Raw genomic sequence first — 55,950 nt, 5'->3', positions numbered from 1 at the left:
CACTGCGGGTGTGACCGTCGAGGGGACCGTTGATCTGCACTGACGACATGCCGCGATCCTAGAGGGCGGTGAGCACCCACCACGCTGCGTGACATCGGCCGTGTCTGGGTAGTTCACATCCGAGATCGATTCGGTGCCAAGATCGAAGCTGCGGTCACCGATGATCGACGACTCCCGACCGAACGCGAATGCTCGACTGACACAAGGAGGCATGCGTGCGCGAACAGATCGGCCGCGCGCTTCGTCGACTCACCGGAACCCGGCAGGCGACGATCGACACGATCGAACCCGGCAGCATCATGGTGTCGCCGCGCAAGCCGATCGAACCGTTCGACGTCGCGGCGATCACCGAGGTCCTCGACCTCGCCACCAAGATCGGGGCCGTGCTGCTCGACTCGGGTACCGGCGCGATCGACACGCAGACCCAGATCAAGTTCGTCGCAGGTGTTTACGGCCTCGAGGACGTGGACGTCGACGTCACCTACAACACGATCGTCGTCAGCGCGCGACGCGGCGCGACGCTCCCGCCGATCACCACGATGGAGCAGGTCTACTACCGCTCGATGGACTTCACCCGGCTCGCCCAGGTGGATCGGCTCGTCCGGCGCATCCGCGACTCCGGCATCACGCCGTCGACCGCGCACCGCATGGTCGACGAGATCATCACGGCCCCACACCCGTACCCGCACTGGGTCGCGACGGTCGCCTGGGGCGCGATGGCGTCGGGCATCTCCGTGCTGCTCGGCGGTCAGTACCTCGTCGCCGCACTGGCGTTCGTGACCACGGTCGCGATCGTCGTCATCAACCGGAACCTGAACCGGATCGGTACACCGATCTTCTTCCAGCAGCTCACCGGCGGGTTCATCGCCGTCGTCCCGGCGGCCCTCGTCTTCGGCGCGGCCGAGAAACTGGGTGTGCAGATCGCACCCTCTCAGGTCATCGCGGCGGGCATCGTCGTCCTGCTCTCGGGGCTGTCGCTCGTCGGTTCGGTGCAGGACGCCATCACGGGCGCCCCGATCACCGGCGTTGCCCGCTTCTTCGAACTCCTGCTCATGACCGGCGGCATCATCGCCGGTGTCGGTGTCGCGATCCGGCTGCTCGAGGCCGGCGGCATCTTCCTTCCCACGATCACCACCTCGACCAGCTTCGAGGCCGTCGAGTTGCCGGTGAGGGTGGTCGCGGGCGCCTTCGCCGCCTGCGCCTACGCGGTTGCCAGCTATGCCGAGACCCGTGCGCTCGGCGTCGCCTTCCTCGGTGGCCTCATCGGCACCGCGGTCGCGGCGTCGGCGACCTTCACCACCGTCGGCGACGTGATCGCCAACGGTCTCGCCGCGGCCTTCGTCGGTCTGGTCGGCGGCCTCCTGGCCCGGCGCGCGTTGACGCCGCCGCTCGTCGTCGCGGTAGCCGGCATCACCCCGCTGCTCCCGGGCCTCGCGGTCTACCGCGGCCTGTACGGAATCCTCAGCGAGCAGACGCTCAGCGGCTTCACCTGGATCGCGAACGCCCTCGCCATCGGCTGCGCGCTCGCCGCCGGCGTCACCCTCGGTGAGTTCGTCGCCCGGTCGCTGCGCCGCCCCCAGCTACCACCGCGACCCGACTGGAGTCTGCGGCGTCGCCTCCTCGCCCAGCGCGAGGCACGGGAGGGCCGCACGATCCGCCAGAACCGTCGGTGGCCGCCCCCACCGCGGCGGTTCTGAGCACCCCCGCGACCCGGGTAGAATGGCGAATCGGGCGCGCCGCCCATCGGCCGCTCCAGCCCGTACGGAGCCACACCGCGACACCGCACGCACTACGAGGGGACTCACATGCCCGCGAAGACCACCGACATCGCCGACGAAGAACTGGAACCGGTAGCCGACGAGACCGCCAATTCGGCGCGCCGCGTCGTGGCCGCCTACGCCACCGACGCCGACGAGTGCCGGATGCTGCTCGCAATGCTGGGGATCGCGCCGGGCGAGAACGCCTGATCCGGTGACGCCGCGACCGGCTGGAACCGGGACCACCCCCGCCCGCGACAACGAGTCCGGCGAGGGGCCGAACCGGGCTGCTCCGCACGACGGCGCAGAGTTCGTCGTCGTCGCCAACCGTCTGCCCGTCGACAAGGAGATCCTGCCCGACGGCACGGTCAACTGGAAGCGGAGTCCCGGCGGCCTCGTGACCGCGCTCGAGCCGATCCTGCGAGCCAACACCGGCGCCTGGGTCGGATGGTCGGGCATCCCTGATTCCGACGACAATCCCCCGGACATCGAGGGCATCGACATCCATGCGGTGCCCCTGTCCACACAGGAGATCGCCGAATACTACGAGGGCTTCTCCAACGCCACGCTGTGGCCGCTCTACCACGACGTCATCGTCAAGCCGGAGTACCACCGCGAGTGGTGGAACACCTATGTCGAGGTGAACCGGCGGTTCGCCGAGGCCGCGTCGCGGGCGGCCGCCGAAGGTGCCGTGGTGTGGGTGCAGGACTACCAGCTCCAGCTGGTCCCGAAGATGCTGCGCATGCTGCGGCCCGACGTGAAGATCGGCTTCTTCCTGCACATCCCGTTCCCGCCGGTGGAACTGTTCATGCAGATGCCGTGGCGCACCGAGATCGTCGAGGGCCTGCTCGGCGCCGACCTGATCGGTTTCCATCTCCCCGGTGGTGCGCAGAACTTCCTGTTCCTCGCCCGCCGGCTCGCCGGCCAGGCCACCAGCAAGGGCACCGTCGGCGTCCGCTCGCGCTTCGGAGTGGTGCAGGTCGGCTTCCGCACCGTGCGGGTGGGCGCATTCCCGATCTCGATCGATTCCGGCGAGCTCGCCGCGAAGGCCAAGACCAAGAAGATCCGTGACCGGGCCGCGGAGATCCGCCGCGAACTCGGCGACCCCAAGACGATCATGCTCGGCATCGACCGGCTCGACTACACCAAGGGCATCGATGTCCGCCTCAAGGCGATCTCGGAGTTGCTGGCCGAGGAACGGCTCGACGCGTCCGAGACGGTGATGATCCAGCTCGCCACGCCGAGCCGGGAGCGCGTCGAGAGCTACAAGCGGATGCGGGCCGGGATCGAGCAGCTGGTCGGCAACATCAACGGCAACCACAGCCACACGGTGAGCCGGCCGGTCGTCCAGTATCTGCACCGGCCGGTGCCGCGCGACGAGCTGATCGCCTTCTTCGTCGCCGCCGACGTCATGCTGGTGACACCGCTGCGCGACGGCATGAATCTCGTGGCCAAGGAGTACGTGGCCTGCCGCAGTGATCTCGGCGGCGCTCTGGTGCTCAGCGAGTTCACCGGTGCCGCAGCAGAATTGCGCTCGGCCTACCAGGCCAACCCCTACGACCTCGACGGGGTCAAGGACGCCATCGAGGCCGCGGTGAACCAGAGCGAACACGAGGGACGCCGCCGTATGCGGGCGTTGCGTCGCCAGGTGCTCGCCCACGACGTCGACAAGTGGGCACGCAGCTTCCTCGGCACGCTCGGGGAGAACTCGGAGACCGAGTTGGAACCGAACCGCGGTGTGCACCTGGTCGAAGATTCCCTCGACAACACATGAGCGACACCGGGATTCCCGCGGACCTGCGGGCCGCCCTCGGCGTGGCCGCGCGTGCACGTCGGCTGCTCGTCGCGTCGGACTACGACGGATGCGTGTCGCCGATCGTGTCGCGCCCTGAAGATGCTGTCCCGAACCCGGCATCGATCACCGCACTCGAGGCGGCCGCAGCACTGGCCGACACCGAGGTCGCGGTCATCTCGGGGCGCGAACTCGCCGTCCTCGCAGACCTTTCCGGCCTGGGTGCACCGGTGACGCTGGTCGGGAGTCACGGTAGCGAGTTCGACACCGGGTTCGCGGTCGAGGTGACCGACGCAGCACGCGCCCTGCTCGTCCGGCTCATCGACGAATTGCGGGACATCTCAGCACGTTTCCCGGGTTCGACGGTCGAGACGAAGCCGGCGAGCACCGTGTTGCATGTACGCAACGCCGATCCCGATGACGCCGTGGCGGCACTCGAGTGCGCCCGGTCCGGCCCCGGCTCCTGGGAGGGTGTGCATTCCACCGAGGGGAAGAGCGTGCTCGAACTCGCGGTCATCGAGACCAGCAAGGGGCACGCGCTCGACACCCTGCGGGAGCGACTCGACTGCGATGTCGTCATCTACCTCGGCGACGACGTGACCGACGAGAAGGCCTTCGCGCACCTGCGGCCCGAGGCCGGCGACATCGGTATCAAGGTCGGCGACGGTGCCACCGCGGCCGGATTCCGGATCGAGGACACCGACGACGTCGCCGCCGTCCTCGATCACGTGGCCACCGAACGCCGAGCCGTGCTCGACGCCTGAACCGGCTCAGCCGATCATGACCCGGGCGGTCGCGTCGTCGTAGGGCAGTTCACCGCGAACGGTCGCGGTCACCTCGTACTTGTTGAGCGTGATCGTGCCGCGGTGGTTGTCGAGGAACGCGGTGTCCGCGGCGTCGCGCCCGGTGGCGATACGCACCAGCGATTGTCGCGGGGCCAGGCGCGTGCTGTCGACGACCACCCATTCGCCGTCGATGATCGCCTCGGCAACAGCGTGGAAGTCCATCGGCGAACATCCGGGTGCATAGACAGCGACGAGCCGCGCCGGGATGTTCAACGCACGCAACAGTGCCACGACGAGGTGTGCGTAGTCGCGGCACACACCCGCCCCGGCGAGCAGGGTGTCGGCAGCTCCGTCGATGGGATCGCTGGCACCCGGGATGTAGTTCAGCCGCTGCTCGACGAAGGTCGCCACCTGATTGAGGAGTTCCCCCTCCGGCAGCGACAGGTCGAACTGGCCGGCCACGAAGCCGAAGAACTTGTCGCACTCGGCATATCGGCTGGGGCGCAGGTATCGCGACCGGTCGGTGCTCTCCACCGGGATCGGGTTCGCGGCGGTGAGGACCTCGGCGGTGTAGTCGATGGTCAGCAATCCACGGCCGAGCTGCATCCGGTGGATGCGCGACCCGTGGTCGGCGACGAGCTCCTCCACGTCGACCGGACTGCCGTCCAGCTCGATCCTGAGTTCCTCGGCCAGTTGTAGGCCGGGCAGCTTCGCCACCGTGATCTGCATCTCGAGTTCAGTCGGGTCGTCGATGCTCACCTCGAGGCGTGCGGCAACATCGCGGGGCAAGGTCATGCCCCCACCGTAGGTGATGAATCCCGGCACGGCACACGGGGCGGTCCCGCCCGGAGACGGTCTGCCCGTCAGAGGGTGGCGACGGCGGCGATCGGATCGGCGTAGATGACACTCAGCGCCACCACGACCGCGGCGCTCTCCTGAACGTGCACACCGAATCTCGACGGCGCGATCTCCAGCGGCCGGTCGAGCGTCGAGGCCTCGTCGAAGGCCGCCTGTACCGGTGCGAGGCCGTGCGGGTGCGCCGCGAACGCGTCGCCGGCGACGACGATCGTGTCCGGGTTGATCACGTCGCGGATCATCGCGACCGCCTCCCCGAGCACCCGCGCGCGTTCGTCGACGATGCGCGACGAGTCCGGATCGATGCCGAGGCGATGGGCGGCCGCCAGTGCGGCGTCGTCGCCGATGACGTTCTGCAACCGGACGCGGGTATGTCCCGGGGCGAGCACCGGCGCGGAGACGGGCAGGTGCGCGATGGTCCCGGCCCCTCGCTCGGGGACGTGCACCCGGCCCTCGAGAGTCATTGCCATGCCTGCGGTTTCGCGGGCGTAGAAGAACAGCCCGGTGCCGGTCGCGTCCCGCGGTCCGCCGAGCAACAGTTCTGCGGCGGCCATCGCCTCGACGTGCTCGCACACCGACACCGGGGTGCCGAGCCGGTCCGCAAGGGTTTCGCCCACCGGGAGTTGACGCCACCCGAGAACCCGGTGATCCACGACACCCGCCTCCGCGTCGACCGCACCGCCGAGCGCCACCCCGCCCCACAGCAGACGGCGCCCGCTGAACCGACCGGCGAGCTCGGCGAGTTGCGCACACAGTTGCTCGATCGCCTCCTGCTGATCACCCGACGGGGTGAGCACGGCATGGCTGTGCAGCGTGCGTCCACCGAGATCCGCGATGACCAGAACCGAGCGTCGCGCACCGATGTGCAGGCCGGCGACGCACAGCGAATCCCGGTCGATGGTCAACGGGTTCTTGGGCCTGCCAATGGTTTTCGGTCCCGCGAGATCGGGGCGTTCGGCGACGAGACCGTGGGCGGCGAGCGCATGGACCTGACGGTTGATCGTCGCGGCGGACAACCCCGTCGTCGAGGCGAGCTGATCCCTGGTCACCGGCCCACCGACCCGGATCGCGTGCAACACCGCGGCCGCCGGAGTGGACGTCAGTTGCAGCGCCGCCGGGATCACTCCCCCACGCATGGGACGAATGTAGCAGTGCGCGAGTGCACGCCGGCGCTTCCGGCGGTCTCATGGGCGAGGTGCGGTACGCGTCGTAAGGTGGGCCCATGAGCCCTGACACCGCCACCGATGCCGCCGCCCAGACCACCGACCAGCGACCGATTGCCGTCGTCACCGGCGCGAGTTCCGGGATCGGTGCCGCCACTGCTCGTCAACTGGCGAAGCAGGGTTACCACGTGGTGCTCGGCGCACGACGCGTCGATCGCGTCGAGGCGCTCGCCGCCGAGATCGGCGGAACCGGAAAGCAGCTCGACGTCACCGACGAGGACTCGGTCGCCGCGTTCGTCGAGGGCCTGGACCGCGTGAACGTGCTCGTGAACAACGCCGGCGGCGCCAAGGGCCTCGACCCGGTGTCCAACGCGAACTTCGACGACTGGCGCTGGATGTGGGAGACCAACGTCATGGGGAGCCTGCGGATCACCAAGGCCCTGATCCCCGCGCTGATCGCATCCGGGGACGGACTGATCGTCGCGATCACCTCCGTCGCCGCGCTCGAGGCCTACGACAACGGCGCCGGCTACACCTCGGCCAAGCATGCCCAGGCGATCACCCACCGCACCCTGCGGTACGAACTGCTCGGCGAGCCGGTGCGACTCACCGAGATCTGCCCGGGCATGGTCGAGACCGACTTCTCACTCGTGCGTTTCGAGGGCGACCAGGAACGCGCCGACGCGGTCTACGAGGGCCTCACCCCGCTGACGGCCGACGACGTCGCCGAGGTCATCGGCTTCGTCGCGTCCCGCCCGCCGCATGTGAACCTCGACCAGATCGTGCTCAAGCCGCGCGATCAGGCGTCGGCACGACGGAACATCAAGACCGGCTAGCGGGGTGCGGGGACGTTGGAGGTCGGGGCGCCGCTCGGCGTCGCCGGCACCGACGACTCCGTCACCTCGCCCTTGATCGCCGACATGCCCTGCCAGGTCTCCCAGTCGAAGATCCAGTCGTAGATGTCACCGTCGGCCTCCGACAACGGGATTCGCGTACCCGAGACCTCGACCGGGTCGCCGTAGACGGCCACCCGGAAATAGCGTTCGGCGTCGGCCTCGGACAGGTTGATGCACCCGTTGGTGACGTTGGCCGTGCCCTGCACGTTGACCGTCTCGGGATTCGCGTGGATGAACTCGCCGTTGTTGGAGATGCGCACCGCCCAGCGTTCCCGGATGTTGAAGTAACCGGCGGCCGGGTTGCTCATGAAGAACTCGTCGTACTTCTCGGTGACGACGTGGATACCGGAACGGGTGACGTTGCGGTCGAGGTCGCCGCCGCCGTAGCTGCAGGGCAACGACATCAACTCGGCGCCGTCGCGGATCACGACGATCCGGTGCGAGGACTCCACGGCCTTCACGACCTGGGCGCGCCCGATCGAGAAGTCGCTGGTCACGTCGGCCGCACCGTAGGCGCCGTCGCCGTGGTCGAGGCCGTACAACTTGGCGTCCATGTGCACCTTGGTGCCGGGAGCCCAGTACTCACGGGGACGCCAGTGAACGCGTGAGCCGTTGTCCTCGCCGAGCCACGCCCACGAACCCTCGGTGGGCGGCGTCGTCGTGACGGTGAGCGCCCGCTCCACCGCCTCCTTGTCCTCGACGGTGCCGTTGAACTTCAGGATGATCGGCGCGGCGATGCCGACCTCCTGGCCGTCGCCGATGTTGACCACGACGTTCAGCTGACTCGACGGTTCGAGGGTGGTGAAGCTGCCGGTGACCGGCACGGTCTTCCCGTCGGTCCCGAGAGCCGTTCCGCTCCAGGTGTATTCAGTGCCGTATCCCAGCGGCTCGGCGATGGTGTAGCTCGTGCGGTCCTCCGACAGCCGCCCGTTGACCACCCGCCCGCGCGGGTTCGTCAGCTTCACGTCGGGGTTGAGCGTGCCGTCCTCGGCCTGCACCGAGATCTCGGCGATCGGGCTGGGCGCCTCCCCGTCGAGCGGAGGGGTGAAGGTCAGACGGACCTTCGGTTCGTCTGGTTTGCCGCCGCCGCCCGGGCCGGCATCGGAACCCGTACACGCCGCGATCGCGACACCGAGTACGCCGACCCCGGCCGCGGCGAGCACAGCGCGTCGGTTCACCGGGGCCTGAGAAGTCATCACCCGCACAAGCCTACCGATCTGCGGTGATCGTTCACGGAGCTGACGACTCACGGTTGCGGGTCGTCGCCTACGGCCGCCGCGGACGGCATGTGGGCGCGCTCGCCCGCATGGTCCATGATCGACAGCACCTCGGCGGGACCGTCGTGGGCGCAGATCGCATGCGGGATCATGGTCGAGAACTCCGCGGCGTCCCCCTCCGGGACGAGGATCGCGCGGTCGCCGAGGAGCAGCCGCACCGTGCCGGCGAGCACCGTGAACCACTCACGCCCGGGATGAACCCGCAGGTCACCGAGCGGCTGTTCGCGTTCGAAGCGCATCTTCGCGACCGTCACCCCTTGCGGGCTGTTCTCCCGGGAGAGCAGCCACATCGTCATCCCCTCGGCGGCGTGCGCCTGGGGACGGATCACGACGTCGGTGTCGTCGGCGGCTTCGACGAGCTGATCCAGCGTCGTCCCCAGGGCCCGCGCGATGGGGACCAACTGGTCCAGCGCGACCCGGCGATGCCCGGTCTCGATGCGGCTCAGCGTCGACGGGGACAGGTAGCACCGTGCGGCCAGCGCATCGAGGGTCCAGCCCTTGGCGAGTCGGAGCCCACGTATGCGTTGACGGACCACCGCATCGAGTTCTTGCGTCATAGGCAAGATGGTATGCCGTTTAGGCATAGGCGCGCTACCGTCGATCTCATGACCCATTCCCACGATCACCACGGGCACCACCACGACCACCACCACGACCAGGTGCATCTGGCTTCGGTGCTCGACCTGGACGCCGAGCTCCTCGGCGATTATGTCGACGACGCCGCCGCGACCATCAGCCGCAGCCTCGGACGCGCACCGCAGCGGATCGTCGATCTCGGCGCGGGAACCGGCACCGGTACCGAGGCGCTCGCACGCAACTTCGCCGACGCGCAACTCGTCGCGGTGGACAGTTCCGCCGAGATGGCCGCGCTCGTCGAGCAACGGGCGGCCGCGGGCGGTTTCGCCGCACGGATGGCCACGGTGGTCGCCGACCTCGACGACGGCCTGCCACCGTTGCACTCCCCGGACGTTCTCTGGGCCTCGATGTCGCTGCATCACGTCGCCGACCCCACGGCGCTATTGCGCGCGGCGGCCTCCGTGCTGGCCCCGGGCGGCGTCGTGGCGATCATCGAGATGGACGGCCTCCCGCGCTTCACGTCCGAGAACTCGGAGTTGCGCGGGATCGAGGACCGCTGCCACGCCGCGGCGGCCACCGCCGGATGGGAAGCGCTCGTAGACTGGACCGACGCGCTCGACCGAGCCGGTCACGACGTACTCGAACGTCGGACCATCCGCGTCGGGCCCGGCGGCCCGAGTCAGGCGGTCGCGCGCTATGCCCGGCACTGGTTCGGCCAGTTCCGGCACCGTCTGGCAGACGTTCTCGACCCCGCCGACCTCTCCGTCCTCGACGAACTGATCGATGAGCGCAGTCCCCGCTCAGTCCACCGACGTACCGACCTGTCCTTCACGGCCGGCCGTCACCTCTGGATCACCCGGCCGCGCTCCGCCGGCCTCATGGACGCCCCGTCCGACACCCGACCCCTCGAGAGTGAGCTGTCATGACAGACCCCCGCACCGATCGAAATGACTCCGCGGCCACTGAATACGACGTCGCGATCGTCGGGGGTGGCGCCGGCGGCCTGAGCGCTGCCACGGTCCTGGCACGTTCACTGCGCAAGGTCGTCGTCATCGACGCCGGGGAGCCCCGCAACGCCCCGGCCGCGGGCGTCCACAACGTTCTCGGTCAGGACGGGATCTCACCACTCGAATTGCTGGCTCGCGGGCGTGCCGAAGCCATCGGGTACGGCGCCGAAATCCGCTCGGGCACCGTCGTCGACGCGCGGCGCGACCCCGACGGCGACCGGTTCACCCTGGACGTCGACTCGGGAGACACGGTGACCGCGCGCCGCGTGATCCTCGCGACCGGCCTCGTCGACGAGCTGCCCGCCATCGACGGGGTATCGGAGCTCTGGGGGCGCGATGTCCTCCACTGCCCGTACTGCCACGGCTACGAGGTTCGCGGCAAACGGATCGCCGTGATCGCCACCGCGCCCATGTCGGCGCATCAGGCACTCATGTTCGGGCAGCTCAGTGATCAGGTCACGGTCATCGCCCATGCTTCCGACGCGCTGTCCGAGGACGATCGGTCGCATCTGATCGCGTCCGACATCGACATCATCGACCACACCGTCGAACGGGTTCTGGTCCGCGAGGATGCAGACTCCGAACGCCTCGGCGGCGTGCTGCTGTCGGAGGGCACCGTGCTCGACGTCGATGCGGTCGTGGTGTCCCCCCGGTTCGTGGTGCGCGGCGAGCTGTTCGAGCGTCTCGGCGGAACCCTCGGCGACGGGCCCGCGGGCGGGCTCGTGGAGACGGGGCCCATGGGTGAGACCGAGATTCCGGGTGTGTGGGCGGTGGGTAACACCACCACCATCCACGCGATGGTGACGGTCGCGATGGGCGAGGGCGTCTCCGCCGGCGCCGCGGCGAACGCAAGCCTGGTGATGGCCGATCTCGAACAGAAAACGGCCCCGGTCGGCTGACCTACTCCGGAAAACCGTCCAGCACAGTCGCCGACGACGACAAGCCCAGGCGGGTCGCGCCCGCCGCGATGAGTTCGGCGGCGAACTCGGCCGTCCGGATGCCACCGCTCGCCTTGACGCCGACCCGGGAACCGACCGCGGCGCGCATCAACCGCACCGCTTCGACACTCGCGCCGCCTGCGGGATGGAAGCCGGTCGAGGTCTTCACCATTCCTGCGCCGGCCTGCTCGGCACGGCGACACACCTCGGTGACCGTGTCGGGTCCGGCGAGCTGCAGGAGCGCCGCGGACTCGATGATCACCTTGAGCAGCGTCGAATCCCCGATCGCCTCACGCACGGTCAGGACGTCGGCGAACACCTCGTCGAACCGGCCGTCGACCGCGGCGCCGACATCGATCACCATGTCGACCTCATGCGCCCCGGAGTCCACCGCCAGGCGGGCTTCGGCAGCCTTGACCAGGGAGTGGTGCTTACCCGAGGGGAAGCCGGCGACCACGCAGGATCGCTGGTCACCGGTGTCGATCGGGAGCATCGACGGCGACAGGCACACCGCGAAGACGCCGAGGCGGGCGGCCTCGGCGACAGTGGCCTCCGCGTCGGCGCGGGTGGCCTCGGGCTTGAGGAGTGTGTGGTCGATGATGGCGGCGACGTCGCTACGCCGCAGGTCCGTGTTCGTCACATCGACGAGCTTGGCACACTGAGGGTCGTGACAAGCGGACAGCTGACCCCCACCGACCAGACCGAGCATCGATACGTGCTGACGCTCGGCTGCCCCGACCGCACGGGCATCGTCGCCCGCATCTCGACCTTCCTGACCGATGTCGGGGGTTGGATCACCGAGGCCGCGTACCACTCCGACGACGACACCGGCTGGTTCTTCACCCGGCAGGCCATCCGCGCCGACGAGGTGGCGTTCACCGCCGACGAACTCCGCGCGCGGTTCGCCGCCGAGGTCGCCGACGAACTCGGCCCCGAGACCGAGTGGCGCCTCACCGACACCCGTGACACCAAGTCCGTGGTGCTGCTGGTGAGCAAGGAAACCCACTGCCTCATCGACCTTCTGGGTCGCGCGCACCGCGGCGAGCTACCGGCGACCATCCGGGCTGTCGTCGGCAACCATCCCCAACTCGAAGAGCTGGCAACACGTTTCGAGATCCCGTTCCACCACGTCCCGTTCGGTGAGCGCAAGGCCGAGGCCTTCGCCGAACTCGCCCGGATCGTCGACGGCTACCAGCCAGACGCCGTGGTCCTCGCACGGTTCATGCAGATCCTGCCGCCGAAACTGTGCGAAGCCTGGGCCGGCCGCGCGATCAACATCCACCACAGCTTCCTGCCGAGCTTCATCGGTGCCCGCCCGTACCACCAGGCCTTCGCCCGGGGCGTCAAGCTGATCGGCGCGACGTGCCACTACGTCACCGCCGATCTCGACGCCGGACCGATCATCGAACAGGACGTGATCCGGGTCGATCACGGCGACTCGGTGACCGACATGGTGCGTCAGGGACGCGACATCGAGACGCTGGTCCTGTCCCGCGGACTGCGCTGGCACCTCGAGGATCGCGTCCTGGTGCACGGCCGGAAGACCGTGATCTTCAACTAGTTCAGCGCCCGCTCGTAGAACGACCACGAGCGGTGCAGCTGGTCTTCCCAGTAGCCCCAGGAGTGGGTGCCAGCCGCGGGGAGGTCGACCGTCGCCGGGATGTTCAACTGCTGCAGGCGGTTCACCAGCTGCAGGGTGCACGCCATGGTGCCGCCCTCGATGATGCCGCCGACCACGATCTGATCGGCGAGCTTGTCGACCTTCTTCACGTACGCCGGGTTGTCGTACTCCCCGGGCAGACCGGTGGCGTTGGAGATGTACAGCTTGGTGCCACGCAACTTGTGGGCATTGATGACCGGGTCGTGTTTGCGCCACCCGGGCCCGTTGTACGGCCCCCACATGTTCGTGGCGTCGCCGCCGCCGCGCGCTTCGACCACCAGCCGGATGCTGTTCTGGCCGAACGGGTCGGCGGTCGTCGGGCACCCGCTGTAGGCACCGACGGCCTTGTACAGGCCGGGGTGCTCGATCGCCAGGTTCAGCACCGAGGTTCCCGACGAGGAGATACCGCCGATCGCATTGCGCCCGGAGGTGTTGAAGTTGGCGTCGAAGACCGGCGGCAATTCCTTGCCGAGGAAGGTCGACCATTTGAACAGACCGAGCTCGGGATCCGGCTTCTCCCAGTCGGTGTAATAGCTGAACCGACCCTGGTTCGGGATGACCACGTAGAGGTTCTTGTTCTTGGTGAACTCGACGATGTCGGTCTTCGCGAGCCAGTTCGCACCGTCCTCACCGCCGCCCGCACCGTTGAGGAGGTAGAGGACACCGCGCGGCTTGGACTCGTCGGCCGGCTTGATGACCGTCAGCGGGATGTCCCTGTTCATCGCATCGGAATGCACGACGATGTCGGTGACCCGTTCGGTGGGCGAACCCGCCGTCACCAGACTCGGTGCCGCCGCCGCAACGCCTGTCGTACCGGTGGCCGACATCGTGAGCCCGATGCCCAGAGCGACCGCGATCGCGGCGCCGCACCTGCGCAGACGCTGGTTCATACATTCCTCCTCGTCGAGTCCCGCTTGGCCCCGGGCGGGCGTGGTTCTGTCAGATGGACCGTATCGTGTCGGGCCACCGGGCGGACCCACACGGCGGATCATTCACCTGCCCGGACCCTCATCCGCCGGCAGATCGGGCCCTTTCAATACGAATCGCCTCACAGCCGAGGCCGTGAGGCGATTCGAGAAGATCGTCGAACTACGACTCGGAGGAACCCTCGATCGAGCCGGTCACCAGTTCCACGAGCAAACCTTCGACGATGTCGCCGATTACGCCTTCGATCGCGTCAGCCATGATGCTCCTTTGTCCTTTGGGGGAAGTTTCGAATCGACCCGCCTACTCCCACCTTCGCGGCGGCTCGAGACAGAGATTACATATCCGTCTCGGAGATGTCTCCATTATTTCTGGGGACTTGTCACGAATATTCCTTTCCGCCATCGCTCGATGTCATAAAAGCCCAGCTCAGCGGCCCCCACTAATACGAACAATTGAATACAGTTGGACGAGCGTCCATTAAACCTCGGAAAGAATGACCATTAGCAACGTTGATGCAACGTTTGGGTGGCAAATCGACAAATTCGTGCCCCAACCTTCGTTGCCGTAACTTTCCGTTCGGTAAGTTTCGATTCCGCGCTTCTCGTCGAAGTGGGTCAAACGATTAGTCGAAACGAGACGAATTCTTCAATTCGTTTCACGAAACGGATCATTACTCCTGCAAAAGTCCTCTGACCAGTGGTGATTCATTCGGCACGCGATGCCGAATCGACGCCGCAGCGTCGTGCGTAGACCCCACCGGCACCGACGAGTTCGTCGTGAGCCCCCGATTCGACGATCGTCCCCTTCTCCAGGACGACGATCTGGTCCGCGAGTGCGGCGGTGGCCATCCGGTGGGTGATCAGGAGGGTTGTCGTGCCGGCGCGCAGCCGTTGCAGCGCCCGCTGCACGAGCAACTCCGTGCGGGGATCGGCCGCGCTGGTCGCCTCATCGAGGATGAGGATGCGGGGCGAGGCCGCGATGGCCCGGGCGACGGTGACGAGCTGCTTCTCCCCCGCGCTGAGGTTCTCCGATTCCTGCCCGATGACGGTGTCGAGGCCCTGGGGCAGCGTCGCGACGATCTGGTCGAGATGACCGTCGTGGACCGCACGGTCCACCGCGGCGTCGTCGGACATCCCGTAGGCGATGTTGTCGCGCACGGTCCCGGTGAACAGCCACGGCTCCTGGGTCACGACCGCCATGCCCTCGCGCAGCCCGTGCGGGCCGAGGTCGGCGGTGTCGTCACCGTCGATCGTGATCACCCCTGCGGTCGGACGGTAGAAGCCCTGCAGCAGATTGGTGATGGTGGTCTTGCCCGCCCCGGTCGAGCCGACGATCGCCGTCGTCGTCCCCGGCTCCATCCGGAAACTCACCGAACCGAGGACCGGCGTGCTCTCCTCGTAGGCGAAAGCGACGTCGTCGAAGACGATCTCCGGCGGTCGGCGATGACGCCCGGGCGCATCCGTCGCCTCACCGATCGCCGCGTGGGTCTCCGAGTCGCCGTCCTCCGGCTCGTCGAGCACCTCGCGCACCTTGCCCGCCGAGACCGTGCCCGATTGCACCTTGGTGACGAAACCGGCGAGTTCCCGCACGGCCGAGGACAATTGCTGCGCGAAGAGGATGGCCACCTGGGCGGCGCCGAGACTCAGGGTGCCGTCGACGACCATGACGCCGCCGAGGACCGCCAGGATCAGGAACACCACGGCGTTGATCGCGGTGAGGATCGGTGCCAGTGTGCCGGCAGCCCATTGGGCAGAGCGTGTCGAACCGAACAGCTTCTCGTTGAGGGCATCGAAGCGGCGCCGGGCAAGGGGTTCGGCGTTGTACGCCTGCAGCATGCGCCGCGCGCTCAGCTCCTCCTCGAGGTGACCGGTGAGGGCGGCCGTGGTGGTCCACCTGGTTTCCAGGAACGGTCGTGCCCGGCGCGCGATGACGACCGACACCGCCGCCGACACCGGTGCCGCGACGAGCGCGACGATCGCCAGCAGCGGCGAGACGACGAACAGGACGACGGTGACCACGAGGAGCGTCAGCGCGTTTGTGGGGACGGTGACCAGCACCGGAGCGATCACGGTGGCGGCATTGTCGGTGTGCGCGGTGAGCTTGCTGACGAGCACGCCGCGATTGTTCGACTCGAAGTAGCGCAGCGGCAGCCGGTGGACTTTGTCCTCGATCCGCGTGCGCAGACCCGCGACGGATCGTTGCACCGCGATGGTCAGCATCTGCCCCTGCGTGAACGTCAGACCGGCTACGAGCAGATAGACGGCCGCCTGCACGCCGAGCACCGTCCAGAGGAGCCGCCAGTCCATGCCGCCGGCACCGGTCGTCCCGTCGACGATCACATTGGTGACCACACCGAACAGGATCGGTCCGACGACCGCGCCCAGCGACGCCACGATCGCGCACAGCGAGATCGCGACGGCGCGTCCCCGGGTCAGGTGAAGCTGCCGCAGCAGCCATCGGAGCGAGTCGTCTCGCCGGACGTCAGACATTGGTGACCGCCTGTGCGTAGGCGATCTCGCGGTAGATCTCGCTGTCGACGCGGAGGGTCTCGTCGGTGCCGACGGCGACGAGACGGCCGTCCTCCAGGACACCGATGGTGTCGGCGTGCCGGACCGACGAGACCCGCTGTGCCGCGATCAGCACCGTCGCCTCCGGGTGTGCGCGCCGCAGATTGGCGATGACCTGCTGCTCGGTGTCGACGTCGAGGGCGCTGAAGGGATCGTCGAGCACGTACAGGGCAGGACGTCGTAGGACTGCGCGGGCCAGCGCCAGGCGCTGTCGCTGGCCCCCGGAGAAGTTGCGGCCCTCCTGCGCGACGCGCGCCCCGAGACCCTCGGGCCGCGCCTCGACGAAGTCCCGTGCCGCGGCCACCTCGAGAGCGTCCCACATCTGGTCGACGGTGGCGTCGGGACGGCCGATCCGCAGGTTGTCGGCAATCGTGCCGGTCACCAGCGCGGCGCCCTGCCCGACGAAGGCGGTCCGCGCGCGTACCCACGCCGGCGCCAGGCCGGTCACGTCGGCGCCGTTCCACCGCACCCGGCCCGAATCGGGATCGGAGAACCGCAGCGGCAACGACAGCAGCGTCGACTTGCCGCTGCCGGTTCCGCCGAGGAAACCGGTCACCGTGCCGGCTACACACGTCAGCGAGACGGCGTCGACCGCGGGGGCGTCGGCGCCGGGAAAACCGACGGATACGGAGTCGAAGACCACGACGGGTGCCGACGACGTCGCCCCGCCCTCGGCGTCGCCGGGTTCGAGGACCTCGGTGTCGAGGACCTCGGTGATGCGACCCGCGCTGGTGACCGCGCGCGGGATGACGCCGGCGATCACCGTCAGCAACGATACAGCGAGCAGGATCTGGCCGAGATACCCGACCGCCGCCGCGATCTGACCTATCTGCATCTCGCCCCTGTCGACGAAGATCGCACCCAGCCCCGCCACCGCGACCCCGGCGAGATTGGACACCACGGTCACGGTCGGGAGCAGCAGCACCTGAGTCCGTCCCAGCCGCAGGGCGACGTCGGTGAGGTCGTCGTTCTCCACCGCGAAGCGCGCGCGCTCGCGGGCCTCCTGCCGAAACGTCCTGATCACCGGTATGCCGCGCAACTGTTCGCGCAGCACACGGTTGATCGCGTCGAGCCGACGCTGCAGGCGTGCAGCCCACGGGACGATGCGCCGCACGAGCACCCCGACCAGCACGACGAGGATCAGCCCCGCCACGAAGATCACCGGCGACATCTGCCACGCCTGCGACAGGGAGAGCACCAGCGCACCGAACAGCATGAGCGGCGCGGTCACGACGATCGTGAGGAAGATGAAGAGGAAGCCCTGGATCTGTCCCACGTCGCCGGTGGATCTGGTCAGCAGGCTGGACAGACCCAGCCGGGCGACCTGTTGGTCGGTGAAGGTGCCGATCCGACCATTGACCCGGCCGCGCAGATCTCGGGCGGAACTCGCCGACAGGTGCGAGGCGAGGTAGGTGGCACCGAGAGAGACCCCGAGATTGACCACGGCCACCGCGACCATCAGCAGTCCCACGAACTTGATGGTCCCCACGTCTCCGCGCAGGATTCCGTCGTCGATGATCGCGGCGTTCAACGCCGGCTGCGCCAGTGAGGTGAACACGCTCACGAACTGGAAGACGACGAACCCCGCGAGCACCCAGGGAGAGGCCTTCAGTGCGGTGCCGACGACGCTGATGAGGGCTCGTACCTCGTCTCGGCTCATCGAGGGGGCTACGCGCATTGGGCGAGACTACTCCGAGCTGTTCGAGAACCCGGGCAACGTCCTCGGCTGAGTCACGCTCTGCCCCAGGGCGCGTCGCGGCGGGCGCAGACCGTCTGGCGCCGGACGCACATTCGAGGGGAGTGGCTCACCCCGGGGGCTGCGGTGTGCTGATATTGCGGTGTGAACACGCGCGCCCCGATAACGCACACCCGGCCGTTGACCGCTGCCGACCGCGGCCAGGCACTCGACCTGCTGGAGAGCGGCTTGCGAGAGGTGCCGATGTACGCATGGCTTCTCGGACGGAGCGCCGAGGTCGATGCCTACCGGTGGTTCGGCGATGTGCTGTTCACCGACTACCTTCCCGGCTTGTACGGCCAGTTCACCCAGACGGGTGAACTGATGGCCATGGTCGCAGCGTCCGAGCCGGACCACGAGACGCAACCGGTGGATGACGACCTGAGAGCTCGCACACGGCATTTCGTCACCACCCTCGACGGATTCCTGGAACGGTTCACCGAACTCCGGGAGAAGACCAGGAACTCGATGCTGCCGGGCACTGTCAGTCTGGTGTTCGGCTTGGTTCACCCGGACCATCGACTGAGTAGAGCTCTGTCGAATCTGCTCCAGCCGATCGTGGACGACGCCGGCCGCCGAGGCCTGTTGGTGACTCTCGGCACCGGCGATCCAGACCTGCGGGAGGTGTCCCGCCGCAGTTGGGGCGGTGAGGTGTACGCCGAGTTCGACCTCACCGACGGACCCACCGTGTGGTTACTCAAGGTCGAACCGCCGACACGCGAACAGCATTAGGCGGCGTCGAGCGAGACGGCGAGGGGTCGCCCACCGATCAGACCGAGCATCCCGACTGTTGTTCGTTGCCGGTCATCTCGTTGGTCAGCTGGACGTCCGAGCCGCTGATCGCGAACTCCAGACCCGTGTCGGTGACCTTGAGCTGATCGACCTGGACCTCGTCGAAGAACGGGCCGAGTGCCGACGTGGTGACCTGGTCGACGATCTGCTGTGCGAAGTCCGGCGGGATGCCGAACACCAGTGCGCTGGCCTTGACGACCTCGAACTCGACCCGGCCGCCCTTGAGTACGGGCTTGATCGTCGCCGAGACCGGGACGGAGAAGAACATGACCGGGAAACCGGCCTGGACCTCGAAGGTGCCGTCGGCCGCATTGCCGGTGATCTCCTCGACGGAGCCGACCGGGCTCGCGCCGTTGCCGGTGCTCTGGCCGCCGGCCCCGGCGGGAGCGCCCTCCTTGCTGAGTTCGACGATCCGCTCGAAGGGGATGAAGCCGTCGCCCTTGAGGCTGCGGATGTCGGTGGTGCTGTTGTCACCGGAGATACCGTCGGCGCGCATGTGCAGACGCACGCCGTCGGCGTCGGAGCCGTCCTTGGTGTCGACCTGGACGTACGGAACGTCGCCACTGCCCTGCAGGATGATCGGCTTGCGGCTCAACGACACCGAGGTGGGGACGCCCGTGAGACCGCTGAACGACTCCTCGAGGCAGTTCGTCACCTTGTTACGGAGATAGAGCTCGCTGCCGACCGCACCGATGACCACCAGTAGCAGCACCGCGATGGTGCTCAGCGCCACGATCTTCTTGGTGCTGCGTCGTTTCCGCGGCGAGGTCAGCACCGGACCGCTGCCCGGCGTCTGCAGGGGTTCGCTCGAGTCGTCGCCATAGGGGGTCTCCCCGGGCGCGAACTGAGCGGTGCCCGGCTGACCGAGCCCACCGCTCAGGTCGGTGGTGTCGGCCTCCGAGGGCGGCACGCTCGAATATGCCTGTGCCCCGGGCGCAATCGGGGTCGTCGGGAACTGTTCGGTCTCCCCCGTCTCGGGACTGCCTGTACCCGCCTCGGCGGGATCGACGTCCTCGACCGGACGCCAGTCGTCACCGGCCGGTTCGGCGGCTCCGGTGTTGCCGGTGGGCTCGGTGGGTCCTGCGGATTCGATGGGATCGTGCGACTCACCCTGGTCTCGGGGGTCATCACCGGGAGTCTTGTTGTCGCTCATGGGTTCCGTCCTCGGTCGTCGGACTCTCGAAGCCGTTCGCCGGTGGGTGCGACCATCCTGGGCACCGCACCGCCGGCAGGCAGCTCTCGCTCGTTGGCGAGGACCGCCAATTGTTTACGAGCCTTCTCGACCAGGGCCAGGTCGAGGTCGTGGACATCGACACCGACCGTCTCCGGGTACGCGGCGACCACGGTACCGAAAGGGTCTGTGATTTGGCTGTGTCCGATCCCGGTCGGCGCACCCGAACCGGCGACCGCCTCGTCCGGGGGAAGTGCCTGCCCCACGGCGACGACGAACGTCGTCGAATCCAGCGCCCTTGCCGTCGCGAGCACCTGCCACTGATGGATCTTGCCGGGGCCGGCGCCCCAGGACGTCGGCACGACGACGAGCTGCGCGCCGCGTCGTGCAAGGTTCGTGAACAGGGCGGGGAACCTGATGTCGTAGCAGGTGGCCACCCCGACGGTGACGCCGTCGACCTCGAAGGTCAGCGGTTCCGAACCGGCTGCGACGGTCTTGGATTCCCGGAACCCGAAGGCGTCGTACAGGTGCAGCTTGTCGTATCCCTGCCGCGACCCGTCGGGGTGCGCGACGAGCACCGTGTTGAACACGCGCCCGTCGTTGGACGGGGTGAACATCCCGGCCACGACGGTCACACCCGCCGACACCGCGACCTCCGACACCGCACTGGCCCACGGCCCGTCGAGATCCTCCGCCACCGGTCTCAGCGGGACACCGAACCGGCACATGGTCGCCTCCGGGAACACGACCAGGCGCGCCCCGCGCGATGCCGCGTCCTGCGTCGCCGCACGTAGGGTCTCCAGGTTCTCGCCCGGATCGTCGGTCGAACTGATCTGAGCCATCGCCACACGCATAGCCGCCACAGTAGTGCCCGACGCCGCCGGCACCGCCGACTTCCTCCGCGGTTACTCCGACGGGGCGACGGCCTCCCACGGGACGGTCAGCACGTTGTCCGACGTCCGACGACGGGTGACGACGCAGTCGACGCCACGTTCGCGCAGCAGGTCCAGGGCATGACGCCAGCGGATGCGCGGCCCGTACGGCGCCAGCGGGGCGGCGATGTCCCAGCACTGGTCCGCGAGTGCGAGCAGGTCGTGGATCTTCTCACCGGGCACATTGCGGTGGATGAGCGCTTTGGGCAGACGCTCGGCGAGATCGGAGGGGCGTTCGGAATGTCCCGGCGCCCAGCAGAGCGTCAGACTGACCGGCCCCGCGTCGTCGAGCAGCACCCACGTGCAGCGCCGCCCGATCTCGTCGCAGGTGCCCTCGACGATCACCCCGCCCGGCGACAGGGCCGCACGCAGCCGGGCCCATGCGTCGTCGACCTCGGTCTCGTCGTACTGGCGTAGGACGTTGAAGGCGCGCACCACCCGGGGACGCAGACCCGCCATCTCGAAACCGCCGACCGCGAACCGGACACCGTCGCGCGGGTCGACGACGCGTGCCGGGTCGATCTCGAGTCCGACCATCTCCAGGTCGGGGGCGACACGGCGGAGCCGGCCGGCCATCTCGACGGTGGTGTCGGGGCGTGCGCCGTAACCGAGGTCGACGACCAGCGGACGGGCAACATCGAGAGCCGCGATCACGGCCGGTTCATGCGCCATCCACCGATCCACCCGGCGCAGACGGTTGATGTTGGTCGTCCCGCGCGTCACCCGGCCGATCGGACTGTTCGACAGCCGTCGCCCGGACTGCTGCCCGGGGGTTCGACTCACAAGTTCTTGTCGATCCAGTCCTTGGCGTACTCGGCCTCGGCTCGGAACAGATCGACCAGGTTGATGAGGATCATCTGCTCGAGCTTGCCGTTGACGAACGGGACGAAGACCTTCGCCTCACTGGTCCGGCGGATCGTGCAGCCCTCGTCGGTGGGGAACAGTTCCTGCCAGCCGTTGAGGCTGCCCGGACCCGCGGGGATCGACGCGTTGTAGGTGCCCTTGGTGTTGTCCGGGTCGAACGGACCGAGGGTCTCCTCACGCGTGATGACCATGTCCTTCATCATCACCGTCTGCGCGAGCGGGGGCAGCTGGTCGCGACCGATCGTCTGCTTGAGAACGACCTTGATCCCGGTCTCGTCGGAGGTGAAGGAGGCGACCTCGCAGTGTGGCGAGATCATCTGGAATCCCGCCATCATGTCGTCCCAGTACTGCTTGATGCTCTGCGCCTGGTAGAGCTTCTCCGCAGGGTGGGTGTAGCGAGCGGAGTAGCTGAGCCGTCGTGCCATGACGACCAGGCTACGTCAGCGGATTTTCCGACTCCCAATCGACGGTGTGCCCACGCTCGTGATCGAGCAGGCCGACCAGCTCGCTGACCACGGCCTTCTCGATTTTCCCGCCGAACATCGGCAGGTTCACCGACACCTCTGCGGAGCAGTCGCTGGCGGCGGGATCGCCTGCGGTGGTGATGGTCCCGTTCACGTTCACCGGCACCGGGGCACCCTCGACCGTGGCGTGGATCTCGCCCTCGATCCGGCCCCCGACCAGCCGATATGTGTTCTTCCGGGGAATCCGGAGGTCGCCGGGCATGATCTTGGTGACCGCCGACGGGAGCTTCTCCGCGGGGATGCCCTGATTCATCTCGACGGTCACGGTGTCGCCCGCGATGTCCACCTTCTCGACGTGGCCGTGACCGGAGTTCATCCGCTCCACCAGATCGTGCCAGTACTGCTCGGTGATGTAGAGCGCCCAGAGCCGTTCGGTGGAGAACGGATAGGACACCGAGTGCTGAAGCTTGCTCGCCATGAAGAGAACGCTACCGGTCGCCGGTTAACGTTTAACGCGTGACCGACACGCAGACGCCGCTGAGCGCGCCCCTCGCCGAGCTGACCACCCTGCGTCTGGGCGGCCCCGCCCGCGAGATCGTGCGCTGCCCGGACACGCGCAGCATCGTCGAGACCATTCAGGAGCTCGACGAACGATCCGAACCCGTGCTGGTGATCGGCGGCGGGTCCAACCTCGTCATCGGCGACGCGGGCTTCGACGGCACCGCCGTGGTGCTTGCGAGCAGCCGCATCGAGTTCGGCTCGGGCCGCGAGTCGGGCCGCTCGCACGTCGTCGCCGACGCCGGCGTGGGCTGGGACGACCTGGTCGGCGCGACCGTCGAGGCGGGATTCGGCGGACTGGAGTGCCTGTCGGGGATTCCCGGCGCGGCCGGGGCGACGCCGGTGCAGAACGTCGGGGCATACGGAGTCGAGGTCGCCGACATCCTGCGGTCGGTCCAGGTCCTCGACCGCCGGTCGGGCAACCTACGCTGGGTCACCCCCACCGAGCTCGGACTCGGCTACCGCACCAGTAATCTCAAGCACCGCAACGACTTCGTGGTGGTCGCGGTGTCCTTCTGGCTCAACGAGGACCGCACGAGCCAGCCGATCCGGTACCGAGAACTGGCCACGACGGTCGGCGTCGAGCCCGGCGATCGCGTCGACGCCGCCACCGCCCGCGAGGCGGTACTCGGCCTGCGTCGCGGCAAGGGCATGGTCCTCGACTCCGATGACTTCGACACGTGGAGTGCCGGTTCGTTCTTCACCAATCCGATCGTCGACGGCGAGGATGCCCCGGCAATCCTCGAACGGATCGCGGCGAGGGTCGGCGCCGACGTGGCGATCCCGTCCTATCCCGCAGGCCCGCAACCGAACCCCTCGGACGCCGACGCCCCCACCGCGATCAAACTGTCGGCGGGCTGGCTGATCGAACGGGCCGGTTTCGGCCGCGGCTACCCGTCGGCCGACGCCCCGGTCCGCTTGTCGACGAAACACACTCTGGCGCTGACCAATCGGGGTTCGGCAACCACCGAACAGCTACTGACGCTGGCGCGCGAGGTCCGTGACGGCGTCCTCGACTCCTTCGGCGTCACCCTGCGACCCGAGCCGGTCTTCGTCAACTGCGTGCTCTGACGACCGGCCGGTCGGCCCGATTCAACTGACCGGCTGCTCCGTCCGTGACACGTCGGCGACCAGCTCGTCGAGCATCTCGTTGAAGCGCTCTGCCGCTTCGATGCTCGACATGTGCCCGACGCCCTCGTAGACGACCAGATCGCGCAGAGAACCGTTGCGACGCAAAACCTCTGCCATCTGCTCGGCGTGCCGGGGCGGGGTGAGCCGATCCTCGGTGCCGACGACCACCACCGTGGGCACCGTCAGCGCCTCCAGTCCTGCGGTGACATCGAGTTTGCCCATCGCCGAACCCCACCCGGCCCGCGCCCGCGGCGGACAGGAGCCGACCATCTCGTCGACGAAGTCGACATGCGACTTGCGCGCGTTCGGTCCGAGGGCGATGTAGTGCGAGAACTTCACGCCGTACTGGGTTTTCGGGATCGGAACCGGAACCGAAGTGATCGCCTTGGTGACGAACGGCGTGAACGGCCGCGCGTAGGCGGGCAGATCGACGGGTACGAGTCCGTGGTTCTCCATGACGGCGTTGGCCGCGGTCGACACGAGCACCGCGGCGGACACCTTGGTGCCGACCTTCTCCGGGAACTGAGCGGCCCACGACATGATGGTCATCCCACCCATGCTGTGCCCCACCAGAATTGCGCGACGACCACTCGGGACTGCCGCCTCGAGCACCGCGTCGAGATCCTGTCCGAGCATCGCCACCGTCGGGCGGGCACGTCCCCGTTCCGAGCGTCCGTGCCCACGCTGGTCATAGACGACGACGCGACGGTCACCGGCGTCGGGCGTGATGAGGTGGTTGATCTGCGGGTACCAGTAGGCCGTGTTGCAGGTCCAGCCGTGGACCATCACGATGACATCCCCCTCGGGATCGTCGTCGTCGGCACCGTAGATCTCGACGTTCAGTGCGGTGCCGTCGGGCGTCCGCACCGTCTGACGCAGGGGGGCCGCCTCGGGCTCGCAGAGCAGATCGTCGGGGCCGTCGTCGACCGCGGTCGAGGTGCGCAGCGCATCCCGGGTGATCCCCGCGAGCACCGTGCCGACTCCGAGGCCGATCACGCCCGCACCGACGGCGGTCGCGATCCCGCCGACATTCACCAATAATTTCCGCTTCACCGGCACTCCTCGCTACGTGGAACCCCTCAGGTCGGGGCTCCGTGCGGGGGCGCCTCGTTCAGCGCCCCGTCTCGGTGTTCAATGTACCAATATCCGTTGTCTCATAGCCGGCGCCCGGCTGGTCACCGGTCGATTCCGGCGTCGCTGGGTCCGGTTCTTCGTCCCCGGTGGCGGCATCGAAGTAGGTCGCTGCGCGTCCGATCGCCTGCGAGATCTGCTCGTCGAGAGCCCGGCGGAACGTCGTCTCGACGATCTCGTGGGCCATCGGCCGAACGGTCTGGATGAGGTCCGCCATCTTGCTGACGCCCTGCTCACCGAGGTCGGGCAGGTTCTCGTCGAAGTAGGTGTCGGTGATGATCGAGACGAAGCTCTTGGCGACGTCCTCGAGATCGTCCTGGACCCGCACCCAGCGGTCGAGCAGGAACTCCAGGTCGACACCGGCCTTCACCAGGACCTCGGCGCCCTCGAGGAGCTCGGGGTTGCGGATCGCATAATGCGTGCCGTCCTTGGCCAGCAGGCCCAGCTTCTGGCTGAGCGCGATGGACCTATCCGACGCGTTGAGCGTCTTCTTCAACTCGGCGATGGTGATCGTCGCGGCGCGCTTGAAGTTGCGGAACCGGCCGCCCTTCGGCGACCCCCGCAGGATCTGTTCGACGCGCATGCCGTGGTGGGCGGCGTGCAGCAGCTCGCTGATCGTCGCGAAGGTGTACCCGCGTTCGAGCATGCGGGAGATGAGGTTCAGGCGAACCAGGTGCTGGTCGGAGTACCAGCCCGCACGGCCCCGGATGGTGGGCGGCGGAAGCAGTCCGCGGTCCTGGTAGACCCGGATGTTGCGAACGCTGACCCCCGACGCCTCGGCGAGGTCGTTGATCCGATACTCCGCCACGATGCATCAGGCCTTTTTGCTGAACCAGGATTTGCCCTGGATGTCGTCCACACGTTTGCGCACGTCGACCAGGTACACGAGCATCGCGACCACGCCGATGATGCCCAGGAAGCTCACCGCACCGAAGAACCAGATGAACAGCGACGCGGCGGCCAGGATCGCCACCCAGATCACCTTGCTCTGCCGGTCGACCGCAGGGAAGGCGTCGGGCCGCTGGATGGCCGCGTGGATCAGCGCGACGACCGCCGCGATCCCTGCGACCACAGTCAGGACCAACATGATCAGACTCTGCCCATAGGCCAACACGCTGAAGACGTCCACGCCGAACACTCTAGTCCCGTGCGCCCCGATTGCCGCAGCAGCCCACGACGCCACGCACGGGCGGAACGTGCGGGCAGCGATCAGTCGGCGCGCGGAGCGGCCTTCTTGGCAGGCGTTTTCTTGGCCGGGGCCTTCTTCGCAGTCGTCTTCTTGGCTGTGGTCGCCTTGTTCGCCGCGGCGGCCTTCTTCGCGGCCGGCGTCTTCTTGGCGGCCGCCTTGGTCGGCGTGGCCTTCGTCGCCTTGGTGGGGGCGGCCTTGCGGGCCGGGGCCTTCTTGGCCGCGGCCCGTTCGGCGGCACCCTTCACCGCAGCGGCCTTCTTGGCCGGTGCAGTCTTCGCGGGGGCCTTTTTGGCCGCCGCCTTCTTGGTCGGTGTCTTCTCGGCGGGGGCCTTCGCGGCCGGGGCCTTCGCGGCCGGGGCCTTCTTCGCGGGAGCCTGCTTCGCGGGAGCCTTGTCCGCCGGAGCCTTGTTTGCAGGAGCCTTGGTGGCCGGGGTGGCCTTGGTCGCCGGGGTTTTGGTCGCCGGGGCCGGAGCCGGCGACGCAACGGCTCGCACCGGTGCGTCGGCGCTGGCGTCGCGGACCGTCCCGTCCGGAGCGCTGCCGTCGGCCAGCCCGGCCAGCCGCAGCGCCCGCTCACCCACCGCGCGCGTCTGCTCGGAGATCGTCCCCAGCGCCTCTTCGGTGAGACCGACGGCGTCGCTGTAGACCTTCTCCAGCTTCGGCAGGTTCTCCCCGACGACCGGCTGCGACAACAGCTTTCCGACGGCCTCGTCGCGCCGCTCCGACAGCGACGTCAGCAGCCCGGCCGCGACGGCGAGATAGGCCTCGGCGACCTTACGGAGTTCGTCCGGCGAGAACCGGGTGCGCAATTCCTCGATCTCGGTGGGCAATTCGACCGGCAGCGTCGACAGCTTCGACTTGGCCTCCTCGAAGAGCGCCAGCGCGGTCGCGAGTGCCTCGTCGATCCTCGCCTGCGCGTCGTCCCGGGAACCCGAGATCCTCGCCTGCGTCGAGCCGACTGTCTCGACCAACTTCGACTGGGTGTTCTCGACGGTCTCCGCGAGCTTCGACTGGGTGTTCCCGACGGTCTCGACGAGCTTGGACTGGGCCTGTTCGCTCGCCGCCTCCCCGCGCTCCCGGACCTCGGCCAGCAAGGCGGCCACCTGTCCCACGGCTGTCGTCAACGGGTTCTCGCTCATTCAGGTCTCCTGCCTCAGTTTTCTCGGAACTCGTCTTTCTCGGAACCAGTCGAGGAGATCGCGTTCTCCTTGCGAAAGGACTCGTAGATCTCCAGCAACATCTGTTTCTGACGCTCGTTGATCGAGTCATCTGCGATGAGAGCATCACGGACCGGGCTCGCGGGGCGTTCTTCGAGAATTCCGGCGCGCACGTACAACACTTCTGCCGACACCCGCAACCCCTTGGCGATCTGGGCGAGGACGTCGGCGGAGGGTTTCCGGAGTCCTCGCTCGATCTGACTGAGGTACGGATTGCTGACCCCGGCACGTTCGGCGAGCTGCCGGAGCGACACCTTAGCGGCCACCCGCTGGGACCGGATGAAGGCGCCGATGTCCTGCGCCGCATTCGCCACCGCGTCCTGCGCGGCCGTCGCGACGGCCTCCACGGCCTCGACCGCCATCGTCGTCGTGCCCTCACCGTCATCGGACGGATGATCCGCGGAGTCGTCGGACTCGGCCTCACCGTCCACGACGGCGTCGAGGGCAGCCTCGTCCTTGTCGCGCTTCATCACGCTCCGTTCCAGGGTCGATCGTCTTCCCCAAGTATCGGCTTCACTGCTAGCACGTGCAAGCACACAGCTAATCCAGGATGTCTGATCACGGACGGATCACCGGGATTCGACGTCAATGGAAGATCAGCACCGACGTCGTGTGGATGGCCAGACCGGCGAGCGCACCGACCACGGTGCCGTTGATCCGGATGAACTGGAGGTCGCGTCCCACTTGCAGTTCGATCTTGCGACTCGTGTCGTCGGCGTCCCAGCCGCGCACGGTCTCGGTGATGACCGAGATGATCTCCTGCGAGTAGTTCGCGGCGATGTGGTGTGCGACCCGCGCGACCCAGCCGTTCATCTTCTCCTGCAGCGGACGGTCGTCGCGAATCCTGGTGGCGAGCTGGATGATCGAGTCCGACAACGTGTTGCGCAGTGTGCTGTTGGGGTCGTCGAGCATCTGCTCGATGACGGCCTTGCCGGTCTTCCACGCGGTCGACGCCGCTCCGGTGACCTCGTCGCGACCCACCAGTTCCAGCTTGATGGCCTCGAACTTGGCGATCATCTCGGGATCGTTCTGCAGGTCGTTCGCGAACTTCTCCACGAATTCGTGCATCGCCCGGCGCATCTCGTGGTCGGGGTCGGAGCGCACCTTGTAGGTGAACTCGACGAGTTCGCGGTGGATCTTGTCGCCGACGAGGGAGTTGACGAACTTCGGCGTCCACTGCGGGCCGTCCCGGTCGAGCACGCGATCGATGAGGTCCTGGCTGCCGATCGCCCATTCGTGCGCGCGATCGCAGAGCATCTGGAAGACCGGTTCGAGACGATCCTCGGCGATGAGCTGTTCCAGGATGCGGCCGGTCGGCGGCGCCCACTGCGGCTCGGCGACCCACTTCAGCGCGGCCTGGATGAGCTGCTCGACGTCCTCGTCGCGCAACATCTCCGACGCGAGTTGGATCGCGCGAGCGGCCTCGCCGGAGATCCGCGGGGCGTTGCGCGGGTCGGCGACCCACGTCGACAACCGTCGCGGCAGATCGATCTGCTGCGCGCGGTAGACCACGACCTCGGGCGTCATGAAGTTCTCTTCGATGAAGCCGCCGAGCTGGTCGCCGATGTCGTCCTTCTTCTTGCGGATCAGGGCGGTGTGCGGGATCGGGATACCCAACGGATGCCGGAAGAGCGCCGTGACCGCGAACCAGTCGGCCAGCGCGCCGACCATGCCGGCCTCCGATGCTGCCTGCACGTAGCCGACCCACGCGGCGACGTCGGCACCGTCGCGATGCTCGAGGTAACGGGTGAAGAGGTAGACGACCGCCGCGAAGACCAGGAAACCGGTCGCGACCGCCTTCATCCTGCGGAGATCCCTGCGTCGGCCGGCGTCCCCGGTGCCGTCCCCTCCGAATCCGGGAGCGGACGGCGCATCGGGCTTGCCCTCGGGCTGCCCGGCGACTCCTTCGATCACTGTCGATGCCATGGCACCAGTGTCACCCATCAACCGACTACGCTGGCGTCGTGATGGCCAACCGCCCCAATCCCGCAGCTGCGGCGCGTGCAGCGATGGCGGCTGCGGCCAACGTGACGCGCGGACTCGAACAGGTCCTGACCACTGTCACCGAGACCGGCGCCAAACCGGACGGCCGCAAGCAGCGCTGGGAGAAGCACAAACTCGCCCGCCGCACCGAACTGACCGACGGTGTGATCGCCGCGGTCCGCGAGCTCGGCGCCGATGTCGGCATGGACGAGATCGCCGCACACATCGGTGTCTCCAAGACCGTTCTCTACCGGTACTTCACCGACAAGAGCGACCTCGGCGTCGCGACCACCGTGCGCTTCTTCGAGAACACCATCTGGCCGCGGCTGACGGAAGCGATCTCCGACGACGTCGACGAGTACACGCTGACCCACACGATCATCGGTGTGTACGTCCATGCGGTCGACGACGAACCCAACCTGTACCGCTTCGCTCTCGCCAGCTCGCCCACATCGTCGCCGGCACCCGCCGACTCGGTCCGTCTGGTCGCGCAGTTGGTCATGAGCAGCATCGTGATGCGCATGACCGAGCGCGGCGCAGACACCACCGGCGCCGAGCTGTGGTCGCACGCCCTCGTCGGCGGCATCCAGCACGTCGTCGACTGGTGGATGACCAGCCGCACGCTCGACGCCGACCAGGTCGTCGACTACCTCACGATGATGGTGTGGAGCGCGGTCGTGGGCGTCGCCGCCGTCGACGGCTCGCGTGAGGCCTTCCTCGCCTCTCCCCCGCCGCTGACCGAACCCGCGCGCGAGGCACCGTCCGACGCGGCAGGCGGCTCATGAGCCGGGTCGCACTCGTGACCGGGGGCAGCCGGGGCGTCGGCCAGGGGGTTGCCCGTGCGCTCGTCGAGGACGGCTGGACCACCTTCGTCACCTCCCGGCACGGCACCGGACCCGACGGGGCCATCGCCCTCGCGTGCGACCACACCGACGATGCCGCGGTGGCCGCGGTGTTCGACGAGATCGCCTCCGCCGGCGGTCGACTCGACCTTCTCGTCAACAACGCGTGGGCCGCGCCCAAGGGGTTCGGCGGGTTCTCGGATCCGTTCTGGAAGCGCCCGGTCGACGACTGGGACACCCTGATCGGCGTAGGCCTGCGTGCGCACTACGTCGCGTCGGTGCATGCGGCCCGCATGATGACCGAGGCCGGCCGGGGGCTGATCACGAACATCTCGTCGTTCGGTTCCCGCGGCCATCTGCATTCGGTGCTGTACGGGATGAGCAAGGCCGCGCTGGACAAGATGGCCGCGGACATGGCCGTCGAGCTGCAGGGCACCGGGGTCAGCGCGATCTCGTTGTGGCTGGGACTGATCCGCACCGAGCTGTTGCTGTCGCTCGGAATCGACGAGTTCGCCGGTTTCTCGCTGCAACGAGCCGAGGACCCGGAATTCGTGGGTCGCGTGATCTCCCGCCTCGCACAGGACCCCGACCTCGCCGCACACAACGGCCACACCCTCGTCACCGCCGAACTGGGCGCCCGCTACGGGATCGTCAACAACGACGGCACACCACCGGATTCGCATCGCAGCGCATTCGGCGGCGGGCCGCTGTTCCCACCGGCGACCGAGACCGACGCTGCAGCGGGGTCACGAGAGGACGTGTCATGAGCAACCGTTGGTCCACCCCCGCCGCCGAGGCCCTGCGCGCGAGTGCCGTCGGGCCGATCGCCTCCTTCGACCCCGAGTCGACGCCGGGCTTCGAGGGCGACAAGGAGTCCGGTTCCGAGCTTCTCGCCTCTCGCGGAAAGGATCTCGCCGACCTCCAGGAGTTGTTGTACGCCAACGGCCGTTCCGGTGATCACCGCTCGGTTCTGCTGGTCCTGCAGGGCATGGACACGGCCGGCAAGGGCGGGATCGTCCGGCACGTGGGTGGTCTCGTCGACCCACAGGGGTTGAGCATCAAGGGCTTCGGCAAGCCGACCCCCGAGGAGCTTCAGCACGACTTCCTGTGGCGCATCCACAAGGCCCTGCCGCCAGCCGGCCGGATCGGGATCTTCGACCGGTCCCACTACGAGGACGTCCTGCCCGTCCGGGTGCACAACCTCGTCCCGAAGGCGGAGTGGGAGAAGCGCTACGACATCATCAACCAGTTCGAATCCGAGCTGGTCGCCAGCGGGACCACGATCATCAAGTGCTGCCTGGTGGTTTCGAAGGACGAGCAGAAGGCACGTCTCGCCGAACGTCTCGACCGTCCGGACAAGTACTGGAAGTTCAACCCGGGCGACATCGACGAGCGCGCCCACTGGGACGCCTACCTCGAGGCCTACCAGGACATCTTCGACCTGACCGACAAGGACTCGGCGCCCTGGTTCGTGATCCCCGCCAACCGGAAATGGTTCGCACGGCTCGCCGTCTGCGAATTGCTCACCACCACCCTCGCCGGCCTCGAACTCGACTGGCCGAAAGCCGATTTCGACGTCGAGGCCGAGAAGAAGCGGCTGGCCGCGAGCGACTGACCTCGATACGCGGCCACCGGAACTGCTGGTTGAGTAGGTGAGGAGCGTTAGCGACGAGCCGTATCGAAGCCGCCTCGCCGCAACACTCCCCACGACACCAAGCCCACGACGAGCGCCCAGAACGCGCCGCCGATCCCGGCGAAGGTCACGCCCGATGCGGCGGTGACGAACGTGAGCGCAGCCGGTATCCGGAACTCGATCTGCTCGAACGCACCCATGATCGCCGCCACGAAGGTCGCGAGAAGAGCCAGTCCGGCAACGGCTTCCAACAACCCCTCCGGCGAGATGGCGGTGATGACCACCAGCGCGCCGGAGAGCGCCGCGAGGACGAGGCTCGTCGACCCGGTGGCGACACCGGCGATCCAGCGTCGTGAGCGATCGGAACCCGCTTCGGGCCCCGCGGCGAGGGCGGCCGACAACGCGGCCAGGTTGATCGCGTGCCCACCGAACGGTGCACCGATGACCGTCCCCGCGCCCGTCACGAACATCGCCGGACGCCAGGGCGTTTCGTAACCGAAGGACTTGAGCACGGCGACGCCGGGCACGTTCTGCGAGGCCATCGTGACGATGTAGAGCGGAATCGCGATGCCGATGACGGCAGCGACGTCGAAAGTCGGGGTGGTCCAGGCCAACCGCGGCCACCACGTCTCACCCGCCCAACCGTCGTAACCGTCGACGGCGAGGTTCACGCCGATCACGATCAGCGCGGTCACCAGCGCGAGAGGGAGCGCCCAGCGCGTCAGCCAGCGCATGGCGAGCAACCACACCACGAGGATCGGGATCGTCGACCAGGGTTGATCCCCCAGCGACTGCATCGGCGCGAGACACAGCGTGAGGAGCACACCGGCGAGCATCGCCTGGGCGATCGGCGTCGGGATACGCCCGATCAGGTCACCGAGCGCCGGAACCAGTCCGGTGGCGAACACCAGCAGTCCGACGATCAGAAAGGCGCCGACCGCCGACGACCAGCTGCCCTCATAGGAGGCGGCCATCGACGCGAGCAGTGCGGCGCCCGGCGTCGACCAGGCAAGGGTGACCGGCCGCCGGGTCCGCCAGGACAGCAGGATCGTTCCGAGCGCGAACATCACGGTCAGCACGAGCAGACCCGACGCCGCCTGCACCGGCGTGGCGCCGACGGCCCGTAGACCGGTGACCACCACGACGAACGACGAGGTGAACCCGACCAGCGAGGTCACGACACCGGCGATGATCGGCTCGGTACGAGTCGACGGCGCGGTACTGGTCATGGGGCGAGCATAGCGGTATCGTTCCGTAAACAGAACACCCACGGAGTGCGGAAGGCGACCGGATGACGGCAGGCGACGAGCGTCGACGCACGGTCGGCGCCCGGATCTCCGCGTTGCGCGAGCAGCGCGGCCTGAGCCTGTCCGCACTGGCCCGCGAGGCCGGCATCGGCAAGGGATCGCTGTCCGAACTCGAAGCGGGACAGCGCAATCCGACCCTCGACACCCTCTACGCGGTGGCCGGTCCACTCGGCGTGCCACTCACCGCGCTACTCGGCGAGGAAACCGGGGTCGAGGGTACGAGCCCGCACCTCGCCGCCCGACTCCTCCACGTCGAGCATCACGCCGACGGCTCCACCACCGAGGTGTTCTGGCTGCACGTCACGCCCGGCGGCGTCCGCGAGTCCCCTGCCCACGGCCCCGGCGTCATCGAGCACATCCTCGTCGCCAGCGGACATCTCGTCGCCGGACGCGTCGGCGAGGAGCACTCCGCCGGACCCGGCGAGTCCATCGAGTGGATCTCCGACGTCCCCCACACCTACCGCTCCGACGACGGCGCCCTCGCGGTCCTGACGATCCGCTCACCCGCCAATCCCGCGTGACAGTTTCCTTCCCGCCTGATGAGTTCCCTCCCGCGGGCGCTATCCGATAAGCGGGAGGTAAGGCGTCCCGCGGGACGGAAAGGCTCACGCGGGAAGTCGATGAAATCGACGGGAGCCGAACCGCGTTCCGGCACGTCAAAGTAGGGTGATGGCCTTTCCACTCGATCAGTACGGCCTCCTCAGGAGAGCCGCCGCGCTCGAAGCCGCCATCTCCGACAACGAGCTCGCGGCCGCCGTCCGCCGCCGCGATCTCATACGTCTCGTCCCGGGCGTGTTCGTACCGGCATCGGCACGATTCGTCGGACATGAGGGCGCCCAGCAGCTACACCGGCTCAAAGCGATCGCGGTGGCGACCGTCGGCGACACCGAGGCGCAGGCGATGCCCCTGAGTCATGCGTCGGCTGCCACCGTCCACGGCCTCCCGCTCCTGAAACCGAACATCGAGTCCGTGCACGTCGCGAACGGGAAGAAGTCGGGGGGATTCATCCAGGGGCACCGCCACGTCCACGCAGCTCCATTCGGTGACGACGAGATTGTCGAGGTGGACGGCATTCTGGTGACGACCCTCGAACGCACCGCGGTCGACGTCGCGACGTGCGGCACCTTCGCCCAGGCGTTGGCCGCATTCGACCAGGCGCTGCGAACCGGCGCGAGCCCGGAGAGGATCGCACAGATCCTGGCGGATCGTCGACGCCGCGGTGTGCGCGTTGCGCGACGGGCATTGACGCTCGCCGACCCCCTGTCCGAGACGGTGGCCGAATCCTGGAGTCGCGCACAGATGATCGAAGCGGGTCTGCCGATCCCGCGACTCCAGCACGAGTTCCGCGGACGCCGCGGCACCTACTATTCCGACTTCGACTGGGACGAGCAGCTCATCGGCGAGTTCGACGGGATGGTCAAATACGGTCGCCTGCGCGAACCGGGGACCACCATCGAAGACAGCGTGATGCGGGAGAAGCGTCGTGAAGATGATCTGCGCGCTCTCGGTGCCGTCGTCGTCCGATGGACGTGGACGGATTTGGAGAAGGGCGCCGTCGTGGGGCTGCTGCGACCCTGGCTCGAGAAGCTGAATCTGTTGCCGTCGAGGCCCATTCCCGCGTGAATGTTTTCCTGCGGCGGGACCGATTCCCTCGCGCTTATTGGCTGGCACCCGCGGGAAGGAACCCAGCCCGCGGGAAAGAAATCCTCCCGCGCGAACACGACGACGCCCCCGCCGGAGAGCGGGGGCGTCGTATCGAGTTGCGCGAGTGCTTACTTCGCGGTGGTCGCCTTCTTGGCCGGAGCCTTCTTGGCGGGCGACTTCTTGGCCGGAGCCTTCTTCACGGCGGGAACCGGCTCGTCCTTGGCCTCGGCGACCTTCTTGGCCGGCGATGCCTCGGCGGTGCGGGTCTTGGCCTCGACAGTGCCTGCAGCGCCGTCGATCTCCTTGGCGGCCTCATCGGCCTGGTCCTTGATGTCGCCGCCGATCTCCTCGATGGCAACGGCGACGTCCTCGACGTCTTCGCTCACGCGACCGGCCAGCTTGGCGGCGCGCTCACCGACGAGGCGGGTCTGCGAGGACACGACGCCGAGAGCGTCTTCGGTGAGGTCGACTGCGTCGTTGTAGACCTTCTCCACGCGGGTCAGGTTCTCCTGGACGACCGGCTTCTTGCGCAGGCGCTCGAGGGTGGCCTCGCCACGCTCGGCGAGCGTGTTGTAGAAGTCGGTGGCCTTCTCGACGTACGGGTCGGCGATCTTCTTGAGCTCGTCGGCGGTCAGCTTGCCGCGGAGTTCGTCGATCTCGGACGGAACTTCCTCGGAGAGCGTCTCGATGCGGGTCTTGGCCGTCTCGGGCAGCTCGGTGATGAGGGCCTTGGTCTCGGTGTAGCGGGCCTCGAGACGCGTCTGGGCGGTCTCGGCGGCGGCCTCGGTGCGCTCACGGAGCTCGGTGAGCTTCTCGGTGACCTGCGCGAAGGCGTAGTCACCGGCGCCGACTGCGGCGTAGAGCGGGGCGTAATTACGGGTGGTGGTCACTGGTGACTCCTTCTGTTGGCACCAATCGCGCTGCAGCACATGCGGTCTCGCTGATCTCGGCATCATTGCCGGGTGCATGTCGGTTTGTCGTCGGTTCGACGCGATGTCGCAAGCCGCCATGATCTTCCGGCTCGTCACCGCGCGAGATTAGGGAACCGCGGCGCCATCGGTATTGGTGTGTCCGTAGTCCAGTATCCACGCTGTGCTAGCAAATGCAAGCATTCTGCTAACACCTGTGGTTCAGCTCACCTCTTGCCGGCGAGAACTCGCTCGTATTCGTAGAAGCCATGCCCGGCTTTCTTGCCGAGACGCCCCGAGGTGACCATCTGCACCAGCAGCGGGGGCGGCGCATAGAGCGGCTCGTCGAACTCCTCGACCATCTTCTCGGCGATGGCCTTGACGGTGTCGAGGCCCACCAGGTCGGCGAGCTTCAGCGGCCCCATCGGATGAGCGCACCCGAGCATCATGGCCTTGTCGATGTCCTCGACCGTCGAGAAGCCGCTCTCCACCATCCGGATCGCAGAGAGCAGGTACGGAACGAGTAGAGCGTTGACGACGAAACCCGAGCGGTCGGCGGAACGGATCACCTGCTTGCCGAGGACGTCGTGCGCGAACGCCTCCGCCCGAGCGGTCACCTCGGGAGCGGTCTCCGGTGTGGTGACCAGCTCGACCAGAGGGAGCACAGGTACGGGATTGAAGAAGTGGAGGCCGATCACGCGGCCGGCGTTCTGAGTCGCCACGGCCAGCTTCATGATCGCGATGGAGGAGGTGTTCGACGCGAGGACCGCGTGCGGATCGTCGACGATCTTGTCGAGGTCGGTGAAGATCGCGGTCTTGACGGCCTCGTCCTCGACGACGGCCTCACAGACCAGCTGCCGGTCGGCGAAGTCGTGGAGATCCGAGGTGAACGAGAGGCGATCGGCCGCCTGGTCGCGTTCGCGTTCGGTGAGTTTGCCACTCGACACCCCGCGGTCGAGTGAGTCGAGGATGCGGGCACGCCCCGCCGAGAGCAGATCCCGGGTGGATTCGTAGACCAGTACGTCCGCCTGGGCGCGGGCGCACACCTCGGCGATCCCGGCACCCATCTGTCCGGCTCCGACGACGCCGACTCGGCAGATCTTCTCGCTTGTCATGTCGGATCCTCCGGGAAACGTCTACGTGGCAACTGATCTCGCAAGAACATGGGTGACTCCCGGGGTACTGATCAAGCCCTACACAGACCAGCAGGCGGCCCGCAGCGAAAGCCGCGGACCGCCTGACTGGTTCGCCGAAATCCCGGGGAGGCGGGAAAGTTCCTAGTGGAACTGGCCCTCTTCGGTCGAGCCCTTGAGGGCTGCGGTCGAGGTGTTCGGGTCGACGGTGGTGGCGATGCTGTCGAAGTAGCCGGCGCCGACCTCACGCTGGTGCTTGACGGCGGTGAAGCCACGCTCGTCGGCTGCCTTGAACTCGCGGTTCTGCAGGTCGACGAAGGCGGTCATCTGCTCGCGGGCGTAACCGTAGGCCAGGTCGAACATGCCGTAGTTCAGCGAGTGGAAGCCGGCCAGCGTGATGAACTGGAAGGTGAAGCCCATGGCGCCCAGCTCGTTCTGGAACTTGGCGATGGTGCTGTCGTCGAGGTGCTTGCTCCAGTTGAACGACGGGCTGCAGTTGTAGGACAGCAGCTGGTCCGGGAACTCGGCCTTGACCGACTCGGCGAACTTGCGAGCCAGCTCGAGATCGGGGGTACCGGTCTCCATCCAGATCATGTCGGCGTAGGGAGCGTAGGACTTCGCACGCTCGATGCACGGCTCGATGCCGTTCTTCACGTGGTAGTAGCCCTCGGCGGTGCGCTCACCGGTGACGAACTGCTTGTCGCGGTCGTCCACATCGGAGGTGATGAGGGTCGCGGCCTCGGCGTCGGTACGGGCGATGACGACGGTGGGGACACCGGCGACGTCGGCCGCGAGGCGAGCCGAGTTCAGGGTGCGGATGTGCTGCTGGGTCGGGATGAGCACCTTGCCACCGAGGTGGCCGCACTTCTTCTCCGAGGCGAGCTGATCCTCCCAGTGGGTACCGGCGGCACCCGCGGCGATCATGGCCTTCTGGAGCTCGTAGACGTTGAGGGCGCCACCGAAGCCGGCCTCACCGTCGGCGACGATCGGTACGACCCAGTTGTCGACCGAGTCGTCGCCCTCGACGCGGGCGATCTCGTCGGCGCGGAGCAGCGCGTTGTTGATGCGACGAACAACGTTCGGAACCGAGTTCGCCGGGTACAGCGACTGGTCGGGGTAGGTGTGGCCGGACAGGTTGGCGTCACCGGCGACCTGCCAACCCGACAGGTACACGGCCTTCAGGCCGGCGCGGACCTGCTGGACGGCCTGGTTACCGGTGAGGGCGCCCAGAGCGTTGATGTAGGAACCGTCGCCCTTGGTCACGCCGTCCCACAGGATCTCGGCGCCACGGCGGGCGAGGGTGTGCTCCTCGACGACCGAACCCTGGAGCTGAGCGACCTGCTCGGCGGTGTAGTCGCGCTTGATGCCCTTCCAGCGGGGGTTGGTGTCCCAGTCCTGCTGGATTTCCGCGGCGGTGCGGGGCTTTCCGACGTTGCTCATTGGCTGCTTCGCTTTCGTTGTCCTGCTCGTCTCGACCGGGTCGGATCGGGACGACCGGCCCGGCGCGCCGCCGAGGCCTGGAGTGCTGACAGACATCCGACTTCATTCCCGAGAGCGTCGTACTCGCGTGCCCGGCATCGGTGTCGGCCGGACTTTGCGAACCCTTGGGCTTTCGTCTGTGGTGTCTGAAGCAAGAGTGCCACAGGACAAACCTGCAGGTCCAACCCCTGACAACTGTAAATCCGGGCTATTTTTTGACGACGCTTTGCAAAGTTTGCAAATCTTCTCCTGTGAAGACCGGGTGCGTTCGTTGTAAAAAGTACGCGCGTACTGGGATTTCCTACTGCCGAGTACAGCAGACTTCTGCGCAGCCGCGCACGGAATTCCGGGTTCCTCGGCTGGCGACAACGGAGCACATAGTGACCACACTCACACCGCACAGGCAGCCGATCGGGTCCGTCGAGGTGCCGGATCAGGGGGCGGTGACCCGACCGACGGCCGTGTCGAAGAGTGCCGCGAAGGCCGCGGAGTCGACCGGTTCGGTCGGTTCCGAAGGCGGATCGGCGGCCGGGGTCGCAGCGCCCGACACCGTCAGCTGGACGGTGACCGGACCGGACGACGGACGGTCCAGAGCGGCGTATCCGGCGAAGCCGACCTGGCGTCGGACACCACCGTCGGGCAGCGTCGTGGTGACCTCGGACCGTGTCAGCAGCATCTGCTCACCGGCCCCGAGGGCGCCGTCGACCTCGGGGGGCGGGATCTCGGTGTACTCGGTGACGACGCGACTGCCGGCGAGGTTGCCGCTGGTGATCTCGGTGCTGGTGCGCGCACAACGCCCGGTGGTGGCGAGCCGGTCCGCGTCGATATCGCGTCGCGCCTTGGTGACCAGTTCGACGAGCACCCCGCTACCACCTCTGGCGGCGAGCACCGCCGAGTTGTCCGCGGTCAGCTTCCCGTTGAGGTCCGCGTCGGCCGTGGGGGCGCAGTACTCGGGGGAGACGCGGGTGGTGCGGGCGGCGTCGATGCCCGCTCGGTTCCCCGCGACCAGGTCGTCGATGGACAGTGTCTCGGCGGTGAATCCCGGGGGCAGGTCGGATGTCGGGAGCAGCAGGTCGGCCGGGGTGCGCGGGGCAGGCGCCTCGGCGGACCCGGTCGAACACCCGGCGACCGCGATCATCCCGGTCACCAGCGCGAACACCCCGGCCGTCACCCGGATCGGGGTGCGGAGTCGGCCATGGGGTGAACGCACGCGGTCACCGTACCCTGTAGAGGATCATCGATCTGGCATCACCTGTTCTGGAGGTGGCGAGTGAGCAGGACTTACGTCGGATCCCGGCTGCGCCAGTTGCGCTCCGAGCGCGGACTGTCGCAGGTGGCCCTCGCACAGACGCTGTCGATCTCCGCGTCGTACCTCAACCAGATAGAGCACGACGCCCGGCCGCTGACGCCCTCGGTGTTGCGCAAGATCACCGAGGCGTTCGGCGTCGACGCCGGGTTCTTCGACTCCCAGGACGACCTCCGACTGGTCGCCGAACTGCGTGAGGTGCTGCTCGACGACGACATCGAGGCGGGCCCGGGCGCGCACGACGCCTCGCAGATCAGCACCATGGTCGCGACCCACCCCGAGATCGCGCAGGCGATGGTCAACCTCCACCGGCGCTACCGGATCGCGACCGATCAGCTCGCCGCGGCCACCGACGAACGCGGCGACCGCAGCATGCGCGGCACGATCAGTGCGCCGCACGAGGAAGTGCGCGACTACTTCTATCAGCGTCGCAACTACATCCACGAGCTCGACATCGCCGCCGAGGAGATGACGAACCGGATGCGCATGCACTCGGCGGACATCCGCCGCGAGATCATGAACCGCATCGAGAACGTGCACGGCATCAGCATCGTGCGCCGCGTCGACCTCGGCGACTACACCCTGCACCGCCTGAATGCCGAGGAGCGCAGGCTCGAGTTCTCCGCCGCACTCTCCGCCGGGCAGCGGACCTTCAAACTCGCCAGCGAGCTCTGCTACCTCGAGTACCACGACCTGCTCGACGAACTCGTCGACCAGGGCAACTTCACCAGTGAGGACGCCCGATCGCTGGCGCTGCTCGGACTGGCGAACTACTTCGCGGCGGCGGTCGTCCTCCCCTACAGCCAGTTCCATGGCGCCGCTGAGGATTTCCGCTACGACATCGAGCGACTGTCCGCGTTCTACGCGGTGTCCTACGAGACGATCTGCCACCGGCTCTCGACTCTGCAACGCCCCAACCTGCGCGGCATCCCCTGGTCGTTCGTGCGCGTCGACCGTGCCGGGAACATGTCGAAACGCCAGTCCGCCACCGGTTTCCACTTCTCCTCCAGCGGCGGCACCTGTCCGCTGTGGAACGTCTACGAGACATTCGCCTCGCCGGGAAAGATCCTCACCCAGATCGCCGAGATGCCCGACGGCCGCAACTACTTCTGGGTCGCGCGGACCGTCGAACGACGGGCCGCGCGCTACGGACAACCCGGCAAGACCTTCGCCATCGGCATGGGATGCGAACTCCGCCATGCCGGCCGGGTGATCTACTCCGACGGCCTCGAGATCGGCCCGCAGGCGCATGTGACCCCGATCGGTGCGGGTTGCCGGGTCTGCGAGCGCACCAACTGTGCGCAGCGCGCGTTCCCGGCGCTGGGCGCGACGCTGCGCGTCAACGAGCACTCCTCCACGGTGTCGCCGTACATGGCGATCACCGAGAATCGTTGATGTTCAGCGACACTCGTCAGTGGCGGGGATCCCCTGAAGCCGGCGATCGAGCCAGGTGGCCACGTCGCCGAAGGAGGTGAACACCGCGGTGATGTGCTCGGCCGGGTACTCCCGGTAGATCGCGGTCGCCCCGAGCTTGCACTGTTCGGCGAACAGGGCCCGCGCCTGGGAGGCGGGAATCCACCATTCGTAGGTTCCGTGGTAGATCAGCAGCGGCATCGTCGCCTTCATCCCCGACATCGAGGTGACGTCGAAGATGTGTTCGGCGACCGGGGAGTGGAACGGGTCCGGGTCGGCAGAGAGCAACTGGGTGGGCATGTGTGACACGCCCAGCTTGCCCATGTCACCCGTGCACAGATCGCGCAGGGGCGACGTCGCGAGCCAGCGGGCGGCATGGTTGGACATCTCCAGGATCTCGGGACGCTCCCGGGCCACGCCCAGCATCGCGGAGTGGTAGACCCCAGACGCCAGGTTGGCGTTCATCGCGCCGGCCAGGGCCCGGTAGTCCGCCGGCACGCCGCCGATGGCCGCGCCGACGAAGCGTCCGGCCTGATCGGGTGCATACGACGAGGCGAGTCTCGACGCCGCGTTGGTCGCGATGGCGCCACCGGAGTACCCGTTCATGACGATCGGCCCCCGGCCGAACTCCTTCGGGTCCAGTTTCGCGGCCGCCCGGACGGAATCAAGGACGACATGGGCGCCCACATACGGTTCGGCGTAGGCCATCCGGGCGCCGGTGTGGTCGGGCACGATCACCGCGTATCCCCGGTCGAGTGCCAGCTGCGTCAACGGCGGGAAGAGGTCGGTGCTGTTGGTGTCGTCGTTGTAGCCGTGGGAGAACGTGTAGCCCGGCGTGCAGGTGGTTCCCAGTGCGACGATCGGCGTGTTGTTGACGACGACCGGTCGCGGTCCCGGCCCCTTCCACTGCTTGCGCGGGACGAACAGCGTCGCGGTGCCGAACAGCGGTCCGCCGGTGGCGTCGGTGGTGCGGAACTTGACCTGCCGGGCAGAACGAAGGGGCACCGTGACGAGGAAGCCGGCCACCGGCGTCACGTCCCGGGTCGCGATCAGGTCGCCGGGCTTGCGTCCGGCGAGGTCGGCGGGCCAGTGATCGAAGAACCGGTCACCGACCGGCGACGGCATGACGGCCTCGCGCAGTTCCTGCAGCTCGCGGGAACCGCCCTCGATCTTCGACCTCTGCGGGATGCGCTCGAGCTTCTTGATCGGGGGCGGCGGTACGACCTCGTCGATCTCGCCCGGGATGTTCGGCGGGATGGCGGTCAGGTTCGGGGGCTCGGCGCTCGCCACGGTGTCGGTTCCGACTCCCCCGAGACCGGACACCAGCACGGCCGCGGCGACGCCGACGATCACCGTCGCGCGCGTCAGGGGGCGCCACCTGCCCATCGAATGCATCGCCAACACCCCTGTCATGCGGGCGATTCCGGGTGAGCTCACCCCCAGTGGTCAGCCCGACTCGCTCCTCCGGTCCGGATTTCGTCATGCTAAACGGCCGCACGGACATCGGCAGGACACACCCCGATCAATGCCGGAGAATCCGATCGCCCGAGCCAATCCGGATCACGGTTCGATCTCGAAGGAACGACCTTCGGGGCGCCCGACATCGACACCTGGTCGCTTGTCCTAGTGGCGTGAGGCGACGAGGCTTTCACACGCTGCGGAGGCACCCGATGGCGACAACCGCGAACGGTCGACGACACCGGACCGGTCGCCGGAAGCTGATCACTCCGATCGCCACCGGGCTCGTGGCTGCCTGGTGCGCGATGGCACCGGGGTCCGCCTCCGGTGAACCGCCGAACATGATGCCCGTCCCGCCACCGGTCGCCGAGGCCGTCGACGCGGCCGTGCCACCTCCGCCGATCCCGCGCCTGCGCGACATCCCGCCGCGGGCACGGGCAGCCGGATTCGACCACCGCACACAGGAATTGCGGGAGGCGCTGCTGCCCTCGCCCACCGGTGACCCGCTGTTCGACCGTTGGCCTGCGGACCTGTCGACGATGCGGCCGGGACAGGTCGTCGCGGTCCGCGACGTCAGGGCCACCGCGGGCCCGGTCGTCACCGTTCCCCTCCGGTCGGCCACCCTGATCAAGTTCGCCACCACCGATGCGACCGGCGCGCCGATCTTCGGCACCGCGACACTACTGATCCCGAATCGGCCCGCCCGCGGACCCCGACCCCTGCTGGTCAACAACCTCCCCATCGACTCGCTCGGCGCCGCCTGCACCCCCGGATACACGCTGGCGCACGGCTTCTCGATCGCGACGAACCCCACCGACCTGATCCCGCCGACCACCCAGCTCGCCCTGAACGACGGTCATGCAGTCCTCGTCCCCGACCATCAGGGGCCGCGGATGGCCTACGCCGAACCCGTGCTGGCCGGGCACGTCGTCCTCGACGCGATCCGCGCCGGCCTGGCAGTGAGTCCGGAAGGGTTGCAGCACAGTCGCATCGCCATGGCGGGTTACTCGGGCGGCGCGATAGCGACGCACGGGGCGTCGAAGCTGGTCGGCGACTACGCCCCCGAACTGTCGGGGCGGATCGTCGGCGCCGCGCTCGGCGGGGTTCCGGCGGACTTCCGCATGCTGGTCGGGAGCATGAACGCGAACCTCGCCACCGGGCTGTTCCACGCGGCGACCTTCGGCATCGCCCGCGAACGCACCGAGATCCTCGCGCTGGCCAATCGCCCTGCACGGTGGCTGGCCACCTCGCCGCTGAAGAACGTCTGCGTCATCCCCGAGGCACTGGGCGGCGGGACCTTCGTGCCGATGCAGCTGATGTCGAGCGACCCGGACCCGTTCCACTCGCCCGTCGCCGAACGCATCTATCGGCTCACCGCGATGGCGGACCGGAAATCGGTGGTGCCCTTGCTGATCTACCACGGCACCCACGAGTGGTGGATTCCCGCGGCGGGCGCACGCGCGCTCTACCGGCAGCAGTGCGGATACGGCGCCACCGTCGCCTACCGGGAGATCTTCGGCGAACACCTGACCGGCGCGCTCCTCGGTTTCCCGGTCGCGCTCGACTGGCTGAACAAGCGACTGGCCGGCCGCCCGGGACCGAACGAATGCGCGCGGCGCCCGGCCGGTTGAGGCCGAGCGCCGCGAGACGGTCAGGGGTGGATCAGTAGACGAGGACGCGCAGGTTCTCCGCGACGCATGCGGGCTTGGACTCCCCCTCGATCTCGACCGTGTTGGTCACGACCATGTTGACGCCCTTGGGGGTCTCCTCGATCGAGGTGATCACCGCGTTGGAACGGATACGCGCACCCACCTTCACCGGGTTCGGGAAGCGCAGCTTGTTCATGCCGTAGTTGAGGAAGAGCTTGGGGCCCTCGATGGTGAAGATCTGGCCGGCGAGCATCGGGAGCAGCGACACGGTGAGGTAGCCGTGCGCGATCGTGGTGCCGAACGGACCCGACTTGGCACGCTCGGGATCGGTGTGGATCCACTGGTGGTCACCGGTGGCGTCGGCGAATGCATCGATCCGCTCCTGCGTGATCTCCAGCCACTCGCCCGATCCGAGGTCTTCGCCGATCGCCGCCTTGAGCTCCTCGACACTTGTGAACGTCCGTGTGCTGTTAGTCATAGTGGCTGTAGTCTACCGTGGCCCCATGAGCGCACCGCGAGTCTCACCGGGTGGTCTCCGAGATCTCGGACCCTTCAATTTCGCCTTCGCGCGTGGGGCCGCGCGCGTCATCGGCGTCGACGACGCACACATCTTCTCCACGCTCGGCCGGGCGAAGGGACTGTTCCGCGGCTGGCTGCACTACAGCGGCCGGTTGATGCCCTTCGGAACGTTGCCGCGCAAGGACTCCGAGATGATCATCATCCGGGTCGCGCATCTACGCGGCTGCGAGTACGAGCTCGATCATCACCGACGGCTGGGGCGCCGTGCGGGCATCGGTGACGCCGAGTTCGAGCGCATTCTCGAAGGTCCCGACGCCGGGTGGGGCGACCGCGAGCGGGCCATCCTCCGCGCGGTCGACGAACTGGTCGAGAGCAAAGACGTTTCCGACATCGCCTGGGCCGCACTGTCACGGCATCTCGACGATCGCCGGTTGATCGAGTTCACCTTGCTCGTCGGCCAATACGACAGCCTGGCCACGACGATCCACACGTTGCGCATCCAGCGCGATCACCACACCTGACGACGGATGAATGATGGAGTCGATCAGCCAGCGCCTGATGCGCAACGCCGCGTTCGCCGAGATCTACGAGAACCTCTGGCGGCCGACGTTCACGAGGCTGTTCAGTCTCGGCGGGCGTGCCACCGAGGACTACGACCGCGCGCTCCGCGCCTACCTGTCGCGCCCCGGTGACCGCCTCGTCCTCGACGTAGCCTGTGGCCCAGGCAATTACACGCGGCTCATCGCCGACGGCCTGACCGGCGACGGACGCTGCATCGGGATCGACTTCTCCGCCCCGATGCTCGCCCGTGCGGCCCGCACCAACGCCGTCGAGCGCGCCGCCTTCCTCCGCGCCGACGCCCACGCGATCCCGTTCGACGACAACACCTTCGACGTCGTCAGCTGCCTGGCCGCCCTGTACCTCATCCCCGACCCGCTCCCCGTCGTCGACGAGCTGGTGCGGGTCACCCGGCCGGGCGGTGAGATCGTCATCTTCACCTCCGTCGCGACCGAGGTGACATCACTGCCCGGCGTCCAGCGGGTCGTCGGACTGACCGGCTTCCGCATCTTCGACGAACACACGATCACCGACCGCCTGCGCGCTGCGGGCGCGGTGGACGTCGAGCAGACGATCACCGGCCACGGACAGTACGTCCTGGGCGTCAAACCGGGGCCCGTGAGCACTCCCGGGGATTTGCAGTAAAGTCCTCCTCGAAATAGGGAGGTTAGGTATGACTAACGAAACCACGTCCGGGGATCAGCTGCCGTTCGGCCAGCGCAAGACCGAGGACATGCCGGGCCACTGGCTCCTCGCCCGACTCGGCAAACGCGTACTGCGTCCGGGCGGACTCGAACTCACCGAGAGCCTGCTCGACGACGCCCGCATCAGCGGCTCCGACGTCCTCGAGATCGCCCCCGGCCTGGGCAAGACGGCCACCGCGATCCTCGAGCGATCACCGAAAAGCTATGTCGGCGTCGACGACGATCCGGACGCCGTCGTCCTCACCAAGGGCGTCATCGGTGAACGCGGCCGGGTCGTCGCGGGTGACGCGTCGGCCACCGGACTCGACGACGCGAGCACCGACGTCGCCGTCGGCGAGGCGATGCTGACGATGCAGTCCGACCGCAACAAGGCCAAGATCGTCGAGGAGGCCTTCCGTGTACTGCGGCCCGGCGGCCGGTACGCGATCCATGAGCTCGCGATCAATCCCGACACCCTGCCCGACGAGGAGAAGACCGAGATCCGCAAGTCGCTGGCGCGGTCGATCAAGGTCAACGCCCGTCCGCTGACCGAGGCCGAGTGGCGCAAGCTGCTGACCGACGCCGGCTTCGAGGTCACCACGGTCAAGTTCGCCAAGATGGCACTGCTCGAGCCACGTCGCATGATCGCCGACGAGGGACTCGTCGGGGCACTGAAGTTCGTCGGCAACGTGCTCCGCGACGGCGACGCACGCAAGCGCGTCCTCGCCATGCGGTCGACGTTCACCAAGTACAAGTCGCACATGGCCGCCATCGAGGTCATCGCCACCAAGCCGGAGGCCGCGAAGTGAGCGACTCGACCGTGATCACCGGCCTCGCCGAGAACACCGGCAAGGCGGGCGACCGTCCCGACATCTCCGTTCTCTCCCGCAACGACGGCGGCAACGTCATCCGCCTGTCGTTCCTCTCCGGTCAGACGATGCCCGACCATTGCGCCGGCCGTCCGATCCTGGTCATCGGCCAGACCGGCGAGATCGACTTCACCGTCGGGGAGACCACCACGCGCCTCGAGAGCGGCGTCGCGATCCACGTGAACGCAAACATCCCCCACGCGCTCGAAGCACGGACCGACGCGGTCGTCACACTGGTGGTGTTGGAGAATCCCACAGGAGAGCAACCCTCCGGGAGCTGATGCACGCGGGGCGCGTCGAGATCGAGAGGACCAGCCATGGCGACCAAGCAGCGCGACAAGATCATGGCCCTGCTGTCGGAATCGGTCGAACCGATGGTCGCCGGGGAGATCTCGACGCGCCTCGACCTGCACGTGACCACGGCCCGGTTCCACCTCGCCAAGCTGATCGAGGACGGGCGGGTCGAGACCACGACCGTTCCGACGCCGGGCGTCGGCCGTCCGCGCGTCGGCTATCAAGTGGTCCGCCGGCCACCCACCGACGCGCTGCTGGGCCATCTCCTGGGTCAGTTGGGCAGCACGCAGGCCACCCGTGAACATGCCGGCGCCGAGGCCGGCCGCCTGTGGGCCGAGGAGCATGCGCACCCGGTGTCGGCGGCCGATCTGCCCGATCCGGTGACCGTCGCCTCGGACATCCTCGGCACGTTGGGTTTCCAGGTCTCGAACATCATGAGCGCCTTCGGCTCTCACGAACTGCGGCTCTGCTCGTGCCCGCTGCAGGACATCGCCCGGACGCACCCCGAGGTCGCCCGCGGTGTCGCCCGCGGCGTCATCGAGCAGGCACTCGCCGCCAGCTCCCCCGCGCTCAGTTCGCAGTATGCCGTCACCGTCGCCCCGGACCCGGCAGGCGGCGACTGCGAGATCGTGCTGCGGCTGGCGCCGTTGCGGCGCACCGCAACCCACACCGAGTCTCCACTCAGGTGAGGCTTGCCTTAATTAATTTGAAGGATTAAGTTTCTCCAAAGGCGTTGGCGAACGACCATCGCCGAACAGGAGGGACCCTCGTCATGCATCTCATCCGCAGGATGACCATCACGCTGCTCGCGACGCTCGTGGCCGTCGTCGGGCTCGTCGCGGCCACCGGCGGTGCCTCGGCCGCCAAGACCTTCCCGCCGAACTTCAAGGTCACCACCGACCGCCCGACGCTCGCCGATCTCAACGACATCGTCGAGTTCCTCGTGGAGACCCCGGCGTCGGACCAGGCCAAGGCCGCCAATGTGGAGGGCGGTATGAACGCGGTGATCGTCCCCAAGACGGTGTACTCGCTCGGCCTCTTCCGCGCTCCCCGCGGCTGGAACGATGTGACCGGTCCGCTGGTCCAGAAGGGCAACAGCGTAACCGCCACGCTCAACAGCGGCTCGGCCGGACGTCCCACGATCCGCATGACCATCGAGTTCAAGAAGCTCGACGGTAACTGGAAGCTCGCGGCCAGTTCGCTGTGCCAGGGCGTCAAGACCGTCGGCCTGAACATCTACTGCAACTCCTAGTAGACGTGCTCGACATCAGCGGCCTGTCCGTCCGAATGGGCGGGCAGGCCGTTCTCGACGACATCACCACCCGCGTCGACGACGGTGAGCTGGTCTATCTGCTCGGACGCAACGGCACCGGCAAGACGACGCTGCTACGGGCCATCTGCGGTGTCATACGTCCTGCGGCGGGCCGAATCCTGATCGACGGCAAGCGATTCAGCGAACTCGATGCGCCACCCACGGTGATCGGTATGCACCTGGGCACCGACGCCGCACACCCCGGCCACAGCGCGCGGCGCCACCTGACCTGGCTGGCCCGGGCCGGCGGCATCCCGACCGGCCGGGTTGCCGAGGTCCTCGATCTCGTCGGACTCACCGACGTGGCCGGCCGCCGCGTCGTCGACTACTCCCTCGGCATGCGTCAGCGGCTCGGGATCGCCGCCGCCCTCCTGGGCGATGCGCGCACCCTCGTCCTCGACGAGCCGGTCAACGGCCTCGACATCGACGGCATCCGTTGGCTACGAGGACTTCTCCGAGATCTCGCCGACGACGGCCGGCGTCTCCTCATCGCCTCGCACCACCTCGACGAGGTGGCCCGCACCGCCGACCGCGTCGTCGTGCTGAACTCCGGCCGTATCGCCGCCGACGCGCCGCTGGCCGAATTCGTCGGTGGACACGCCGATCTCGAGGAGGCCTATCTCGCCGCAGTCGATGGGCAGACCCCCGCAGGAGTCACCGCATGACCGCCACCCTCACGGCTGTCGCAGGACAGATCGGACGCGGCACACGCGCCGAACTCACCCGCGTCGGCGGTGCACGCAGCATTCTGCTCTACGGATTGATCCCGGGTGCGGTCCTGCTGCCCCTCGTCATCACCCTTGGCGTGGCCACCGTCGCCGAACGATTCGCGTCGATCTCGGGGAGCATCCAGGTCACCTCGGTCACCACGACCAACTCGGTCTACTGGGTCATCACGTTCACCGTGATGATCTGGGCCGTCGTCGCGGCCTACGCCCAGGCGACCGCCGAGCGCGGCCCGCTGGGGGAACTCGCCCGCCACCTCTACCCGCGCCGCTGGACCGGCCTGGTGTCCCGGTGGATCGCCTATGGCGTGGGTGCCGCGTTGTGCAGCGCCGCCCTGGTCGCGCTGGTGATGGCGATCCTCCCCACCTTCTTCCCGAAGGTGTACAGCGGCGTCGACATCGGTTCGCCCGAAGGCGTCCGCTTCCTGATCGCGGTACCGATCTTCGCGGTGTTCACCGTCGGGATCGGCATCGGACTCGCGGCGATCATCGGACATCCGGCGGGAACCGTTGTGGCACTGCTCGGTTGGACGTATGTGATCGAGAACGCGATCAGCCTGGTGCCTGACGGTTACACGCTGCAGCAGTACATGCCCTTCCTCAACGGAACCTTCGGCACCGGACAGGAACTCGCCTTCATGCCCCCGTGGGGGCCCACCGGCGGGCTGCTCTACTGCGGCGCGATCGCGCTGGCCCTCTTCACACTCGGCTGTCTCGCACTGACGTTCCGGGTCAGAAGGACCGGTAGTCGCGCACCGTCATCCGCGGTCCGCGCCGTTCTCGCCGGACGCCGTGCAGCTCGACCATCCTGATGATCCGACGCCGTTGCCCGGCATAGGGTTCCAGTAGTTCGAGCATGCCCGCGTCGTCGACCGGTTCGCCGATGAGGGTCAGGCCCACCAGCGTGGGGATGTGATAGTCGCCGACCGACACCGCATCGGTGTCGCCGACGGCCCGGGCCCGTGTCTCCGCCTCGGTCCACCGCCCCACTCCCCGAAGGAGCCGGAGACGGTCGTGATGACGTTCGACGTCCATCGCGGTCGCCCCGCGGATCGTGCGCATCCGCACCGGTTCGATGCCGCTGCGATGCCATTCCCACGAGGGGATGTCCGCCCAAGCGGCACGCGGCGGCGGAACACGCATCGTGCCGGGCACCGGGCCCGGCGCCGGCTCGCCGAAGCGTCGCACCAGGTAGCGCCACGCGCGGAAGGCCTCCGCCCCGACCACCTTCTGCTCGAGGATCGCCGGCACCAGCGCCTCCCACACCCGGTCGGTGCGACCGATGCGCAGGCCCACCGACCGGCGGACGAGGCCGGCGACCACGTCGTCGTGCACCGCCATCGCCGCCGGCTCGTCGGAGGCGCCGAGGAAGTCCGGCAACTGCTCGAGCAACCAGTCGCCGCCGGGTCCCCAGGCGCGCCCCAGCACGCGCGAACCGTCGATGCGCAGGGTGACGGTGCCCGGCCCGTCGGGGGTCTGCACAGCGCGCCAGATCGACCCGTCGTTGCCGTAGACGAACGTGGGGTCACCGGCACCCCGCCGGAGATGGCCGACCGTGCCCCGGACGTCGAGCTGCCACGGCAACTCCCATTCCCGGACCCGTTCGTCGGCGCTCACCGTTCCGAGCGTAGCCCGCTCGACGGTGTTCGTTTCCCGTCGAATTCGCCGAGAATGGCCGGAACAAAGGGCCGAACCCATTCGCAGGGACATTCCGATCGCCGACGAACAAAGGGGAACAGGTGTTTATCGGATACGGAAAGAGCCGGTGACCAACAGGTCACCGGCTCTTGCCGAGGTGTCAGGCAACGCCTGGATCAGAGTGCGTATCCGCCGCGGTTGGAGGCGGTCTTGCCCTCCTTGAGGACCAGCAGGATGTTGTCGTGGTCGGTCAGCGAATCGATGTCGGCGAGCGGATCGCCCTTGACGACGACGACGTCGGCGAGCTTGCCGGCCTCGAGGGTGCCCAGCTTGTCGGCCACGTCGCAGAGCTCGGCGGAGGTCTTGGTGCCGGCGACGATCGCCTGCATCGGGGTCATGCCGCCGAACTTGACCAGGCAGCCGAGCTCGCCGAGGGTGGCGCCGTGGTCGGGGACCAGACCGGCGTCGGTGCCGACGGCGACCTTGATACCGGCCTCGATCGACGCCGCGATGGACTCGTGGGCCAGCTTGTGCCACTTCTCGGACTTGGCGACCGCCTGCGGCGTCGCGGTGTCCGGCTTCAGGGTCTCGATCAGGGTGGGGACCAGGAACTGGCCGCGTTCGACCATCTCCGTACGGAGTTCGTCGGTGAGCGCATATCCGTGCTCGATGGAGTGCGCGCCGCCCTGGACGGCGGCCTGGATGCCGAGGAAACCGATCGCGTGCGCGGCGACCTTGCGTCCGCCGTAGTTATTGGCCTCCTCGACCAGCGCGGCGACGATCTCGGTGCGGGCGCCCAGCCAGTCCGGGTCGTCGCTGGGCGACGAGACACCGCCGCTGGAGGCGACCTTGATGACGTCGACGCCACTGCGCAGCAGCTCACGAACGGCCTTGCGTGCCTCGTCGACGGTGTCGACCAGTTCGCCGCCGATCAGGCCGGTACCGCTGAGGCCCGACGGGATGTGGAAGTCGGCGTGTCCACCGGTCTGGCTGAGCATCTTGTCGGCGACCAGCAGGCGCGGGCCGGCGACCAGACCGTGGGCGACGGCGTCGCGGACGCCCACGTCGACGCCCATGAGGTCACGGACGGTGGTGACACCGGCTTCGATAGTGGTCTTGAGCCGGTCGACGAGCTCGAAGAAGCGGTAGGAGGGCGGCACCATCGCGGCCATGATCGGCGAGCCCTTGGTTCCGGGCAGCGAGAGGTGCACGTGGCAGTCGAAGAATCCGGGGGTCACGGTGTTGCCACCGACATCCACCTTCACGGGCTTCGTCGACTCGTCGACCTGCGGGGCGCCGTCGGCTGCTCCCGCGTAGGTGATCTTGCCGTCGTCGATCACGACGACAGCGTCGGCGATCTGATCGGCACCCGTCCCGTCGATCAGGCGAGCATTGTGAAGGATGGTTGTCGTCATAGCCTTTGTTTATACCGTGTATTCATTGTTTTTCCGGCATTCGACAGCGAACGTCACAGCAGGTCGCGAGGTCGTGCGCAGATTTGCGCCTCGGAAATGGCACGAAATTGTCATGCTCCGGAGGGGCACAAAGAAAATGAGGGATTCGTACCGAATTACGGTACGAATCCCTCACTTCGAGAACAGGGCCTACAGGTTGATCATGTGCCCGATCGCGCCATGGAACGTTTCCTGCAGTGCCTCCGACATCGTCGGGTGGGTGTGCACGTTGCGGGCAAGTTCCTTGGCGGTCAGGTCCCACTTGTGGGCCAGGGTCATCTCCGGGAGCATCTCGGAGACGTTGTCACCCACCAGGTGTCCGCCGAGCAGTTCGTCGGTGTCGGCGTTGGTGACCAGTTTGGCGAAGCCGGCGGTCTCGCCGAGGCCCTGCGCCTTGCCGTTGGCGCTGAACGGGAACGTGGTGGCCTTCACGTTGTAGCCCTCGTCCTTGGCCTGCGCCTCGGTGAGGCCGAACGAGGCGACCTGCGGCTGGCAGAAGGTGGCGCGCGGCATGAAGCGGTAGTCGCCCAGCGTCATGGTCTCCTCGCCCGCGATGGTCTCCGCGGCGACGACACCCTGAGCCTCGGCGACGTGCGCCAGCTGCAGCTTGGCGGTCACGTCACCGATGGCGTAGATGCCCTCGACGTTGGTCCGCATATAGTCGTCGATGGCGATGGCGCCGCGGTCGGTGAGCTCGACACCGGTCTTCTCCAGACCGAAGCCCTCGACGCGCGGGGCGAAGCCCACGGACATGAGGACCTTGTCGACGGTCAGCTCGCCTTCCTTGTCCTTGGCGTCCTTGTAGGTGACCGTGACGCTGTCGCCGTTGTCGGTGACCGACTGGACCTTGGTGGAGGTCAGCAGCTTGACGCCGAGCTTCTTGTATTCCTTGGCGACGGCCTTGGACGAGTCGGCGTCCTCGTTGGGCAGGACGCGGTCGAGGAACTCGACGATGGTGACGTCGACGCCGTAGTTGGCGAGCACGTAGCCGAACTCCATGCCGATGGCGCCCGCGCCGACGATCACGATGGACTCGGGCAGCTCGCGGGTGAGAATCTGGGTCTCGTAGGTGACCACGTTCTCCGACAGTTCGACGCCCGGGAGCAACTTCACGGTCGAGCCGGTGTCGATGATGACGTTGTCGAAGGTGATCTCGCGGTCGCCGACCTTGATGGTCTTGGCGTCGGTGAACACGCCGTAGCCGTCGATCTCGGTGATCTTGTTCTTCTTCATCAGGTAGTGGACGCCCTTGACGATGCCGTCCGACACCTTGCGGCTGCGGTCGAACGCCGCGCCGAAGTCGAAGGACACGTCACCACTCATGCCGAAGGTCTTGGCCTGGTGGTTGAAGATGTGCGCGAGTTCCGCGTTCCGCAGCAACGCCTTGGACGGGATACATCCGACGTTGAGACACACACCGCCCCAGTACTTCTCCTCGATGACGGCGGTTTTCATGCCCAGTTGAGCCGACCGGATCGCGGCTACGTACCCACCTGGACCTGCACCCAATACAACTGTTTGAAAGTGTTCAGCCACGACAGCCACCCTACGTCTCCTCTGTTGATCGCCGCAGTCCGTCCCACTACTCTTCGGTAACTTCCTGACGGATTCAATCACTGTTTGAAACGCTGTTTGATCTGTGGTTTCATCCCACCTGTGACCCAGACCACCGACTCGACGCCGTCCGGGGCCGGGTCGACCGGCACCCGAGAGGCCCTGCTCGCCGTCGCGGAGCGCCTCTTCCTGGCCGACGGCTACGACAAGGTGTCCGTCCGCGCGATCTGCTCCGCCGCCGACGCCAACCCCGCCGCCGTGCACTATCACTTCGGGACCAAGGACGACCTGACCATCGCGCTGCTGGAATCACGACTGGCTCCGTGCTGGTCCGATGCCATGTCCTCGATCGATCCCGGGACCGATTCGGTGCGGCACATCGTGGACGTGCTGCTCGCCCCCTTCGTCGAACTCCAGACCGATCCGACCGGCCACCTGCACCTACGCCTGCTGTCGCGGTTCGTGCTCAGCCATCCGAACGTCAACTGGACCGCCCGGTGGTTCGGACTCGACCCGTTCGCCGACATCCTGCTCGACGCCATTCCCGGACTGCCCGCCCGCGCGGCACGCCGCCGCTGGGCACTCGCCTTCCAGTTGATCCTCCTGCGCTTCGGCAGCACCGAGCCGCTCGACGCCCAGGCCGTCGACGCCCTCGCGGGGTTCGTCACCGCGGGATTGTCGGCACCGCCTTCGTGACAACCCTCCGCAAGCTCCGGGCTCCCTCAGGGAGCAGCAACATCCCGTCCGAGAAACACAACGAATGAGAGGAACCGACGTGGACAGCCCCGACGCCGGACCGTTCAGCCCAGCCAAGCTCGGCCCGCTCACCCTGCGGAACCGACTGATCAAGTGCGCCACCTTCGAGGGCATGACGCCCGACGCGCTCGTCACCGACGAACTCGTCGAGTTCCACCGCGAGGTCGCAGCCGGTGGCGTCGCGATGAGCACGGTCGCCTACTGCGCGGTCTCGCCGGAGGGTCGCACCGACCGCCACCAGATCTGGATGCGTCCCGAGGCGATGCCCGGTCTGCGCAAGCTGACCGACGCCATCCACTCCGAGGGCGCACTCGCCGCCGCGCAGCTCGGCCACGCCGGCGCGGTCGCGAACTCGGTGTCGAACCGGGCGAAGGCCTGGGGGCCGGGCCGTATCCCCGCACCGATGGGGATGTCGCTGACGCACAAGGCGAGTGTCTCCGACATCGCCGAACTGCGGGTGAAGTTCCGGCAGGCCGCCCGCATCGCCGTCGACTCCGGCTTCGACGGACTCGAGATCCACTGCGGCCACAACTATCTCATCTCCAGCTTCCTGTCTCCCCTGCTCAACCACCGCCGCGACGCTTACGGCGGCAGCCTCGTCAACCGCGCCCGCATGGCCCGCGAGGTCGTCGAGAGTGTGCGAGAGGAAGTCGGCGACGAGGCCGCGATCTGGGTGAAGCTCAACACCTACGACGGCGTCGGCAAGCCCGACATCGAACGGTCGCCGGAAGCACGTGCGAAAGGCCGCGCCAAGCTGAGCAGCTTCAACGTCGACGAGGCATGCCAGGTGGCGCAGCTGCTGGAGTCCGACGGCCACCTCGACGCCATCGAACCCACCGCGGGCAGCTCGCTGCTCAACCCGATGTACCTGTTCCACGGGGACGCCCCGCGCAAGGAGTTCGCCGCCGCCTTCTCGGGTCCGATGAAATACGGGCTCAAGGCTTTCGCACCGATCTTCCTCAAGCGCTACCAGTACCACGATGGCTATCTGCTACCGCTCGCGCGCGAACTGCGGAAGGCCGTCGACCTGCCGATGATCCTGCTCGGCGGCGTCACCGACCGGGCCTCGATGGACACCGCGATGGCCGAGGGCTTCGAGTTCATGGCGATGGGCCGCGCGATCCTGCGGGAGCCGGATCTGCCGCTGCGGATCGCCGCGGACCCGACGACGACGTCGAAGTGCGTGCACTGCAACCTCTGCATGCCGACGATCTACTCGCACACGCGCTGCCCGATCCGCACCGGCGAGGTGCCCGATCCGCTGGCGGTCTCACCGACGGTGAGCGGTTCGGCGAGCTGACGCCCGCGGTAGCTGTCGCGTGTCGTGGCGCTCACCGCCCCGATACGCGACAGCTGCCTCAGCTGCGTAGGAAGACCCCGTCGCTCTCTTCGTCGTCGTAGTACTCGATCGTCATCTTCGGACCGTCGAAGGTGACCTTCGAGACGGTG

At 67.7% G+C, this 55,950-nt stretch carries 58 protein-coding genes (2 of these 58 only partly in view); 27 read left to right on the top strand and 31 right to left on the bottom strand.

Annotation, left to right across the window (positions count from 1 at the left end):
- A protein-coding gene (locus tag OK17_RS06060) for a RidA family protein (RefSeq protein WP_461416939.1) crosses the window boundary here: on the bottom strand, positions 1-49 show its 5' end (the start). 338 nt of this gene lie to the left of the window's left edge; only the first 49 of its 387 coding nucleotides appear in the window; it begins with the start codon at positions 47-49; its stop codon lies off the left edge, out of view.
- A gap of 166 nt (positions 50-215) precedes the next feature.
- On the opposite strand from OK17_RS06060, the gene OK17_RS06055 reads away from it, so the two are divergent.
- The 4 genes from OK17_RS06055 to otsB all read left to right on the top strand — a co-directional run bounded on the left by OK17_RS06055 (position 216) and on the right by otsB (position 4,313).
- Positions 216-1,697: a threonine/serine exporter family protein gene (locus OK17_RS06055; RefSeq protein ID WP_461416938.1), complete on the top strand. Its 1,482-nt coding sequence runs from the start codon at positions 216-218 to the stop codon at positions 1,695-1,697.
- 108 nt (positions 1,698-1,805) lie between these two features.
- Positions 1,806-1,967: a hypothetical protein gene (locus tag OK17_RS06050; protein ID WP_005200235.1), complete on the top strand. Its 162-nt coding sequence runs from the start codon at positions 1,806-1,808 to the stop codon at positions 1,965-1,967.
- 4 nt (positions 1,968-1,971) lie between these two features.
- The gene (locus tag OK17_RS06045) at positions 1,972-3,531 is read left to right on the top strand and encodes an alpha,alpha-trehalose-phosphate synthase (UDP-forming) (protein ID WP_461416937.1); all 1,560 of its coding nucleotides are present in this window, start codon (positions 1,972-1,974) and stop codon (positions 3,529-3,531) included.
- A complete protein-coding gene (otsB, locus tag OK17_RS06040) occupies positions 3,528-4,313 on the top strand; it encodes a trehalose-phosphatase (RefSeq protein WP_461416936.1) in 786 nt (261 codons plus the stop codon). Before OK17_RS06045 ends, otsB begins: the two co-directional genes overlap by 4 nt.
- Positions 4,314-4,319: 6 nt before the next feature.
- Here otsB and OK17_RS06035 read toward each other — a convergent pair whose 3' ends face one another.
- Together OK17_RS06035 and OK17_RS06030 are read right to left on the bottom strand one after the other, a co-directional pair.
- Entirely contained in the window at positions 4,320-5,129 is an 810-nt protein-coding gene (locus OK17_RS06035) for a transglutaminase-like domain-containing protein (protein ID WP_232715987.1), read from the bottom strand.
- Positions 5,130-5,197: 68 nt separating this feature from the next.
- The gene (locus tag OK17_RS06030) at positions 5,198-6,325 is read right to left on the bottom strand and encodes an ROK family transcriptional regulator (RefSeq protein WP_232715988.1); all 1,128 of its coding nucleotides are present in this window, start codon (positions 6,323-6,325) and stop codon (positions 5,198-5,200) included.
- A gap of 86 nt (positions 6,326-6,411) precedes the next feature.
- Here OK17_RS06030 and OK17_RS06025 point away from each other — a divergent pair, with 86 nt between their 5' ends.
- Positions 6,412-7,188: an SDR family NAD(P)-dependent oxidoreductase gene (locus OK17_RS06025; RefSeq protein ID WP_461416935.1), complete on the top strand. Its 777-nt coding sequence runs from the start codon at positions 6,412-6,414 to the stop codon at positions 7,186-7,188.
- Here OK17_RS06025 and OK17_RS06020 read toward each other — a convergent pair.
- A complete protein-coding gene (locus OK17_RS06020; protein WP_232716086.1) occupies positions 7,185-8,444 on the bottom strand; it encodes a L,D-transpeptidase in 1,260 nt (419 codons plus the stop codon). The genes OK17_RS06025 and OK17_RS06020 overlap by 4 nt on opposite strands.
- Positions 8,445-8,494: 50 nt before the next feature.
- Positions 8,495-9,082, bottom strand: a complete 588-nt coding sequence (locus tag OK17_RS06015) for a helix-turn-helix domain-containing protein (RefSeq protein WP_006867235.1) — start codon at positions 9,080-9,082, stop codon at positions 8,495-8,497.
- A 48-nt stretch (positions 9,083-9,130) separates the two neighbouring features.
- Here OK17_RS06015 and OK17_RS06010 point away from each other — a divergent pair, with 48 nt between their 5' ends.
- Together OK17_RS06010 and OK17_RS06005 are read left to right on the top strand one after the other, a co-directional pair.
- On the top strand, positions 9,131-10,027 hold the full coding sequence (locus tag OK17_RS06010; protein ID WP_461416934.1) for a class I SAM-dependent methyltransferase: 897 nt from the start codon (positions 9,131-9,133) through the stop codon (positions 10,025-10,027).
- Positions 10,024-11,007, top strand: coding sequence for an NAD(P)/FAD-dependent oxidoreductase (locus OK17_RS06005; RefSeq protein ID WP_461416933.1), 984 nt, complete (start codon positions 10,024-10,026; stop codon positions 11,005-11,007). The genes OK17_RS06010 and OK17_RS06005 overlap by 4 nt, the downstream gene beginning before the upstream one ends.
- Position 11,008: 1 nt before the next feature.
- Here the strand turns inward: OK17_RS06005 and deoC are convergent, their stop codons facing one another.
- Positions 11,009-11,686 carry a deoxyribose-phosphate aldolase gene (deoC, locus tag OK17_RS06000; protein WP_461416932.1) on the bottom strand — a complete coding sequence of 226 codons (678 nt, stop codon included), beginning with the start codon at positions 11,684-11,686 and terminating at the stop codon, positions 11,009-11,011.
- A 27-nt stretch (positions 11,687-11,713) separates the two neighbouring features.
- Here deoC and purU point away from each other — a divergent pair, with 27 nt between their 5' ends.
- On the top strand, positions 11,714-12,607 hold the full coding sequence (gene purU, locus OK17_RS05995) for a formyltetrahydrofolate deformylase (protein ID WP_232715992.1): 894 nt from the start codon (positions 11,714-11,716) through the stop codon (positions 12,605-12,607).
- Here purU and OK17_RS05990 read toward each other — a convergent pair.
- The 3 genes from OK17_RS05990 to OK17_RS05980 form a co-directional block, all read right to left on the bottom strand.
- A complete protein-coding gene (locus OK17_RS05990; protein WP_461416931.1) occupies positions 12,604-13,596 on the bottom strand; it encodes an alpha/beta hydrolase in 993 nt (330 codons plus the stop codon). The genes purU and OK17_RS05990 overlap by 4 nt on opposite strands.
- A gap of 741 nt (positions 13,597-14,337) precedes the next feature.
- On the bottom strand, positions 14,338-16,122 hold the full coding sequence (locus OK17_RS05985; RefSeq protein WP_232715994.1) for an ABC transporter ATP-binding protein: 1,785 nt from the start codon (positions 16,120-16,122) through the stop codon (positions 14,338-14,340).
- Positions 16,115-17,878 carry an ABC transporter ATP-binding protein gene (locus OK17_RS05980; protein WP_461416930.1) on the bottom strand — a complete coding sequence of 588 codons (1,764 nt, stop codon included), beginning with the start codon at positions 17,876-17,878 and terminating at the stop codon, positions 16,115-16,117. Before OK17_RS05980 ends, OK17_RS05985 begins: the two co-directional genes overlap by 8 nt.
- Before the next feature lie 198 nt (positions 17,879-18,076).
- Between OK17_RS05980 and OK17_RS05975 the strand changes: the two genes are divergently transcribed.
- Positions 18,077-18,667: a hypothetical protein gene (locus OK17_RS05975; RefSeq protein WP_232715996.1), complete on the top strand. Its 591-nt coding sequence runs from the start codon at positions 18,077-18,079 to the stop codon at positions 18,665-18,667.
- A 37-nt stretch (positions 18,668-18,704) separates the two neighbouring features.
- Here OK17_RS05975 and OK17_RS05970 read toward each other — a convergent pair whose 3' ends face one another.
- Genes OK17_RS05970 through OK17_RS05950 form a run of 5 tightly spaced genes read right to left on the bottom strand, consistent with a single transcriptional unit; the run spans position 18,705 to position 22,636 of the window.
- The gene (locus OK17_RS05970) at positions 18,705-19,880 is read right to left on the bottom strand and encodes a hypothetical protein (RefSeq protein WP_232715997.1); all 1,176 of its coding nucleotides are present in this window, start codon (positions 19,878-19,880) and stop codon (positions 18,705-18,707) included.
- Positions 19,877-20,752: a carbon-nitrogen hydrolase family protein gene (locus OK17_RS05965; protein WP_232715998.1), complete on the bottom strand. Its 876-nt coding sequence runs from the start codon at positions 20,750-20,752 to the stop codon at positions 19,877-19,879. The genes OK17_RS05970 and OK17_RS05965 overlap by 4 nt, the downstream gene beginning before the upstream one ends.
- A gap of 51 nt (positions 20,753-20,803) precedes the next feature.
- Positions 20,804-21,553 carry a class I SAM-dependent methyltransferase gene (locus OK17_RS05960; protein WP_232715999.1) on the bottom strand — a complete coding sequence of 250 codons (750 nt, stop codon included), beginning with the start codon at positions 21,551-21,553 and terminating at the stop codon, positions 20,804-20,806.
- 56 nt (positions 21,554-21,609) lie between these two features.
- Positions 21,610-22,119 (bottom strand): DUF2505 domain-containing protein, encoded by a 510-nt coding sequence (locus OK17_RS05955; RefSeq protein ID WP_232716000.1) that lies wholly within the window; start codon positions 22,117-22,119, stop codon positions 21,610-21,612.
- Between the two features lie 10 nt (positions 22,120-22,129).
- Entirely contained in the window at positions 22,130-22,636 is a 507-nt protein-coding gene (locus OK17_RS05950) for a DUF2505 domain-containing protein (RefSeq protein WP_232716001.1), read from the bottom strand.
- A gap of 38 nt (positions 22,637-22,674) precedes the next feature.
- Here OK17_RS05950 and OK17_RS05945 point away from each other — a divergent pair, with 38 nt between their 5' ends.
- The gene (locus OK17_RS05945) at positions 22,675-23,787 is read left to right on the top strand and encodes a UDP-N-acetylmuramate dehydrogenase (RefSeq protein ID WP_232716002.1); all 1,113 of its coding nucleotides are present in this window, start codon (positions 22,675-22,677) and stop codon (positions 23,785-23,787) included.
- A gap of 21 nt (positions 23,788-23,808) precedes the next feature.
- On the opposite strand, the gene OK17_RS05940 is transcribed toward OK17_RS05945, so the two are convergent.
- The 6 genes from OK17_RS05940 to OK17_RS05915 all read right to left on the bottom strand — a co-directional run bounded on the left by OK17_RS05940 (position 23,809) and on the right by OK17_RS05915 (position 29,310).
- Positions 23,809-24,900: an alpha/beta fold hydrolase gene (locus OK17_RS05940; RefSeq protein ID WP_461416929.1), complete on the bottom strand. Its 1,092-nt coding sequence runs from the start codon at positions 24,898-24,900 to the stop codon at positions 23,809-23,811.
- Between the two features lie 58 nt (positions 24,901-24,958).
- A complete protein-coding gene (locus OK17_RS05935) occupies positions 24,959-25,786 on the bottom strand; it encodes a MerR family transcriptional regulator (protein ID WP_232716004.1) in 828 nt (275 codons plus the stop codon).
- 6 nt (positions 25,787-25,792) lie between these two features.
- Positions 25,793-26,116: a DUF2516 family protein gene (locus OK17_RS05930; protein ID WP_005200278.1), complete on the bottom strand. Its 324-nt coding sequence runs from the start codon at positions 26,114-26,116 to the stop codon at positions 25,793-25,795.
- Between the two features lie 71 nt (positions 26,117-26,187).
- A complete protein-coding gene (locus tag OK17_RS05925) occupies positions 26,188-27,306 on the bottom strand; it encodes a heparin-binding hemagglutinin (RefSeq protein WP_461416928.1) in 1,119 nt (372 codons plus the stop codon).
- Between the two features lie 14 nt (positions 27,307-27,320).
- Positions 27,321-27,854: a helix-turn-helix domain-containing protein gene (locus OK17_RS05920; RefSeq protein WP_269784668.1), complete on the bottom strand. Its 534-nt coding sequence runs from the start codon at positions 27,852-27,854 to the stop codon at positions 27,321-27,323.
- A gap of 115 nt (positions 27,855-27,969) precedes the next feature.
- Entirely contained in the window at positions 27,970-29,310 is a 1,341-nt protein-coding gene (locus OK17_RS05915; RefSeq protein WP_461416927.1) for a DUF445 domain-containing protein, read from the bottom strand.
- 41 nt (positions 29,311-29,351) lie between these two features.
- Between OK17_RS05915 and OK17_RS05910 the strand changes: the two genes are divergently transcribed.
- Genes OK17_RS05910 through OK17_RS05900 form a run of 3 tightly spaced genes read left to right on the top strand, consistent with a single transcriptional unit; the run spans position 29,352 to position 31,824 of the window.
- The gene (locus OK17_RS05910; RefSeq protein WP_232716088.1) at positions 29,352-30,152 is read left to right on the top strand and encodes a TetR/AcrR family transcriptional regulator; all 801 of its coding nucleotides are present in this window, start codon (positions 29,352-29,354) and stop codon (positions 30,150-30,152) included.
- Complete coding sequence (locus OK17_RS05905; RefSeq protein WP_232716007.1) at positions 30,149-30,976, top strand: SDR family NAD(P)-dependent oxidoreductase; 828 nt, start codon at positions 30,149-30,151, stop codon at positions 30,974-30,976. Before OK17_RS05910 ends, OK17_RS05905 begins: the two co-directional genes overlap by 4 nt.
- Positions 30,973-31,824 (top strand): polyphosphate kinase 2 family protein, encoded by an 852-nt coding sequence (locus OK17_RS05900; RefSeq protein WP_461416926.1) that lies wholly within the window; start codon positions 30,973-30,975, stop codon positions 31,822-31,824. Before OK17_RS05905 ends, OK17_RS05900 begins: the two co-directional genes overlap by 4 nt.
- A 47-nt stretch (positions 31,825-31,871) precedes the next feature.
- Here OK17_RS05900 and OK17_RS05895 read toward each other — a convergent pair whose 3' ends face one another.
- The gene (locus tag OK17_RS05895; protein WP_461416925.1) at positions 31,872-33,071 is read right to left on the bottom strand and encodes a benzoate/H(+) symporter BenE family transporter; all 1,200 of its coding nucleotides are present in this window, start codon (positions 33,069-33,071) and stop codon (positions 31,872-31,874) included.
- A gap of 62 nt (positions 33,072-33,133) precedes the next feature.
- Here OK17_RS05895 and OK17_RS05890 point away from each other — a divergent pair, with 62 nt between their 5' ends.
- Complete coding sequence (locus OK17_RS05890) at positions 33,134-33,670, top strand: helix-turn-helix domain-containing protein (RefSeq protein WP_461416924.1); 537 nt, start codon at positions 33,134-33,136, stop codon at positions 33,668-33,670.
- A gap of 148 nt (positions 33,671-33,818) precedes the next feature.
- Positions 33,819-34,772, top strand: coding sequence for a hypothetical protein (locus OK17_RS05885; RefSeq protein WP_461416923.1), 954 nt, complete (start codon positions 33,819-33,821; stop codon positions 34,770-34,772).
- Between the two features lie 149 nt (positions 34,773-34,921).
- Here OK17_RS05885 and OK17_RS05880 read toward each other — a convergent pair whose 3' ends face one another.
- From OK17_RS05880 to OK17_RS05865, 4 genes are all read right to left on the bottom strand, one after another.
- Positions 34,922-35,683, bottom strand: coding sequence for a heparin-binding hemagglutinin (locus OK17_RS05880; RefSeq protein WP_232716012.1), 762 nt, complete (start codon positions 35,681-35,683; stop codon positions 34,922-34,924).
- A 245-nt stretch (positions 35,684-35,928) separates the two neighbouring features.
- Positions 35,929-36,816, bottom strand: coding sequence for a 3-hydroxybutyryl-CoA dehydrogenase (locus OK17_RS05875; RefSeq protein ID WP_461416922.1), 888 nt, complete (start codon positions 36,814-36,816; stop codon positions 35,929-35,931).
- Between the two features lie 162 nt (positions 36,817-36,978).
- Complete coding sequence (gene aceA, locus OK17_RS05870) at positions 36,979-38,274, bottom strand: isocitrate lyase (protein ID WP_119031200.1); 1,296 nt, start codon at positions 38,272-38,274, stop codon at positions 36,979-36,981.
- A gap of 472 nt (positions 38,275-38,746) precedes the next feature.
- Positions 38,747-39,523: a hypothetical protein gene (locus OK17_RS05865; RefSeq protein ID WP_461416921.1), complete on the bottom strand. Its 777-nt coding sequence runs from the start codon at positions 39,521-39,523 to the stop codon at positions 38,747-38,749.
- 60 nt (positions 39,524-39,583) lie between these two features.
- Here OK17_RS05865 and ramB point away from each other — a divergent pair, with 60 nt between their 5' ends.
- Complete coding sequence (gene ramB / locus OK17_RS05860) at positions 39,584-41,014, top strand: acetate metabolism transcriptional regulator RamB (RefSeq protein ID WP_232716015.1); 1,431 nt, start codon at positions 39,584-39,586, stop codon at positions 41,012-41,014.
- A 3-nt stretch (positions 41,015-41,017) separates the two neighbouring features.
- Here the strand turns inward: ramB and OK17_RS05855 are convergent, their stop codons facing one another.
- Positions 41,018-42,427 (bottom strand): lipase family protein, encoded by a 1,410-nt coding sequence (locus tag OK17_RS05855; protein WP_461416948.1) that lies wholly within the window; start codon positions 42,425-42,427, stop codon positions 41,018-41,020.
- A 404-nt stretch (positions 42,428-42,831) separates the two neighbouring features.
- On the opposite strand from OK17_RS05855, the gene OK17_RS05850 reads away from it, so the two are divergent.
- Positions 42,832-44,121 (top strand): lipase family protein, encoded by a 1,290-nt coding sequence (locus OK17_RS05850; protein ID WP_461416947.1) that lies wholly within the window; start codon positions 42,832-42,834, stop codon positions 44,119-44,121.
- A gap of 31 nt (positions 44,122-44,152) precedes the next feature.
- Here OK17_RS05850 and OK17_RS05845 read toward each other — a convergent pair whose 3' ends face one another.
- Entirely contained in the window at positions 44,153-44,617 is a 465-nt protein-coding gene (locus OK17_RS05845; protein WP_005200306.1) for a MaoC family dehydratase, read from the bottom strand.
- Positions 44,618-44,642: 25 nt separating this feature from the next.
- Between OK17_RS05845 and OK17_RS05840 the strand changes: the two genes are divergently transcribed.
- The 8 genes from OK17_RS05840 to OK17_RS05805 all read left to right on the top strand — a co-directional run bounded on the left by OK17_RS05840 (position 44,643) and on the right by OK17_RS05805 (position 49,911).
- Complete coding sequence (locus OK17_RS05840) at positions 44,643-45,179, top strand: carboxymuconolactone decarboxylase family protein (RefSeq protein WP_232716016.1); 537 nt, start codon at positions 44,643-44,645, stop codon at positions 45,177-45,179.
- Positions 45,180-45,192: 13 nt separating this feature from the next.
- A complete protein-coding gene (locus tag OK17_RS05835; protein ID WP_232716017.1) occupies positions 45,193-45,861 on the top strand; it encodes a class I SAM-dependent methyltransferase in 669 nt (222 codons plus the stop codon).
- Between the two features lie 28 nt (positions 45,862-45,889).
- Complete coding sequence (locus tag OK17_RS05830) at positions 45,890-46,708, top strand: class I SAM-dependent methyltransferase (RefSeq protein ID WP_232716018.1); 819 nt, start codon at positions 45,890-45,892, stop codon at positions 46,706-46,708.
- Positions 46,705-47,049, top strand: coding sequence for a cupin domain-containing protein (locus OK17_RS05825; protein ID WP_232716019.1), 345 nt, complete (start codon positions 46,705-46,707; stop codon positions 47,047-47,049). The genes OK17_RS05830 and OK17_RS05825 overlap by 4 nt, the downstream gene beginning before the upstream one ends.
- Before the next feature lie 36 nt (positions 47,050-47,085).
- Positions 47,086-47,751: an ArsR family transcriptional regulator gene (locus OK17_RS05820; RefSeq protein ID WP_232716020.1), complete on the top strand. Its 666-nt coding sequence runs from the start codon at positions 47,086-47,088 to the stop codon at positions 47,749-47,751.
- 83 nt (positions 47,752-47,834) lie between these two features.
- A complete protein-coding gene (locus OK17_RS05815; protein ID WP_232716021.1) occupies positions 47,835-48,314 on the top strand; it encodes a hypothetical protein in 480 nt (159 codons plus the stop codon).
- Positions 48,315-48,319: 5 nt separating this feature from the next.
- Entirely contained in the window at positions 48,320-49,039 is a 720-nt protein-coding gene (locus tag OK17_RS05810) for an ABC transporter ATP-binding protein (protein WP_461416920.1), read from the top strand.
- Complete coding sequence (locus OK17_RS05805) at positions 49,036-49,911, top strand: ABC transporter permease (RefSeq protein WP_461416919.1); 876 nt, start codon at positions 49,036-49,038, stop codon at positions 49,909-49,911. The genes OK17_RS05810 and OK17_RS05805 overlap by 4 nt, the downstream gene beginning before the upstream one ends.
- Here OK17_RS05805 and OK17_RS05800 read toward each other — a convergent pair.
- From OK17_RS05800 to lpdA, 3 genes are all read right to left on the bottom strand, one after another.
- A complete protein-coding gene (locus OK17_RS05800) occupies positions 49,832-50,716 on the bottom strand; it encodes a DNA-3-methyladenine glycosylase family protein (protein WP_232716024.1) in 885 nt (294 codons plus the stop codon). The two genes, OK17_RS05805 and OK17_RS05800, sit on opposite strands and share 80 nt — an antisense overlap.
- Positions 50,717-50,913: 197 nt before the next feature.
- A complete protein-coding gene (locus OK17_RS05795; protein WP_461416918.1) occupies positions 50,914-52,152 on the bottom strand; it encodes a metal-dependent hydrolase family protein in 1,239 nt (412 codons plus the stop codon).
- A gap of 189 nt (positions 52,153-52,341) precedes the next feature.
- A complete protein-coding gene (gene lpdA, locus OK17_RS05790; RefSeq protein ID WP_040536446.1) occupies positions 52,342-53,727 on the bottom strand; it encodes a dihydrolipoyl dehydrogenase in 1,386 nt (461 codons plus the stop codon).
- 120 nt (positions 53,728-53,847) lie between these two features.
- On the opposite strand from lpdA, the gene OK17_RS05785 reads away from it, so the two are divergent.
- Positions 53,848-54,441: a TetR/AcrR family transcriptional regulator gene (locus OK17_RS05785; protein WP_461416917.1), complete on the top strand. Its 594-nt coding sequence runs from the start codon at positions 53,848-53,850 to the stop codon at positions 54,439-54,441.
- A 79-nt stretch (positions 54,442-54,520) separates the two neighbouring features.
- The gene (locus OK17_RS05780) at positions 54,521-55,801 is read left to right on the top strand and encodes an NADH:flavin oxidoreductase (protein ID WP_461416916.1); all 1,281 of its coding nucleotides are present in this window, start codon (positions 54,521-54,523) and stop codon (positions 55,799-55,801) included.
- Positions 55,802-55,859: 58 nt separating this feature from the next.
- On the opposite strand, the gene OK17_RS05775 is transcribed toward OK17_RS05780, so the two are convergent.
- On the bottom strand, positions 55,860-55,950 hold the final stretch of the coding sequence (locus OK17_RS05775) for a serine hydrolase (protein WP_461416946.1). It continues 1,502 nt past the right edge of the window; the window shows 91 of its 1,593 coding nt (coding positions 1,503-1,593); its start codon lies beyond the right edge, outside the window; the stop codon is at positions 55,860-55,862.

Source organism: Gordonia sp. GN26, assembly GCF_054823965.1.
This window is presented reverse-complemented; position numbering and strand designations above follow the sequence as displayed.

What these genes read in the sequence shown, in the direction of transcription:
- OK17_RS06050 (WP_005200235.1), top strand. Translation starts at nt 1,806, where the DNA reads ATGCCCGCGAAGACCACCGACATCGCCGACGAAGAACTGGAACCGGTA.
- otsB (WP_461416936.1), top strand. Translation starts at nt 3,528, where the DNA reads ATGAGCGACACCGGGATTCCCGCGGACCTGCGGGCCGCCCTCGGCGTG.
- OK17_RS06035 (WP_232715987.1), bottom strand. Translation starts at nt 5,129, where the DNA reads ATGACCTTGCCCCGCGATGTTGCCGCACGCCTCGAGGTGAGCATCGAC.
- OK17_RS06030 (WP_232715988.1), bottom strand. Translation starts at nt 6,325, where the DNA reads ATGCGTGGGGGAGTGATCCCGGCGGCGCTGCAACTGACGTCCACTCCG.
- OK17_RS06025 (WP_461416935.1), top strand. Translation starts at nt 6,412, where the DNA reads ATGAGCCCTGACACCGCCACCGATGCCGCCGCCCAGACCACCGACCAG.
- OK17_RS06020 (WP_232716086.1), bottom strand. Translation starts at nt 8,444, where the DNA reads ATGACTTCTCAGGCCCCGGTGAACCGACGCGCTGTGCTCGCCGCGGCC.
- OK17_RS06015 (WP_006867235.1), bottom strand. Translation starts at nt 9,082, where the DNA reads ATGACGCAAGAACTCGATGCGGTGGTCCGTCAACGCATACGTGGGCTC.
- OK17_RS06010 (WP_461416934.1), top strand. Translation starts at nt 9,131, where the DNA reads ATGACCCATTCCCACGATCACCACGGGCACCACCACGACCACCACCAC.
- OK17_RS06005 (WP_461416933.1), top strand. Translation starts at nt 10,024, where the DNA reads ATGACAGACCCCCGCACCGATCGAAATGACTCCGCGGCCACTGAATAC.
- OK17_RS05990 (WP_461416931.1), bottom strand. Translation starts at nt 13,596, where the DNA reads ATGAACCAGCGTCTGCGCAGGTGCGGCGCCGCGATCGCGGTCGCTCTG.
- OK17_RS05985 (WP_232715994.1), bottom strand. Translation starts at nt 16,122, where the DNA reads ATGTCTGACGTCCGGCGAGACGACTCGCTCCGATGGCTGCTGCGGCAG.
- OK17_RS05980 (WP_461416930.1), bottom strand. Translation starts at nt 17,878, where the DNA reads ATGCGCGTAGCCCCCTCGATGAGCCGAGACGAGGTACGAGCCCTCATC.
- OK17_RS05970 (WP_232715997.1), bottom strand. Translation starts at nt 19,880, where the DNA reads ATGAGCGACAACAAGACTCCCGGTGATGACCCCCGAGACCAGGGTGAG.
- OK17_RS05965 (WP_232715998.1), bottom strand. Translation starts at nt 20,752, where the DNA reads ATGCGTGTGGCGATGGCTCAGATCAGTTCGACCGACGATCCGGGCGAG.
- OK17_RS05955 (WP_232716000.1), bottom strand. Translation starts at nt 22,119, where the DNA reads ATGGCACGACGGCTCAGCTACTCCGCTCGCTACACCCACCCTGCGGAG.
- OK17_RS05950 (WP_232716001.1), bottom strand. Translation starts at nt 22,636, where the DNA reads ATGGCGAGCAAGCTTCAGCACTCGGTGTCCTATCCGTTCTCCACCGAA.
- OK17_RS05925 (WP_461416928.1), bottom strand. Translation starts at nt 27,306, where the DNA reads ATGAGCGAGAACCCGTTGACGACAGCCGTGGGACAGGTGGCCGCCTTG.
- OK17_RS05920 (WP_269784668.1), bottom strand. Translation starts at nt 27,854, where the DNA reads ATGAAGCGCGACAAGGACGAGGCTGCCCTCGACGCCGTCGTGGACGGT.
- OK17_RS05915 (WP_461416927.1), bottom strand. Translation starts at nt 29,310, where the DNA reads ATGGCATCGACAGTGATCGAAGGAGTCGCCGGGCAGCCCGAGGGCAAG.
- OK17_RS05910 (WP_232716088.1), top strand. Translation starts at nt 29,352, where the DNA reads ATGGCCAACCGCCCCAATCCCGCAGCTGCGGCGCGTGCAGCGATGGCG.
- OK17_RS05905 (WP_232716007.1), top strand. Translation starts at nt 30,149, where the DNA reads ATGAGCCGGGTCGCACTCGTGACCGGGGGCAGCCGGGGCGTCGGCCAG.
- OK17_RS05900 (WP_461416926.1), top strand. Translation starts at nt 30,973, where the DNA reads ATGAGCAACCGTTGGTCCACCCCCGCCGCCGAGGCCCTGCGCGCGAGT.
- OK17_RS05895 (WP_461416925.1), bottom strand. Translation starts at nt 33,071, where the DNA reads ATGACCAGTACCGCGCCGTCGACTCGTACCGAGCCGATCATCGCCGGT.
- OK17_RS05890 (WP_461416924.1), top strand. Translation starts at nt 33,134, where the DNA reads ATGACGGCAGGCGACGAGCGTCGACGCACGGTCGGCGCCCGGATCTCC.
- OK17_RS05885 (WP_461416923.1), top strand. Translation starts at nt 33,819, where the DNA reads ATGGCCTTTCCACTCGATCAGTACGGCCTCCTCAGGAGAGCCGCCGCG.
- OK17_RS05875 (WP_461416922.1), bottom strand. Translation starts at nt 36,816, where the DNA reads ATGACAAGCGAGAAGATCTGCCGAGTCGGCGTCGTCGGAGCCGGACAG.
- aceA (WP_119031200.1), bottom strand. Translation starts at nt 38,274, where the DNA reads ATGAGCAACGTCGGAAAGCCCCGCACCGCCGCGGAAATCCAGCAGGAC.
- OK17_RS05855 (WP_461416948.1), bottom strand. Translation starts at nt 42,427, where the DNA reads ATGCATTCGATGGGCAGGTGGCGCCCCCTGACGCGCGCGACGGTGATC.
- OK17_RS05850 (WP_461416947.1), top strand. Translation starts at nt 42,832, where the DNA reads ATGATGCCCGTCCCGCCACCGGTCGCCGAGGCCGTCGACGCGGCCGTG.
- OK17_RS05845 (WP_005200306.1), bottom strand. Translation starts at nt 44,617, where the DNA reads ATGACTAACAGCACACGGACGTTCACAAGTGTCGAGGAGCTCAAGGCG.
- OK17_RS05840 (WP_232716016.1), top strand. Translation starts at nt 44,643, where the DNA reads ATGAGCGCACCGCGAGTCTCACCGGGTGGTCTCCGAGATCTCGGACCC.
- OK17_RS05835 (WP_232716017.1), top strand. Translation starts at nt 45,193, where the DNA reads ATGGAGTCGATCAGCCAGCGCCTGATGCGCAACGCCGCGTTCGCCGAG.
- OK17_RS05830 (WP_232716018.1), top strand. Translation starts at nt 45,890, where the DNA reads ATGACTAACGAAACCACGTCCGGGGATCAGCTGCCGTTCGGCCAGCGC.
- OK17_RS05820 (WP_232716020.1), top strand. Translation starts at nt 47,086, where the DNA reads ATGGCGACCAAGCAGCGCGACAAGATCATGGCCCTGCTGTCGGAATCG.
- OK17_RS05815 (WP_232716021.1), top strand. Translation starts at nt 47,835, where the DNA reads ATGCATCTCATCCGCAGGATGACCATCACGCTGCTCGCGACGCTCGTG.
- OK17_RS05805 (WP_461416919.1), top strand. Translation starts at nt 49,036, where the DNA reads ATGACCGCCACCCTCACGGCTGTCGCAGGACAGATCGGACGCGGCACA.
- OK17_RS05795 (WP_461416918.1), bottom strand. Translation starts at nt 52,152, where the DNA reads ATGACGACAACCATCCTTCACAATGCTCGCCTGATCGACGGGACGGGT.